Here is a 57,671-nt window from a genome sequence, read left to right as displayed (position 1 = left end):
ATCTTCATAATGTAAAATTTGGAAATTTTCACGCAAAATTTCTGCTAAACGGTCACAGTCAGCAATGCTCTGTAAAATAATTTCAAACGCATGACTATGGGTAAGTTCTTGTAGATCAATATCATTTTTGACAAAGTGACGCAGTAATTCAATATTGTTATTTTTCTTTTTAATCCGTCCAGAAATTTGATGTTGTTGTAGTAATTCAGTCAGATTTTTTTCCCAAAGACTTTGATATTCACAGCGTTTGGGTTTGGTTTGTAATAATGCTTCTTGCACATTATTAAACATATCTAAATCAAGATTTTGATAGCACAGATGTTCTAAGTTATCCGCCATTTCGTTCATGCCGACGATACGTGCCATCGGAACAAAAATATCCGAAGTTTCTTGTGCGATACGCATGCGTTTATCTGGGCGTAATGAGCCCAAAGTGGTCATGTTGTGATAACGGTCTGCAAGTTTAATAATAATGACACGAGGGTCTTGTAGCGTTGCTTGCAGAATTTTACGGAACGAGGCGGCCTTATTGTATTCTTTATCGCTGGAATGGCTGAGTTTGGTCACACCATCGACCAATTCGGCCACTGTGCGGCCAAATTTTTCCGCAATGTCATCTTTATTGAATTCAGTGTCTTCAATCACATCATGTAACAGTGCGGCCATGAGAGTTTCGGCATCTAAGCGCATATGCGAAAGAATGCTACTGACTGCAATCGGGTGTAAAATATAAGGTTCACCACTCTTACGCGTCACGCCATCATGTGCAAGATCTGCATAATCGCAGGCCGCAAGCACGCGCTCGACATCGCTTGCATCTAGGTAAGCGTCGATAATGATTTTGAGCTGTTGTCTGGCTTGGCTGACCTGTGGGCCTGGCATATAACACCTTTACTACTTAAGTTTCTACAATTTAAATCGCTAGACCTTTAATGAAAAACATATTGCATGACTTGTCAAATTTTTCATTCAAAAAAAAGCAAAAAGATACCTCTGAAATAACGTACCTTTATACTTATGTTATAACGGTTATTGAGCAAATATAAAAGTTATCCAATAAAAAAGCCTAGTTAAAAACTAGGCTTTTTCAAGATTTTTTTTCTTATTGGAAAGAAAAGCCATCTAAATTCAGGTTGTTTGCAGAAAGTGCAAGGTCAAGACTTGAGGTTTGATAGTCTTGATCACGTTGTTTCAAAATATCTTTCGACACATGACCAGCAGCAATTTCACGTAAAGCCACTACAGTCGGTTTGTCGTTATCCCACTCTACAGTTGGTTCGATACCTTGACGTGCCAATTGACGCGCGCGCTTGCTTGCCACTAGTACAAGCTCAAAGCGGTTGTCTACATGGTCTAAACAATCTTCAACGGTTACGCGTGCCATAAGAATTCTCGTTTGAATATTAAATTTGAACAGACTGAGCAGTATAAAAGGCTTTGCCTGTAGACTCAAGTTTTAATCACTACTCAATCGGAGTTATTAATTGTTGAATCAATTCTTGATGACGATTGGCTTGTTGTGACAAACGCAAACGATTGGCAATAATCACCGATTCTAGGTCGTGTAATGCCTTATTAAAGTCATCATTAATAATCAGATAGTCAAAGTTAAGATATTGTTGCATATCTTCAACCGCACAGCTTAAGCGGTGTTCAATCACTTCGACAGAGTCGGTGCCCCGATTAGACAAGCGTTGACGCAAATCAAATTGGCTGGGCGGTAAAATGAAAATTTGTTGAGATTCAGGGAAAAGCTTACGAACTTGTTCTGCACCTTGCCAATCAATTTCAAGTAACACATCATGACCTTTAGCCAATTGTTGTTTTACCGTGGCTTGAGCTGTACCGTAATAGTTACCAAATACTTCAGCATATTCAATAAAACCACCTTGCTGTACTAAAGCAAGGAAATCTTCTTTTTGAGAAAAATGATAATGTACACCGTCGAGTTCACCCGGGCGTTGACCACGAGTTGTGTGTGAGACAGAAACGTGTAAATTGTTCACACGCTCAAGTAGGGCTTTAACCAGAGATGTTTTGCCTGTTCCAGATGCAGCAGAAACGACAAACAAGAGACCCGACATGATATTTTTCCTGATATGATAAAATATCTTCTCTATTTTAGAGCAGACTATCGTCAAACTAAAGAGCTGATCGTAGTTTGTTTGCATTTATTTCAAATTATTCAGTTTAAATTCGAGTGAACATTGAGGGTCTTATGGAAATTGTATTGGCCAATCCACGTGGTTTTTGTGCAGGTGTCGACCGAGCAATTGCGATCGTTAATCGTGCACTTGAGTGTTTTAATCCACCCATTTATGTGCGCCATGAAGTGGTACACAATAAATTTGTTGTGGATGATTTACGTCAGCGCGGAGCGATTTTTGTTGATGAGCTGGATGAAGTTCCAGATGACAATATTGTGATTTTTAGCGCACACGGCGTATCTAAAGCTGTGCAAATTGAGGCTGAACGTCGCGGGTTAAAAGTATTTGATGCAACTTGTCCACTGGTAACCAAGGTACATATTGAAGTGACCAAATATGCCCGTGAAGGTACGGAAGCGATTTTAATTGGTCATGAAGGTCACCCAGAAGTTGAAGGTACCATGGGACAATATGATAAAAAAAATGGTGGGGAAATTTATTTGGTTGAAGATGAAGCAGATGTTGCTGCATTAACCGTTAAAGATCCTGAAAAAGTGGCTTTTGTCACGCAAACCACCTTGTCGATTGATGATACAGCCAAAGTGATTGATGCTTTACGGACTAAATTTCCACATATTCAAGGGCCACGTAAAGATGATATTTGCTATGCCACACAAAACCGCCAAGATGCGGTGCGTGATTTAGCCAATCAATGTGATGTGGTTTTAGTGGTCGGTTCGCCAAATTCATCAAATTCAAATCGCTTACGTGAACTTGCCGAACGTATGGGCAAGCAGGCTTATTTGGTCGATAATGCGGATCAACTGGATCAAAAATGGTTTAATGAGAATACTAAAATTGGGGTCACTGCTGGAGCATCTGCCCCAGAAATTTTAATCAAACAAGTTATACAGCGACTACAGGATTGGGGTGCCAAAGCCCCAGAAGAGCTTGCAGGGCGTGAAGAAAATATTACCTTTAGTTTGCCGAAAGAGTTACGTATCTCTGTAATTCAGGCATAACTGTTAAAGAGGTAACATTCTCTTTAAATTCTTAATTTGACAGGTAATTGTATTTTGGCAATTATCTGTTTTTTTATGCCTTTTATCCTTTATGTGTTTAGTTTGTAATTAAGTTAGGTATTATTTTTAATAGGGTAAAATTTTGTTATCTGGGGGGAGTATGCAGCAAACAAAAAAAAATCAAGGGTTCACCTTAATTGAGTTGATGGTGACCGTTGCAATAATGGCGATTATTGCAATGATGGCTGCGCCTTCTTTTGGGGATATGATTTTAAGTCAAAATTTGAATAGAAGTACTCAGGAGTTAGTTGGACAGTTAAATAACGCACGCTCTAAAGCAGTGTTAGAGCGTAGAGAAGTTAAGCTCCAATTAAATTCTATAGTTGCTGATACGCCTACCCAATTGAATTGGGCACCTCAAGATAAAACGATATTAAAATCAGCTTCTCCCACCGAAATCACCTTTTTATTGAGTGGGGGTGTTAAAAACTTTGCAGCGGGTATTAACGGCAAACCATTTATTATTTGTAATAAAAGCGGCGGCAATAAATCTAAAAATATTAGCATCTCTTTGATGGGGACAATACAAGTGACAGAGGGGACGTGTTAATGAAAACAATAAATTATCAGTCTGGGGTTGGTTTAATTGAAGTGTTGGTTGCTATGTTGGTGTTAGCAATCGGTGTGCTTGGTTTTATTGCATTGCAATATCGTGCGGTGGAAGTGACTTTGGAGAGTACTTACCGTGTGCAAGCTATCAATATTGCACGAGATTTAGCGGAAAGAGTGCGTGTAAATCGCGGTGTTATAGACACTTATATGGCAGAAATAGAAGATCCGGATGAACAAACGACTTCAACCAAAAACTGTTTTACAGAAAATTGCACTACAGCTGAACTTGCAGATTTTGATGTAGCGCAAGTTGCTACTCGTACACGGTCAGTAGGAATGACCATGAATGTGATTGAATGTCAGGGGAATAGTGATGGACGTAATTGCGTCTATGTTGCATGGGGAGATACCAGTGCTACAGATGGTACTGGTGAAGGTGATTGTACCAATAGTACAGCATACAACCCTGCTTCAACCTGTTTGATTATGGAGTTATATTAATATGACTAAATTTCACGCAGGCTTTACGCTAGTTGAACTCATGATTGCTCTTGCACTGGGATTAATCATTGTGGCGGCGGCGATAATGTTATTTCTTACGGGGCAGAAAAGCTATGTTTTACAGTCAGGTATGTCCGATTTGCAGGATAATGCTAATTTTGGATTGAACTATATTGCTAAAGATATTCGCTTAACTAATTTAAACGTAGTAAAAGCAGATATTGATGATGAAACTCAATATGGTGGTGTGGTTTTGACATCTTCAGTCAATGCAACACAGACACCTGCCGTACCAGCAACTCCAACTACACCTGCCGTACCAGCAGTTCCATTAAGTAACTTATATAAAACGATTATTGGGACGAGTGCAGGCGTAAATGTATTATCTAAAAGTACTGGAATGACAGCCGGAACTGTACCCGCATGGACGGGAGCATCCAATGTGCAACAAATTGGTCAAGATGGAGGCGGAAGCGTAACAGCTACAGATATATTAAGCGATCAACTTACTATTCAGTATAGACCGCAATATGTACGTGATAATAAAGATACAACAGCGACCACTGATGATGAATGGGTGGGTGGCTATGATTGTGAGGGTCGAGAGTTAAAATTTAAGGTTGAAAAAGAAAGCCCTACAAGCACTAAACCATTTGGGCAGCAAGTAATCGTACAGCGTTACTTTTTACGAGCAGATGCAAATGCTGCGAAAAATGAACCGAATAGTCCGCTCGCTTTAGCCTGTGAAGCAGGATTCTATGCCGTAGCAGATACGCCAACGGTGGTGAGAATAGAGGGTGGTGCACCATCTCAAGCATTAAATACACGATTATTTGGCAGTACAGGCGGTGAAATCATTATGAAACGTGTGGATCATTTTAGAGTTTTGCTCGGTGTACAAAATGATACCAGTTATCGTTATATGTCTGTTAATGATTATATGGCAATTGCAGCGGGTTTGCGTCCACGTATTTTATCAGTACAAATTGGTGCTTTAGTGCGCTCGGGACAGTCGGTCAGCAGTGATGCGATTGTATCAGATGATCAGGAATTTCAAGTTTTAGATCAGCTTGTTAAGGTAAAAAAACCAGCAGCTAATGCACCGAAGTATGTTCGGCAAGTTGTTTCTCAAACTATCGCTCTGCGCAATACTTTTGGGGATAGATAATGAAATCCTATTCATCTCAACGTGGCGCAACGCTGATTGTGGTCATGATCATGTTACTGGCGATTACGGTTATTGGTACTTTGGCAATTAAAAAAGGTCTGATTTCTTTAAATGTTGCTACCAATAGCCAAGCGCAACAGTTATTGATGCAGAATTCTGATGCAGCATTCTTTAATGTCGAACGAGAAGCGAATTTGATTCAAAGTTTAAGTTCAAGTGGCATGTTTGGTTATATTAATGGCGCAGTGAATAAAGATAAGGAATTGGTTTTCTGTTTTATGGGAGAGGAAGCGGACTTTTTTGATATTAATCGTGCCAGCTTAATGGTATGGCAGTCAGGGAATGCTCCAATCAATAATACTTTAGGAACAGATGGTTATTGCAGTGTTTCCGCAACCACGAGTAATTTTTTTACTAGTGGCCGCCGTGCAGTCATGACGCAAATTTCTGTTAAGTTTTCAAGTCAATCAGATAGTGATCCTTTTTATGGCATGCAATATGGTACTGATGAAAAAGGGGTAAAGTTTGAGAAAAATAAACCTGTAAAAGTATTTGCGGTGTCTATTATGCCAACCCTAACGACAACAAGTGGTGCCAAGATAGATGCATGTTTAAATTCACATATGAGCGAAGTTACGATTCCATCGGGTGTTACACCATCTACTGCCAAAGATGCTGATGGTGTAAGGGTGGATGATAGTGTAACTGATTGTTTATCAAATTTACATATACCGTTTACCTCGCAAGTAACCGAATACATGATTGCGCAAGACTTTGTATAAAATGGGGAATAGCAAGATGAAACAGACTCAAAATAGCGAAAAAAAATCCTATCGTCATAAATTGCTTGCGACCAGTATTGCAGCAGTACTTACGGGGACGGTAGCGACCAGTGTGACTCAAGCCAGTGATATTGATATTTATCAAGAAGCGAAGTCCGGTCAGATTACTCTTATGTTGTTGTTTGACTTATCAGGCAGTATGAATAGGAATGCATCGGGTGGAGGTAGTGCATGTGATTTACCGAGTGGTGTAAGTGCTAGTACTGTTAAAACAGAAACGAATGTTTATATTAGTGGTGTTGCTGCCTATGAGCGTAGGTGGTGTCAAAATGGCTCATCCAGTAGTGCAACTAAATATTATGACCGTATCACCAGATTAAAAGACGGCATAATTGATTTATTATATGGTAATTCTAGTAATAATATTATGAAGTTATCAGATGACAAAGTGATTGGGCTGTCAACATTTCAGGGAAGTGATGGTTATGTCCGTGTGCCAGCTCGACCTTTAGGTGATCTTGTTAATGGCAAGACCCAGCGTAGTATTTTAATTGATGAGGTTCGTGGTTTATCAGCAGATGGCGGTACCCCAACATTTAAAGCATATACTGAGACAGCCTCATACTTGATGGGAACAAATACTCAAGAAAGAGCACAACGAAATAATACAGTGCATTATTTTCAATATGTGCGAAGTAATACAACAAGGTACAGAGCTTGTACATCTTGGAGTACTAATGGAACATGTAGTGCTTTTGATAGTGAAACAAATACTAGTCCAATTCCTAGTAATGCTAATTTTAATACTGTGGCATGTAGCTATAATATTAGTGGAGTCACCTATAATGGGACATGCTATCGCTCTAATTGGTATGTTAAAACTGCGACATCAAATAGCGGTTATCCAAAATCTTATGATGAAACTAAAGTCATTGAAGAATTCCGTTATCGTTCGCCAGATTCATTAACTCAGTCAGAAGATATTAAAAAATGCAGTGGGCAGGGTATTTACGCGTTAACGGATGGTGAGCCTACTTCGAATCAATCTCCTACTGCTTTAATGAAAAATGCGCTGAATAACACAGGATTTAGTTGTTCTGCTTTGGGGTTTGGTGATGATTGGAACTGTGCATATACATTTAATGATTATCTATTATTAAATAATTCTAAAATTAATCCGCTCGGTCTTAAAGTTAAAACAGCAGTTGTCGGTTTTGGTTCATCTTTCAATAATGTCACATCTTTTGATAAAAAGAAGACACAAGCAGAAAATATTGCAGCATTGGGAACGATTGATACTAATGTAAAAAAAGCGGCGTATTGGGGTATTATTGGTGAAGGCGGTTGGTACTCCGGTAATAGTTCAGAAGATATTGTAAAAAGTGTCAATTCATTTTTAGGTGATTTGGGTAAGGAAATTCCATCTGTTACTACAGGTTCACCAACTATTCCAAAAGATTCATTAAATCCTGCGGTACTGCAGGATGATGCTTATTATCAGCAATTCCAACCGACACCTGATAAAGAGTATAGCCTTTGGGTGGGGAATCTAAAAAAATATCTTGTTGGTACATCAGGTAAATTGCAAGGTAGAAGTAATAAAGATGTTACAGATAGTCGTGGTCGATTGATTACACCAACCTATGATGCTAATGGCAAGTTGACTTCTGCCGTATATGATTTCTGGTCAGCTAGTATTAGTGATACTGCAACAATTGCTGATGGTGATGAAAATACTATTGGCAGTAAAAAATTTGCTGCAAAAGGTGGTGTGTGGTCACAGCTCAAATTGCGTAGTGATAATAATGTTTTGCAACGTAAACTTTTAACCAACCGTGTTGGTATCGGAACAGGTGCAAGTGCAACATTTAGCAGTAGTAATAATACATTGCGTACTGTAAATCTAAACTATCTTTCAGATACGACTTATAAAGATGACCCAAATCGTGGCTATCTCATAAGTTTGCTTGGTTATAATGTAGATGCTGCAAATCCGGGCAGTATTACCACAAGTTCACTAGCTTCGTCAGCTGAGCTTCGTCAGGTTGGAGCTGTTATGCACTCTTTACCTGTATTGGTCACGAATAAAGGTAAAGTGACTTATAACGCTACTACTAAAAAAATTGGTTCAACAAATCGAGAAGATTATGTCCTGTTTGGTACCACACAAGGTCTACTACAGGTTGTTGATGCTGTAACTGGACAAGAAAAATTTGCTTTTGTACCAAATGAAATGGTGGATAAGCAAAAACAAGCTTTTGGCAACTACACTGCTACTACTGGTGGTGTAAATAGCCTTTACTACGGTGTCGATGGTCCTTGGACTGTACACACCGAATATGTGATTGATGATTCGGGTAATCTAACTGTCGGGACAGGTAAAGGTACAAACCAAAAAGGTAAACAGCTTGCTTTTGGTGGCTTGCGTATGGGGGGGCGTAGCTATTATTCCTTAGATTTACAAAATATCAATACTCCCAAGCTAAACTTTTATATTAATCCAGATGCTGCCAGTTCGGCTACGCCATTAAGTTACATGGGGGAGAGTTGGTCTAAACCTACAGTTACTTATGTGAATTGGGGAGGGGTGCGTAAACTGGTGATGTTTGTTGGCGGCGGTTATGACCGTACGGGTGGAGCAGACGGAAAAGGCTATGAAAGCGATAACTATAACCAAACCAATAAAAAAGGTGCTGGTGTTTATATGTTTAGCGCTGAGGGTGCTGATGCGGGAAGTTTGCTGTGGTGGGCAAGTGCTAATGCAGTGACTAGTGATGTAACGACGAATAGTGGGGTAATTGGTCGAAAAGATGACAATTTACAGTACAGTGTGGTCAGTGAAATTCGTACAGTGGATCGTGATGGTGATGATTTGGCTGATCATCTATATGTGGGGGACTTGGGGGGGCAGATTTTCCGCGTCGATTTAAATAATAAAGCCACCACTTTAGGGGCATTTGCTAAAGCACCTGTTAGATTGCTCAATCTTCATAAGACTGATGGTAAAAGCCCACGCTTCTACGATATGCCAAGTTTCTCAATTTATAATGAAAAAGGCTCAACATTTGCTGTTATCTCAATAGGGAGTGGTAACCGAAGCCAGCCTTTACAAAGCTATACTACTACTACAGCTGGGGTTGAATATGATGCAATTTATAACCTTTATGATAAGGATGTTGCACGTAAAGACCTATTTACTGCAAGCAGCTGGAATACTAAAGATGTGACCAGTTTAGGCCTATTAACTGAAGATAACCGTTATACGAATACGACACTTATTGCACCTTATTCGACCAATGGTTGGTATTACAAATTTGATAATTGTGTTGCGGGTAGTGATGGTACAAAAACAGACTGTGATAAATATAAACTACAAAGTGAGAAAGTTTTCGGTACACCGCTTGCAATGAATTATCGTTTATATGTATCTACTTTTGATAGTAGTAAACCAGGTATATCTGGCGATTGCGGCGCAGGGGTGAAAGGCGAAAGCTTCTTAAGTTCATTCTGTTTGCCTTTTGGTCAATGTAAGTCTAAAGATCCTAAAGATGGAGGAAGCCGAGGTGCACCTATCGGTATCGGTATTCAAAATATCACTACAGGTAATGATAATTGTACGGGTGATAGCTGTACTGGTGGTGAAGGCGGTGAAGGTGGGGGAAGCAAGGATGGTGGTAAGGTTGCGAGTAGTTCCAACTACTGTGCCAATACTGGTGGGCGGATTATCGTAACTACTACAGGCAGTAGCGGTCAAGGAGAAGCAACTCAGATGTGTTTGATTCCTCAACGCTGGTATGAAAAAAATACTCTTATTAAATGATGGGTGATATATGAAATATATTTTATCCACCAAAAAAGGTTTTACCTTGATTGAGTTGATGGTAGTGGTGGTGATTGTGGCTATTTTTGCTGCAATCGCTATACCTAGCTATCAGGAATATATGCGTAGAGCCAATGCTGCGCAGGCTCAGCAGGAAATACAGCGGATTGCCAGTGAGCTTGAACGTTGGAAATCGCGTAATTTTAACTATTTGGGTTTTAACTTAAATCCAAATGCAGTGCAAAATTATACTTTTGAAATCAAAGACGGTACAACAGGAAATCCTGACTTAACAGCAACTGCAGCAAATGGTCGCAGTTGGGTAATTCGTGCAGAACGTCCTGATGAAAAAAGCTTTAGTTTTTTGATGACCAGTAGTGGAATTCGCTGTAAAAATAAAACCAAAGCCAATGTAACTTTTGATGCTTGCGGTACAAATGCAGGGGAAGAACAATGGTAAGTAAATACTTTTCTGGCTTTACTCTTGTTGAACTGATGATTGTGGTGGCGATTATTGCAATTTTAGCAGCAATTGCCTATCCCTCTTATCAAGACTCGGTGCGTAGAGCGAAAAGGATTGATGCTCAAAGTGAAATGATGGGTATTGCAAACAGATTGCAGAAATATAGAATCACACGCTTTAGCTTTGAAAAGGCAAATGGCAGTTTTGTGACTTTAGCTGATATTGGTGTTTCAGGCCAAATTCCTTCATCAGGAACAGCATTATACACTGTGGTTTTGTCTGATCAGAGTATGGGAACTTGGACTTTAACAGCTACTCCAACGAATGCGCAAATTGGAGATGGACACCTTGTATTGAATCATCGTGGTCAGCGTTGTTGGACAAAAGCTTCAGATAAAGGTGGTTCAGCGTGTGTGCCTTCGGCAACCTCAAACTGGGACGGACGTTAAAATATAAATTCAAACTGTGGATAAATAAATTTTGATCTTCCTTTCATGGAAAATATAACGTAAAATATTGCCCTCTATGAAAGGGGTTTGAATTGCTGTCGATGGTCGGCGCAGGGATAATCCGTAAAAATTATAAGGTTTTTATCATGGTTGTAATTCGTCTAGCACGCGGTGGTGCTAAAAAACGTCCGTTCTATCAAATTATTGTAACTGATAGCCGTAATGCACGTGACGGTCGTTTCATCGAACGTATCGGTTTCTTTAACCCTACAGCTCAAGGTCAAGCAGAAAAACTTCGTTTAGATGCTGATCGTTTTGCTCATTGGGTTTCTCAAGGCGCTCAACCGTCTGAACGTGTTGCTTCTTTAGCTGCTCAAGCTAAGAAAGCTGCAGCTGCTGCATAATTCTAAATTAAGTAGTAGGAAAGCCCATGACACCAACACAGAATGTTCCCGAAGATCGTATTCAGATTGGACAGTTACGTTCAGCATATGGATTAAATGGGTGGCTCTGGGTCTATTCCAATACAGAACCTATGAGCAACATCTTTGACTATCTTCCTTGGTACATTGAAACCAAAGCAGGTTGGCAAACAGTAGATGTAAAACGTTGGAAACCGCATGGCAAAGGCTTGGTTGTTTCGTTAAAGGATGTGAGTGATCGCACTGCAGCGGATAGCTTAGTTGGCGTAAATGTTTGGATTTCAAAATCGCAACTTCCGAAAGCAGGAATGGATGAGTTTTACTGGACAGATTTGAAAGGCTTAACCGTGTTAGGTTTGGATGATGCTGAACAAGAAGTAAATCTCGGGAAAATCCATGAAATGTTCGAGACAGGTGCCAATGATGTGATGGTGGTTCACGCAACACCAGACAGCGTTGATGCTGAAGAGCGTATGATTCCATGGCATAAAGATGTGGTACAGCGAGTTGATCTCGAAGCTGGTCGTATCTACGTGAATTGGGGCGTAGATTACTAAATATTTAAAAGCTTGTCCTTTAAGGATGAACGCAGCAGGAAAATAGAGGAGTCTGCGATGTTTTTTGCAGTCATTACGCTTTTTCCTGAAATGTTTGAAGCGATTACAGATTTTGGTATTAGCGGGCGTGCGGCAAAACGTGAAATAGTACAAGTCACTTGTATTAATCCACGTGAATTTGCGACGGGCAACTACAAAAGAGTGGATGAACGTCCATTTGGTGGTGGTCCGGGTATGGTGATGATGGCAGAGCCTTTGGCAAAAGCGATTCATCATGCTAAAGAGCTTGCTTTGCAAGCGGGATGTGTTCAAGTTCCTGTGGTGTATATGTCTCCACAAGGAAAGACCTTAAACGAAGTTGCAGTACAACAGTTTGTTGAATATGACGGATTAATTGTATTGTGCGGACGTTATGAGGGCGTCGATGAACGTTTGATCCAGCAATATGTTGATCAGGAATGGTCCATTGGTGATTATGTTTTATCAGGTGGTGAACTGCCTGCGATGGTTTTATTGGACAGTATTATTCGGAGACTTCCGGGTACAATGTCTGATGAACAGTCTGCGATACAGGACTCTTTTGTGGATGGTCTTTTAGACTGCCCGCAATATACTAAGCCCGACCATTTTCAAGGGTTGGATGTGCCTGAAGTATTAAAATCAGGACATCATGCCAATATTGAAAAATGGCGTTTTTTACAGCGTTATCAGCGTACACTTGAGCGCCGCCCAGAGTTGGTGGAAAAAGTGGAACTGACAAAGCTGCAAAAAAAATGGCTTAAAGATTTAAATACTTAAATTCGATTTAAGTATTCTTTAATAGGCTCTTTATTGGTTGAGATGGTCAACAATAAAGGGAAAGATAATCGGGTCTATGCGCTTTAGCCTCTATACCCCGCGATGATCAGACCTCTTCTGTCCCGCACATATTGGAGATACCCACATGAGTGGTAAGCATCCTTTAGTTCAAATTATTGAAAATGCACAGTTAAAATCAGATATCCCTGCTTTTGCACCTGGTGATACTGTTATTGTTTCTGTAAAAGTAAAAGAAGGTGAGCGTGAGCGTCTTCAGGCATTTGAAGGCGTTGTAATTGCTAAGAAAAATCGTGGCTTGAACTCTGCGTTCACAGTACGTAAAATTTCTAGCGGTGTTGGTGTTGAACGTGTATTCCAAACACATTCTCCAATCGTAGCTAAAGTTGAAGTGAAACGTCGTGGTGACGTTCGTCGTGCTAAACTTTACTACCTACGCGAATTGTCTGGTAAAGCTGCACGTATCCGTGAAAAATTACCAGCTCGTAAAGTTAAAGCTTAATTTTAAGTTTTATACGAGTCAAAAAATGCGCCTGATGGCGCATTTTTTATGTCTTCAATATCGATGAATTTTATAAACCTTGCAGTTTTAAGCGGTTGGCATGTTGACGATATAAGGAAACCGGATCAGGTGAGAAAATATCGCGTAAGCCAAAGATCATATTAACTTCATCTAAGTGATTATGGTGATAGTTGTCACGGATGACTTGTCCCAAATGGGCGTTGCAACGATTGACTAAACCATCGTTGTCGAAATTTCCATAAGAGAGAGGCGCCAGTTGTGAAATGACAGAATCAAGCACATCCAATATATTGGTGATTTGTGCTTTACCTGTCCAAGAATAGTAACGGATGCCCTTTTCAAGGTTTGCACCTGAAGTATTACAATTTGCCGCTAGAGCCGCTGTTGGAAACTTTTGATTGAACTGGGCTGAGCCTTTTTCACTAATTGAAATTAATGAAGCTGTGGTATTGATGGGTAAGCTAGAGTTGCCTTCAGCCCAGGTAATAATGGGCGCAAGTAATTTCCCCCCGAAAAAGTCAGCAAGGGTAGATGTGCCCTGATTTGCTAAAATATCATCAGCGACTTTAGAACCGCGAAAAGTTCCAGCAACACCTGTAACTGAAGCAACAATATCGGGTCGAATTGCGGCAATATAACGTACCGTTGGCCCCCCGTGGCTATGTCCAAGTAAATTGACTTTATTTTTACCTGTCAGGGCACGAATTTCTTCCACTTGAGCAAGCAGTTGTTCACCGCGTACTTCAGTGGACTCTAAAGGGGAAACCTGAGTCGCAAAGACCGTCGCGCCATTCCGCGCTAAATCGGGTAATACTTGGTAGAAATAATCCATACCAAATGCAGAGGTTCCTAGGCGGGTAAAGCCAAACATACCATGCGTCATCACAATGGGATATTTGGTCTTCGCATAGTCAGATTTTACCGTTTCTTTTACTTGTAAAATGCCTTCTGCAGCTTGAGTTTCAGCAGTCAGTCCCATAGAAAGGGTTGCCATCACGGCAAAGGTTACTGCTTTGGTTTTTGTCGTTAAAATTTTCATAACCGATCCTTTGTTAAATTTTTTTAATATTTTGGGTCTAGCGAAAGAAAAAATAAGCCTCCTGTATTGATCAATTGTGTTTTTGCACTTTCTTAAAGTTCTTAAAGCCTTTTTCTCATATCCTTATTTTTTGTTATTTAGCAGTTTATTTTCATCCTGAAAATATCGTTTTAATGTATGCATCCTTATTCAGAAAAAGGCAGTTTTCCACCTTGATCATGGATTGATTCAAAGGTACTGACCCGAAGTTGTTCTTCTGATTTGTTAAAATGCTGTTGACGTAATTGTTGCACCGCTTTTTGTTTCGCATCCTCACTCATGCCACTTTTCATCACGCTGTCACGTTCATTTAGATAACCATTGACTTTGTTTTTCCAATCATTGCGCTCTGTATCCAAAGTTTCTAAACGTTGGGTGACTTCAGGTCCGACCAAATTGGTTCGCATTTGATGAATTTCTTCAGCAGAACCGCCACGTGCTTTAATGTCTGTGGTGAGCTTTCTTAAATCTTCGAGTTTATTGAGTTGTTTTAAGTTTTCTTTCCAATCTTCAGGCAGTTGATTGAATAGATTTTTTAATTTTTCTGCCTTTTGTGCTTCAGTTAAGTTTTTGTCATCCAGAATGCTCATACGATTTAACGTGTATTCATGGTAAGTATCTTCAGTACCAAATAAACCTTCAATTTCGTAGTTAGAGAAAAGCTGTTTGCGCAAATTCTTCATATCGGCAAATATGCTTTGATAGTATTTGGCATCATCTTTATCAATATTGGGCGCTGCTAGATGACCGAGTTTTTCGCGGTAATCCATATAGCGATTCCATAAATCTAAAATTTGCGCTCGGGCAGGCTCTTGATAGCTTTGTTCAATATAGGTTTTAAAGTCCATTTTAATTTGCTTGAGGTCTTTTTCACCATATTGAGTAATAAAGTATTCAAAACAGTTACGTGTTTTTTCATTTACAATTAAACGATTGGTCTGATCTAAGCGCAACTGACAGTTAATTTCAGTGTCTTGCTGGCTTTTACCGACAAAGGCCTTCCCTTGAACTGATTTTATGGAATGGTTTGCTGTTAAAAAATTCCCTTGTGTAGCAATGGCTTGTGCTGAACTTGTTGGGTCTGCACTGGATTGAGAAGGTGCTAACCAAAATAATACTGCACCGATACACAATACAATAAGAGCCAAAATGACCCAGAGCTTATATTTCTGCATGTCCTATGCAACCTTTTATTGCTGTTTTTATTAAGTCTAAAATAGAATTCAATTTGCCATTAAATGTGCAAATACATAGTAGAAAAGTTGTAAATCCTGATAAGCGGTTGTTACCATGTCATTCGTTTGAACTTGTTTGATTTTCGCTATGAAAAAGACTTCACCTAAAATTCAACGCCGGCATCTGAGTGGTGTATTTTTACTTAACAAGCCTTTGGGTATTAGTTCTAATGCTGCATTGCAGCGCGTTCGCTGGTTATATCGAGCTGAAAAAGGCGGACATACTGGAGCTTTAGATCCTTTAGCTTCAGGTTTGTTACCAATTTGTCTGGGTGAAGCGACTAAATTTTCACATTATTTATTGGATTCAACCAAGCGCTACCAAACCACCATTCATTTAGGGCATAGCACCACCACGGGTGATGTTGAAGGTGATGTGTTATTCGAGCAAGCCGTTCCTGAGTTGACTCAAGCAAAAATTGAACAGGTTTTGGCCACGTTTGTGGGTGATATTCAGCAAGTTCCACCGATGTACTCTGCCTTAAAAAAAGAAGGTCGTCCATTGTATGAATTGGCGCGTAAGGGCATTGAAATTGAACGCGAAGCACGTCCAATTACCATTGAGGCACTTGAGTTATTGTCTTTTACTGAAAATAGCCTGACCTTAGATGTGACCTGTTCTAAGGGAACGTATATTCGTGTATTGGGTGAAGATATTGCCAAAGCTTTAAACACGTTTGGGCATTTAACTTATTTGCACCGAATTAAAACAGGGCAATTTGACCTGATTCCAAGTTATACCATTGAATATTTAGAAAGCTTAACTGAATTTGAACGTGATGCTTTGTTGTTGCCAGTTTTTGCGCCAGTCGATCATTTTACCCGAGTGCAAGTTCCCCAAGGGCGTGCTGAATATTTTAGTCGTGGTATGGAAAGTAATATTGAGCATGCCGCAGAAACTGAAGTTTTGGTCTTTGATGGCGAGAAATGTCTAGGTTTAGCGGAAATTACCGACAAAAAGCGTTTAGTCCCGAAACGTGTTTTAAATCTCTAATTACTCTTTAATCATTTTTTAAGCAAGCGATAAAATCATATGGACATCGAGATTATCATCAGCCTGATTTTTTTCGCATTTTGTGCAGGTGCGATCGATGCGGCGGTAGGTGGTGGCGGTTTAATTCAAATTCCTGCACTTATGGGGGCACTGCCAAACTATGCAACGGCAACGGTTTTTGGCACCAATAAACTGGCTTCGATTTGTGGTACAGCTTCAGCGGCATTTTCCTATTTACGTCAAGTTAAACTGCAATGGAAGTTATTGGCTGTAATTGCTGTCACCGCATTTATCAGTTCCTTTGGCGGAGCAGCCTGTGTTTCGATGATTCCACAGGCGGTTTTAAAACCTTTTGTGTTGTTTATGCTGATCGTGATTGCCATTTATACTTTTATGAAGAAGCAATTTGGTCAAGTCCACTTTCAACAAAGTATCACCACTAAAACATTAGTTTTGGCGGGTGTGGGTGGTGTGATCATTGGTTTTTACGACGGCATTTTTGGCCCAGGTACCGGTAGCTTCTTTATTTTTTATTTTATCCGTTATTTAAAAGTCGATTTTTTACATGCCTCGGCATTGTCTAAAATTGGCAATTTTATGACCAATTTTGCCGCTTTAAGTTTCTTTATTCCAACTGGTCATGTGCTGTTTAGTTTAGGCTTAATGATGGCTGTAGCCAATGTTGCAGGTTCATTGGTTGGGGTGAAAATGGCGTTAAAATACGGTAGTGGTTTTATTCGTATTTTGTTTTTGATTTTGGTTTCAGTGCTGATTCTACGCTTAAGCTATCAAATGCTTTTTCCAAGTTAAGAGCAAAATGCACAAAAATTAACAGTGTCTTTGCGTATTGTTGCTTAAAAATAAGAGTCCCTTATGGGGCTCATTTTTATATGTGTTGGTCACGATCATATAGCCCATAGCCAAAGGTGATTAGTATCATGAATATATTTGAAGCATTACGTGAAAGCCATGAAAAACAAAGATATTTATCTGAGAAATTAATAAAAACATCTGGTGATAGTAAAGAGCGTCGAGCATTGTTTGAGTTACTCAAAAATGAACTTTTTGCTCATGCAGTAGGCGAAGATCGTTATTTTTATATTCCTTTAATGATGACCGATTCAGGTTTAAACATCACTCGGCATGCACTAGCGGAACACCATAAAATGGATGAGTTGTTGGAGCAGCTCACTGAAATGGAGTTGAGTAATCCCAGTTGGCTTGCAGTTGCAAAGAAGTTGTTTGATACGGTGCATCATCATTTACAGGAAGAAGAACATGGTTTTTTCCAGCAAGCCGGTAAAATACTCTCTGCTGAGCAGAAAGAAAGTCTTGCTCAGCAATATTTAGCTGAATATAAAAAGTATAAAAAGGCAGATAAAGACAGTTTGACTTGATGTTACAATGACATAAAGCGGGGGAGAACCCGCTTTATGTGGCTTTTTGACCTGATCGAAAGGTCACACCCACCGAGGCAATCATAATACACAGCAAAGCAATACTTTGTAGCAGGCTAATGTGTTCTTTTAATAATAACCAACCTGCCAAAGCCGCTAGTGCAGGCGATAAACTGGACAGTGTGCCATAGCTCAGTTTAGTTAAGCGTTTTAATGCCATGAGGTCCAGCGCATAAGGAATTGCTGTCGCCAAGAGTGCAATCATTAAAGCCTGTGGCCAATATTGAAATTGCACCAATGCTGTTGGGCTGTGTATCACACTGATGGGTAACATCACCATCGTGGATAAGACAATGGCGATGCTGAGCGCATGCATACCAATATTCTGGCGTACTACACGTTGGCCAAAATAAATATAGATGGCCCAGCAAACACCCGCACCTAATGCAAAAGCAGCACCTAAATAGGAGAAGTTATGTTGATTGGCATCTTGCCAAGGCACCATCAGCGCCACACCTAAAATAGCTAAGCCAACCCAGATGTAATCACTTTTTCGCTTAATGGAAAGTAATGCCAAAGTCAGCGGGCCTAAGAATTCCAGACCGACAGCAATGCCTTGTGGTAGTTTGCCCAAAGAAGCGTAAAACAGCACATTCATCAAACAGACTGACCCACTATAAAATAATAAGTCCTTCCATTTTAGATAGGGTAAGCGTTTGATAATTTTCCAAGAACGGAACATCAGTACAATCAATATAGAAGCAAAACTAAGCCGAAGGGTCACGACGGTCAGTGGGTCGAGGACTTCAATCAGTTGTTTGGCAAATGAGGCACTGATCTGATACGCCACCATGGATAAAACCATGTATAACACAGCAGTAAGTTGGGTATTGGACATATGCTCCGCGCGACAACCTGTCAAGGTAGACCAGTTTGAGAAAGTATTTCTATTATAGCAATCATAAAAAAAGCTGGGCTCACATCTTTCGATGGAAAATGATCACTATTAAATGAATGTTACTCTGAATTTGTTATTCAAAATCAAAAATATAATAATAGTGCGTATTTTTTTGTACTTAACTTTGGAAGAATAATGATTACATCATCCATAAAATTAAAAAACATTGCCTTCGCTTGTCTTTTGGGAATGTCATTGGCAGGGTGTGGTTCTGATAGTGAATCGGAAACGAAACCTGTAAATGAAGAAGCAATGCTACAAAAAAATGTATCAGCTTTAATTCTTTCATCCAATGGCAATGCGCTTGCCGCTGCTGAAATTGTGATCGCAGGTCAAACATTTAAGACAGATGGTTTTGGGAAGGCTGCTTTTACGGTACAGATTCCAAAATCAGCAACCCATGTTGTGGTGGTTGTTAAAAAAGACGGTTTTATTAGCCAGTCTTTGCGGATTGAAGCTGGGCAACTGGAACAGCTTTCAGCAAATTTACTGAATGTTAAACAGACTGTTTCGATCGCTAAAATTGAAGAAGCACAGGTCATTCAATCTGTATATCAAAATGCCCAGATTACGATTCCTGAAAATGCTTTTGTATTGCCAAATGGTCAGCCCGCTACAGGTGCGGTCACTGTGGCATTTACCCCATGGGATATTACGGCAGCAGACTTAAATGCGATGCCAGCCAATGGTGTAGCACGAGATGCACAGGGCAATATTGTAAACTTAATCAGTGCTGGAATGATCACTGCCACATTTACCAATGCAGCGGGTCAAGAACTACAATTGGCTGCGGGTAAAACAGCAGATATTCAAATGGATTTACCAGTAGCGAGTATTAATAATCAGAAGTTGCTGGTTGGATCAAATATTCCAATGTGGCACTTTGATGAAGCTAAAGGACTTTGGATAGAAGAGGGTGTGGGGCAAGTGGTCGCTTCACTTTCATCGACAACAGGTCTAGCTGTACATGCAACGGTTTCACATTTTTCAACTTGGAACTGGGATTTTAAATTTGAAAATGCAGGTTCGGTCTTTGTCCAGTGTCAGTCGGCTTCCGTTGCAGTCCCTTGTCATATTACTGCAAAAGTTAAATTGAAAGATGGTTCTGCTCTAACCAAGGTCAATTCTATTTCGGCACAAGGTACAACCATTATTAATATGCCATCTGAAGGTTCAATTGATTGGACTGCAAAAGATATAACAGGGACTTTAATTGGTGAAAAAACCTCTGGAACATCGGGCAATGTCATTATTGACTTGGGTGCTCCGACTACAAAGAATTTTGTCAAATGTGAGTTGGCAAATGGTACTGCTGTTGCCTGTTCAGGCAAGCTGAACGGAGGGATTGATTTTTCGCTTCCTAAAGAAGGCGGCAATGTTCTGACAGGGCTTCAAAATGTAGCTCAGCTGAATTGGGAAGCAACGTCTGCACCTTATGAAACGCTATCTTCTGTGTATCAATATAAAGGTAATCAAGTTTCAGGGCTAACAGGTGAGGTTAAAATCATTCTTTCAACCTCTGAAAAGTTATTTGATAAAACCGTTTATGAGCTTCTGTGTAAATCACCAGACCCAGTGTTTTTCTGTCAGGTTCGATTAGACGGATATTTTTCGTCTAAAGTTAATAATCTGAATGGCAGTTTTTTGAAGAGTTTTACCATTCCATTGGATAAAAAGGTCAAAGTGTATTTGCCAATACCACCAGCAGAATCTGTTGATAGTCTGTGGATCAATGCGAAGGCGTATATCTATCGCAATGGGCTCGAAAATCGTAAACAAGTCGAGGTTGCTATGGACTCAACCCTGATTCAGTTTGATTTTAATGCGACTGACTGGTGCGAACCATGGAAAGGAGATACTGATTATCCTGAATATTCAGAGCAAAATATGAATAAATACTGTTGGTATGATATGCCGCAGTAAGTTTTATAAAACCACACTTCGGTGTGGTTTTTTTTATTGCTTTAACTTGGCTTCTATTTTTTGCTTGGCCTGATGTGTGGTATAGGTGCAACCCACTGAGGCGGCAATAATGACCATCAGCGCTAGCCACTGTGTCCAGAGCAATTGTTCATGTAACACGATAAAACCTGAAAGGGCTGCAATGGCAGGCTCTAAACTGGTCAATGTACCAAAAATAAAAGGGCTTAAACGGCGCAGTGCCATCATTTCCAAAGAAAACGGCAATGCACTTGCCAGTATGGCTAAGGCAATAAAATAGATAAAATTTGAAGGTTCAAAAACAGTGCTTGGAATCCCTGAAAAGAGTGCAACGGGCATTAAGCACAACATGCCAATAAACATGCCTAAGCACACAGTATGATTGCCTGAAATCCCTGAAGGTTTTTGCCCAAAGATAATATACATCGCCCAACATGCACCCGCAGCTAAGGCAAAGGCAATGCCAATCGGGTCTAGGCTTTGTGAACTTTGATCGAATGGAAACAGTAAAACCAAGCCTAAAATGGCCAGTCCAACCCAAATGAAATCGTATCTTTGCCGTGCATAATACAGTGCCACGCCAAGTGGACCAATGAACTCAAAAGAAACAGCAATCCCGAGAGGGAGGCGCTCAATAGACAAATAGAACATGGCATTCATACCAGCCAGAGCAATGCCATAGCTGCTAATGGCACGCCAGTTCACGTGTTTAAAATTGATGTGCCAAATTTTAAAAATCATGGCCAGAATAAGAGAGCCTAATAATAGGCGCATGACTGAAACGGTCAGTACCGGAAACTGACCGAACAGAATTTTGGCCAGCGAGCCGCTGCTTTGCATACTGATCATGGCAATAAACAATAAAATTAAAGCTTGAGCATGTGGCGTATTTTTAAAATTCGGCATTCATTTCTATAACTAAATTCGTTTCGATTACTCGAATAGCGGGAGATGAGCAATCAACGCTAAAATGACTGAAAACTTTTGCACATAAGCGTTTAGAACACGTCTAAAAATTCAGAACACATTTTTGTATTCGGAGAATTGCCTATTTATTTTCCGTAGCAGAACTGCACAGTGTGTCATGACGGAACTGATCTTTTCTTCAATGCTGCTTTTAAATGTTCAAAATAAAAAACCACAGCACGAATGCTGTGGTTTCACGTTCTAAATGAAATTAGAACAATACGCGAACGCGGATAGTTCCTTCAACGTCTTGAAGAGTATCCAACGCTTCTTTAGAAGCAGTTGCGTCAACGTCCATCACTAAGTAACCAACGTCACCTTTGGTCATTAATGATTGACCAGAGATGTTGATGCCGTGTTCAGCAAACAAGTTGTTGATTTTAGAAAGAACGCCAGGAATATTTTTGTGAATGTGCAGTAAACGGTGTTTACCTTCAGTCAACGGCAAAGCAATTTCTGGGAAGTTCACCGCAGATAAAGTCATGCCTTTATCTGAGTAAGCAACAAATTTCTCTGCCACTTCTAGACCGATGTTTGCTTGCGCTTCCATGGTAGAACCACCTACGTGAGGGGTTAAAATCACGTTGTCTAAGCCGCGTAGTGGAGAAACAAATTCTTCACCGTTTGCTTTTGGTTCTTTCGGGAATACGTCAACTGCTGCACCGGCAATGTGACCCGATTTAATCGCATCAGCAAGATCTTCAATGATGACACATGTACCGCGTGCAGCATTGATGAAGATTGAACCTTCTTTCATTTGTGCAAATTGGTTTTTGCCAAAGAAGTTGCGCGTTGATGGTACGTCTGGTACGTGTAAAGAGACAACGTCAGCATTGGCAAGAAGTTCTGCCATAGAGCCGACTTGACGTGCATTACCCATCGGTAATTTAGTCACTGCATCATAATAAATCACGTGCATACCCAAGCTTTCAGCAAGAACTGAAAGTTGCGAACCGATTGAGCCGTAACCCACGATACCTAAAGTTTTGCCACGCGTTTCGAATGAACCAACTGCCGATTTATTCCAACCACCACGGTGAGTAGAAGCAGATTTCGCAGGAACACCACGAAGTAAAAGAATTGCTTCAGCAAGTACCAGTTCAGCTACTGAACGGGTATTTGAGTATGGTGCGTTAAAGACTGGAATACCACGAATCATTGCAGCATTCAGATTAACTTGGTTGGTACCGATACAAAAACAGCCAACAGCGATAAGCTTGTTGGCTGCTTCAAATACTTCTTCAGTCAGCTGAGTACGTGAACGAATACCGATGAAGTGAGCATCTTTAACCGCTTCTTTCAACGCTTCACCCTCAAGCGCAGTTTTACGGGAATCGATGTTGGTGTATCCAGCAGCATTTAATGTGTCGATTGCGTTTTGGTGAACGCCTTCTAACAACAAGAAACGAATTTTATCTTTAGGTAGAGAAAGATGTTGGCTCATTACGGCTCCGCTACAAAGGCCAAATTTAGTCGCGATATGATAACATACGAGAAGGGTCTATATACATTTCCTTTATGACGCAACGGATAGGTATTTTTGCAATAGATACACTATGAAATGCAGATTTTGGTCTAACTAAAGCTGTAATTTCTAAGGTGCGATAATCAAAAAGCTTATTTTCGCAGGGTTTCGAGAGAAAATGTCTTATAATGCTGTGCAGTGAAAGCATCGCCGTGATGCTGTTGATTTTATCTTCACGCCCAGTCTTAGGCAGTGTTCTTTTATTCCTCTTTTTTAAATGAATGCTGTATAGACCATCCACCACTTGTATATTTCTTGCTAGGTCTGCAAACGATGAATGCTCCAGTCGCTTTAACACCTGAGTTATTAACCCAATTGACAGCTATTGTTGGTGAAAACCGCATTAAAACCGATGCGGACAGCCTCCAGAATTGGGGTCGAGACCACACTAAACATTTCGATCCAAATCCATCTGTCATCGTTTTTCCATCCAGCACAGAACAAGTGCAAGCGATTGTAAAACTGGCGAATCAGTTTGATATTGCAATTACCCCATCGGGTGGTCGTACAGGTTTATCTGCGGGTGCTGTGGCAGCTGCTGGTGAAATTGTCGTGAGCTTCGACAAAATGAACCAAATTCTTGAGTTCTTCCCCGCAGATCGTATGGTACGTGTACAAGCAGGTGTGGTGACAGAACAATTGCAAAACTATGCTGAACAACAAGGCATGTATTATCCGGTTGATTTTGCATCTTCAGGTTCATCGCAAATTGGCGGTAACATTGGCACCAATGCCGGCGGTATTAAAGTGATTAAATACGGCATGACACGTAACTGGGTGCTAGGTTTAACCGTTGTGACGGGTAAAGGTGATGTGCTGCGCTTGAACAAAGGCATGATTAAAAATGCCACAGGTTATGCGTTACAACACTTATTTATTGGCGGTGAAGGCACTTTAGGTTTAGTGACTGAAGCTGAAATTAAACTTGAGCGTCAACCACATGATTTACAAGTGATGGTATTGGGTGTACCTGACTTTGATGCGATTATGCCTGTGCTGCACGCATTTCAAAGCAAAATTGATTTAACTGCATTTGAATTCTTCGGTGAATTGGCGATGCAGAAAGTGTTGGATCATGGTCACGTGCAACGTCCATTTGAAACAGCTTGTCCTTTTTATGTCTTGCTTGAATTTGAAGCGCCATATGAACCCATTATGGATGCGGCAATGGAAATCTTTGAGCATTGCATGGAACAAGGCTGGGTGCTAGATGGCGTGATGAGCCAAAGCCTAGACCAAGTGCATAGCTTATGGCGTTTGCGTGAAGACATTTCTGAATCAATCGCGCCATTTACCCCATACAAAAATGACATTTCGGTGTTAATTACTCACGTTCCTGCATTCATTAAAGAAATTGATGAAATTGTAGAAGCAAATTATCCTGATTTTGATATTTGTTGGTTCGGTCATATTGGTGACGGTAACTTGCATTTAAATATCTTAAAACCTGCTGATTTAAGTAAAGATGAATTTTTTGCCAAATGTCAGGTGGTGAATAAATATGTATTTGAAACCGTGAAAAAATATGATGGTTCAATTTCTGCGGAACATGGCGTGGGCATGACCAAAAAACCATATTTGGAATATTCACGTACTGCGCAAGAAATTGAATACATGAAAGCTTTGAAACAAGTATTTGACCCGAAAGGCATTATGAATCCGGGTAAGTTATTTGATTTATAAGTTTGTTGCGCGGATAACTACATAAAGTTAATCGTGTGAAAAATGAAGGCATGGCATCATGGGTGCGATGCCTTTTTTGTTTTGGGGAATATACTAATGATTCGTTTATTTTCAATTTCTGCTTTGTGTTTAGCTGTACTTTCTGGTTGTGCAACGACTGAAAAATTAGCCAGTAAAGTCAGTTTTACTGGTGCAGATATGCCAATGCAACAGGTGTTAAAAGCACAACCTGATTTGGTTAAAAATCAAAATAGTCTTTCGATTCGTCAGGTATTTAATCGCGTAGAATCGCCAACGGCTGCACAGATTGCAGTGATTGAGTCAAATTTAATGGATGATTCTGTCAGTGCGATTCGTACCGATTATGTTTTTAAGCGTGTGGAAAATAATTGGGAGTTGCAGGAAACCAAGACGAGTTATCAATGTGCCCGTGGTAAAAATAAAAGAAGTTTTCAAACAGCCATTTGCTCATAATAAATATTTGATTTTGCTTGAAAGTTAAGTGATAAAGCCTCATAAAAAGTGTATCGGTTGATGCACTTTTTTTGTTTTGGGGAAATAATAACAATGAATATTTTAATTGTCGGTAACGGTTTTGATTTGTCGCATTATTTGCCGACGAAGTATGACCATTTTATGGATGTAATGAGTGCGATCGAAGGTAAAAATACAGGTGGTTTACCCAAAAACTTAGAAGAAATGAAAATTGATGAATGGCTAAATTTGATAGATAAAACCTTTCAGAAGCGTGAAGGGATGGAACAACCACCTCATCAGATGAATTTTGATGAATTGTTTTCTAAAACTCGTGATCCCAACTTTATAGAAAAAACAAAAGAGTTTTATTTGACAGATAGTATCCTCTTTTCTGCACAAGATGTTATTAAAGCTCAATATAGATTGTCTCTTAATTGTTGGTATCAATATTTTAAAAATCATGTTGAAGAAATAAAAACATGGATTGATTTCGAGCAAAAAATTGAAAACGTTTTAACTTTAGTTGGAAAGAAAATTCAAGAGATTGAAAATATTGAAACAGAGGAAGAAATAATAAATTATTTTAATGGTACCGATAATTCCAAACCAAAAATTAATAACAAAAATTTGAACACATTGAATTTCTTTCATCTAACAGTCAAAGAACATATGAGTAGAGTTCTATCAAGAGATTTACGAACTGGAAAGCCATTTAAAACTACAACGGGAATTTTTATTAATATTCATAAGAAATTTTGTAATGGTGCCAACAGGTCTAATGGTTTTAGCCCCAGCTACTTTATTGATTATCTAGCTGAACAGTTAGAAGATTTTATACAATTATTTAATCTTTATTTGGAAACAATTATAAAGAATTTAAAAGAAAAAAATCAATTTATAATCAAGTCGGAAAGTTGGTTGGATCCAGATAAAATTTATTCATTCAATTATACAAACACATATCAACGAATTCATAAAAATGTTGAAGTGGACTATTTGCATGGTTCATCAGTAGAGAAACAAAATATTGTTTTGGGTGTTTCAGACTTATCAGATGAATCACTGGAAAAAATAAAAGCATATGGTTTTACGAAATATCATCAAAAACTTTTTAAAGACACCGATTATTTATTTTTAGATGTTTTTAAAATTAGAATTTCTGAGCATCGCAGAAAAATGGAAAGTTTTGAACGAGAATATGATGAACGCTATAAAAAGGGAGTGAGAAGTTCTATTGAAATGGAAGGTCTATTAAATTTAAAAATTACTATTTGGGGTCATTCATTAGATTATTCAGACAAGGACTATATCTTAGATTTATTCAGCTTAAATGATGATATAGATCGAAATGTACGAGTGACAGTTTATTATTTTGATAAGTTAGCAAAGTTCATTTTACTTAATAATTTACTAGCGATTCTAGGGAAAGACAAAGTCGAACATTGGATGAAAAATAAATGGCTTCAATTTAAGCCAAATCCTGAAATTAAATTTACAGAAGCAATTTTATAAGTCTGCTAAACTATAAGAATAGAGCCAAAAAAACATACTTGGCTCTGTTATAAAACCTCACAATTATTTATTTTTATCTACTCAGACACCTTGTGAAAACGGTGTTTTAAATCGCTTATTTTAAAGCGTATTTTTCCAACTCAATTTCTAAAAACTCAGTGCTTGTCATTGGGCTGACGCTTATCTCCCTAAAAATAGTGTTTAGCTCCACAAGCCTATAACGATATGTAGAAAACAATGCAAAAGGTTAAAACCACAACGTTAAGCCGTGCCACGCTTATGTTCCCATTGGCATTGGTGTTATTTGAATTTTCCGTCTATATCGGTAACGACTTAGTCCAACCCGCTATGCTTGCCATTACCAAAGAGTTTGGTGTGAGTAGCAGTTGGGCACCCTCGTCTATGTCATTTTATTTACTCGGTGGTGCATGTGTTGCATGGCTACTCGGCCCATTGTCTGACCGCATAGGACGAAAAAAAGTTCTACTGGCAGGCGTATTGTTTTTTGTTGTCTGTTGCTTACTCATTTTACTGACACAGAATATTGAAAGCTTTTTAGCACTACGCTTTTTACAAGGCATAGGCTTAACGGTGATTTCCGCCGTCGGTTATGCCGCAATTCAAGAAACCTTTGAAGAACGTGATGCCATTAAGGTCATGGCACTTATGGCGAATATTTCACTGCTTGCGCCATTACTGGGGCCTGTGGTGGGTGCCTTTCTGATTGACCATGTGTCATGGCATTGGGGCTTTATTGGTATCGCATTCTTGGCATTTTTAAGTTGGTTTGGTTTAAAAGCTAAAATGCCAGAAAGCCAAGTGAGTATCCGAAAACAGCCGCTCAGCCATATTTTGTATGACTTTAAACAGGTCTATAAAAACAAACGCTTTTTAGGCATGACTTTGGCGCTGCCCATGGTCAGTATGCCGTTAATGCTGTGGATTGCGCTGTCACCCGTCATGTTGGTGGAAGAATTGGGTTTTAGTAGCATGCAATATGGCTTGGCACAATTTCCAGTGCTGGGTGGCTTAATTCTGGGCAATATTGTGCTGATTAAAATTATCGACAAATTGGCTTTGGGTCAGTCCGTGCTGATTGGTTTACCCATTATGTTGCTGGGAAGTTTGGTTTTAGTTGCAGGGGTAATTTGGCAGGATTATCTGATCTGGTGCTTGATTGCAGGAATGACGCTACTGAGCTTTGGTGAAGGCATTAGTTTTTCGGTACTTTATCGTTTTGCTCTCATGTCTTCCGAAGTTTCGAAAGGAACTGTGGCAGCAGCAGTGTCGATGCTGTTGATGTTTAGCTTCTTCTTTATTATTGAATTGGTTCGTGTGCTATATGAACAATTTCATTTAATTGGTTATAGCGTGTCATGTTTGGTCTTGATTGCGCTGTGGTTTACTTTCCCTCGGGCAATATTGAAACAAGTGCTACAGGAACGTAAACAAAGCGGCGTGTTTTAACGCATTGACTTAATGAGTTCCTCTCCTTCAAAAATTGTAGGAGAGGGCGCATGAATTTAAAGATAGGGAAATATTTTTTTATTCACTGATGGGTTGTTCAAAGCGCTTTAATTTGCGATCAAAAACAAAAGGTCCAAACGGTAAAATAGAGGCAGCTAGACCCATGAGAAAAATCGTAATTGACCATTTCTGTTTTTCACAAACGGCAAATAAAACAATTAAAAACAGAATGAAAAGTACGCCGTGCCCCATACCGACATATTTCACTAAAACTGGATTATCAAACATATATTTCATCGGCATGGCGATGAATAAAAGCAGCAGAAAGGAAAGACCTTCCAAAAGACCGACAACACGTAAAGTTTGGATATTCATGGTCATGCTTAAATCAATGAGAATGAACCCTGAGTGTACTCAATATTGCCGCATTGGTGAATGAAAAATAATTATATTTATTATTTATATCAAATATTTATAACCAACGGTTTAACTCGGATTATTTTATTTCCTGTATAAACAATGCCGTTCTTAACTTTAACAATTCAGGCAAGGTTTCCAATAATAAACTAATCTGTTTCAGTACCAATAATACGTCCTCGGATAAATTATCTTGTGCGCTTATCTGTTGAATTTCTTCTAGCTTCGCTTGAACTTGATCTTCGGCTAAAGGCTGTTGTTGCAACAGTACCGAGAACAAAGTGTCTTTGCACCAGCGCATTAAATCCAGTACTTGTGTGTCTTGTACCTGTTCACGGTGGCTGCCTAAAGCCGAGACATAACTCAACTGACTGTGGCTATAAACCAAATAGCGAAATGCGGAATGAATCAGTGCTTGGTTCGGGTTCGGTTCGGTCGTTAAACTGGAAATCATGCTCGACAGTTCAATTTGTGCATTATGGGCCGAACGACGTGCTTTACGATAATCAATACTGTTGTTTTTACCCGACTGGTATTGTTGAACCACGGCATCGAAATAGTCCAGTGTGGCCTGATTACTTTTTTTGATGGTGTTGGAAATATCACGAAAATTCCAATCGGGCCAAATAAAACTGACCGCAAACCATGCAATGAAACAACCTAAAAGGGTGTCGATCATGCGCGGTAAAATAATGGCATAACCTGCACCTTTTAAGTTGAAAATCAGTAACACCATGAGCGTTGCCATCAGGGTCGCCATGGCATATTTTTTCGAGCGTAAATAGAAAAAAGATACGCCAAAAATAATGGTCAGCACCAATTGTCCTTCAATACTGGGTACAAAATATAAAACGGGGATACCTAAAATCACGCCTAATATTGTGCCTAAAGTACGCAGTTTTAGCCGGCTTTTGGTGGCAAAGTAACTCATCTGACAGACAAATAGACTGGTGAGTAAAATCCAGTAACCATGTTTGGCAAAGGGCAATAATGAAATGGCATAACCAACGGCAAAAACAAAGGCGATACGGACAGCATGGCGAAACAGAGCAGACTGCGGAGTTAAGTGCTGTTTAAGTTTGAGCCATAAATCTGGCAGATCGTGAATATCGTCATCCAACAGGTTTAAGTTGTCCTGATGCTGAAAATAGTTTTGACGATAATTATTCTGTTCACGACTGAGGTTAATAAATTGTTCTTGAATTTTCTTTAAATTGCGCAAAATCAGCAGCAGGTTTTTCACTTCTAAATTATGTGGGTTTTCTGCAATCCATAGTTGGATGGAGTGTTCTAAGTTGGCAATTGCAAGATCTGTTTGTGGGTCAGATTGGTAGGTCTGATGGTTGAGAATATTTTGTGCCAGTTTCTGACAGGATAAAGCATGCAGTTTTACATTTTTTTGAATGCGAAAAATGAGGTCGGTGCGGCTGAAATTTTGATGAATTTTTTCGTAATGCAAATAATTGGATGTGGCTTGTTCATGAATGTCTTGTGCTAAAAAATACAAATTGAGCCAGTAAATGGTATTTTTATTGGCGCGAGCGGCTTTTAAACGGGTTAATAAAGAACCTTTGGTCATATTTAAACTTTGTACCACCAGGCTGTTTTTAAGTGAAAGTTGGTAAAGCAAGGGTTCAATATTATCGCTATTGTCTGGGTCAAATAGATGAGCTTTGCTCAGCAGTAAGTCTGCGATGGCATTAAAATTGGCGGCTAAATTGTCTTGTAGTGCTTGAGTAGGTTTGAGTAAATAAAAGATGATTGAAGTTAAGCCATACCACAGTGCACCTAGCACAAAATAGCTGGGCTGTTGATACCATTCGCTGTATTCACCCAGTCCAAACATAGTGTAAATAGACAATAAAATTGTACCAAAAGAAATGGTCGCATAACGCTGTCCCAATGCACCCATTAAAATAAAAGCAGCACTGGACAGGGATAAATACAAAATAAACAGCAGTTTATAAGGGTAGAGAAATTCGAGAATACCACTGACAGCAAAAAACAAAATGCAGACATAGAGTAAATTGCGTAGACGAATACTCAAGCGATCATCAAAATCGGTCAGAGCCGTTGCAATTACCCCTAAAGTGATCGGCACAATTAAGGGTTCATGATCTAAAAAAAGCAGACCGAGTGTCGTTCCGCTAAGAACAATAAAAATTTGCACGCAATAGATCAAAATGGAATTAGATTTAAAGCGTTGCAGTAGATCTTTTAGGCTATTCACGATTTTTCTAAAGTTTCATTATTATGCATATAGCGTGAGCTTTTTTAACTGTGCTGTCAATTTATGTGCTTGAAGGAACTTTGTTATAAGCGAGCCAATTGAACAAAAAGCAGGTCTGGAGCCTTAATGCCAGTCAGTTAAGGGTTTTAGAAATAAAGTCCTTAGCTTTTTAGTTATTCACAACGGAGTCTTATGTTTTTAAATCAAATACTCGGAGCTCATTTATTACTTTGGATAAGCCCAAAGTAATCAAAGGCATTTGTCATCCGCAAAACTCGTCAAATACCTTTTATTGATTAATTAATCGCAGAAACCTTACTATTTAAAAATAGTTTTGCCTCGAACAGTTGCGGATGACATTTCCGTGTATCGAATAAAATCATGAATTTAAAAATAAAATACCAGTCAATTTCTTAACTGACTGCTATTAGTCTGGAGCCTGCTTTCTTAAATCGTGTTAAAGAAGATTATTGAATCAGACCACAAGCAATGCGCTCTCCACCACCGCCTAAGGGTTTAGGCTGATCGGCATAATTATCGCCACCCGCATGTACCATCACCGCTAAACCATGAATGTCTGCCAATTTTAAGCGCGGCGCAATTAAGCTGGTTTTCGCTTGCCCTTTAGCATCAACATTTAATATGGGTAAATCACCGAGATGCCCCGTTTTTGGCGTACCGTGATGAGGGGCTTGATTGGGATTAAAATGCCCACCTGCGGCAATGGCTGCACCCATTTTTCCATCTTTTTCGGCAGGGTCACATGAACCTTTTTCATGAATATGGAAACCATGAGGACCGGGTGGCAAATCAGACAAGTGGGTGTTAATCACTAAACCTGCTGGACTGTCTTTAAATTGAATACTGCCAATAGCCTGACCGACACCCTGAGCAGACACAGCATGAACGATTACCCGATGTTGATTATTGGATGAGGACATTGGGGTGTTGGCGCAGCCAGCCATTGTAAGACCAGTTATGGCACAGAGTATTGTAAAGTTAAACAGTGAAGATGGCATTGAGTTGCATCCTTTTCTTTTATAATGACCTTGGTCATTCAATCAAGGCAGAGGATACAATTCAATGCTGATTAAGTATTTGAATGTATGAGTTTCTTAACCTTTAAGCCTAATCTTTTAGCTTAATTTTTATCGTTACTCGGTGGTGGGTCTTCTTCGTCATCAAGATCATACGCCAGTGTCGATTTTGGCATCATGAGGGCATTAAAGTCATTGGTTTCATGTAGCCATTCACGCCAAATCGCCAGCAAAACTGCAAGAATAACAGGGCCAATAAATAAGCCGACCAGACCAAAACTGGCAATACCACCCAATACACCGAACATAATCAGTAAAAATGGAATTTGTGTGGCACCTGAAATGACCAAGGGGCGGATCACATTATCCGAGGTACTGACAATACAGACTCCCCATGTCATAACGCCAATGGCTTCGATGGTTTGACCTTGTGAGAACAACCATAAAGAGACAGCCCCATAAGCCAGCGGGGTTCCAAATGGAATCAGTGCCAAGATGAATGTCACAATGGTAAGGACCATTGGGTTGGGTACACCTGCGACGAAATAACTTAAACCGGCTAATCCTGCTTGTGCAACGGCTGTTAGCCCTACACCATAAACAACGGCACGGGTGGTTTCAGAAATGGTGTCTAAATAATGATGTACGCGTGGGCCAATAATCATTTCCAAGGCTTTACTGACTTGATTGAGAATGGTTTGACCATCACGGTAAAAAAAGAAGAGCGACAATACGGCAAAACACAGTTTAACGATGTTTTTACCAATTTCATTTAAAACGAAACGACCGTAATTGAGATGACCTTGAATCCATGTTGAAACCGTTTGCACAATACTATTGGGGTCAGTATTAATGTCATGCAGCGTTCGGCTAATTTCCTTACCAATAAAGGGCAAATCCCGAATAAATTGCGGCACATTAAGATGACCTGAAAAAACTTGTTTTTGCAATTCATAGTATAAGTTTCGACCTTCATGTTGCAGCATAAAAATACCGAAGGTCAGTGGAATACCAATCAGTAAAATGATCAGGCTGATCATAATGGTCGCACTGAGTGTGGCGCGTGAGCCACACCAGCGATGAATAGAGTGATACAACGGCCAAGTCATATAGGCAATAATGGCCGCCCAAAGTACAGGCACAATAAAATATTTGAGAACGTTAAAACTCAAAAACAGGAGGATAAAAAACAATCCAAATAATAATACTTTTTGTAATGTTGGCGCGTACTGTTGCACTGCATTCACTGATTTGTTTCTAAGGTCCATGCCATCTTAACTGAAAAAAAAGCGATCGAAAATGAAAGCTGAGTAAGTTCTAGTGAATAATGAATAAACTCATTGGTTTTCTGCGGCTGACCTTAGATGCTTTTAATCCACTAAAACCACTTGGTTGGATCATCAATAATTGCATTTAAGACCGGTTGCCACTGATTTTGCATGCCTAAATAATTTTTTTGCGTTTTATCAAACACCGTTAAGCCGTGCATTGCCAATTGCCCATAAGCCGTGCGTTCCGAAATCCAAGCCACCGGTTGTTGTTCAATTTTGCTGAAAAAATCTTGAATATCTTTAGCACTGGCGCTATTGGCTTTGACCCGATTGGCCAAAAGTAAAATTTGTACTTTGCCTTTACGAATCCGTTTAATTTCTTGTAAATGTTTTAAGAAACGGCGCGTACTGTCGATATCAAAAAATGACGGTTGTAAGGGAGTAATGATGGTGTGGGCTTCACTGATCAGCTGTTCGGCATGATCGCCTGAAAGCGCACCGGGCGCATCAATAATGAGATACTCTATATTGGTCGGTGCATCACCAATGGATTTTCCTTGACGCCAGTCGAGGTCTTGAATGGGCGGGGCTTCTTTAGGGCGCTGTTTCAGCCATTGTAAAGTTGATTTTTGGTTATCTGCATCGGCAAGTGCAACCCGATAACCCTTTTGTGCTAAAGCGGCAGCGAGATTAATCGCGGTAATGGTTTTCCCACATCCACCCTTTTGATTGGCAATTAAGATTGTTTTCATGACCCTGATGATTTTATTCTGCTCGACCCTAGCATATCATTGTTTGATGCCGTGAATATGACACATGACAAAAGTCTTAAAAATTCATGTGATAGTACTTTTTTAGATTAGGAAAAAATAATGTCCATTTGGATGGCAATGCTGATTGGTACATGTATTGGGGTGGTTTTAACCACCTTAATTTTAAGCAATACTCGTAACGGACGGGTAAAAGCAGAGTATGAGCAATACATTGCGGAATTGGAATTGGAACATCAACAGGCTTTGGTCAGTGCACAAAAGCGTAGTGTGAATACCAGTCGTGCAGTATTAAAAGGAAAAATGGCGGAGCAACTGGCGCCGATCATGCCTGAGTTTCAATACTTACCCAGCGATGCCAAATTCTTAGGTGATCCTGTTGATTATGTGGTGTTTGATGGTTATAGCGACTTTCGTGATGGTGAAGGTCGGGCAGAGGACATCGAAGTGGTGCTGATTGATATTAAAAGTGGCGGCGCACGATTGACCAAAGGACAGCAAGCGATTGCTCAAGCCATTGCCCAAGGTCGAGTACGGTTTGAAACGATTCGCATCGACTTTGATGATTAAACCGAGATTGATGGTCGAATGAATAAGCTCATCATCACTTTCATTTTATTTGCTTTGATGATCTGGATATGGTCTTCCTATTTTCGTGCCATTCCGCATTTACAACAAGTCGGAGTATTGAAAAATTTTCAGCTTAAACATCTGGATGATTTTTCAGGTGAATATGTGCTGCTAGAGAAACGCTATTACAGCCCAGCAAGACGATCTTTACATCCTGCATCACCTGTAGTGGGAAGTTTTAATGATTTGGCGTATCTCAGTAATATTGACTTGTTATTGGGAACTGGAAAATTAAGCCATAAGTTGAACTTAAAACAGGTCGAATTTGAGCAACAACAACGCTGTTATCAATTCAAGCTCAAATCAACAGCCCGTTTAAGTGCAGAGGATATTTACGCCGACAGTCTAAATGTCAGTGTTATTGCCAATAGTGAGCGTGTGGCAGATCAATTACGTCAGCTTCGCACTGGGCAAAGAGTTTACTTCACTGGGGATTGGGTTGAGGTCAATTCAATTGCTGCACAGCACATTTTTAGCGTCGGTCAAAATTTCCCAGCACAGCGTCAAAACTGCGCTATTTTGCGCGTGCATTCGCTCAGTATTTTAAAATAGTTTTACTCAGCTACATTTTTGCGCACGGGCAAAGAACATGCGCTGTGCAAGCTTAGGAATACCTTGCGCAGCAAAATAATGTTGCTCGGTAAATTCGAAATGCGCATCGCGTAATGCCTGTTCAATATTACGGTTGAGATGACAACCATCGGCAAGACGTTTCTGAATGGGCGTGAGTAAGTTTTGTAAATGCTGAAGTTTTGCATTGTCCTGATACTGAACATGTTCGACTAGATGTAACGTCCCAGTTGGTTTTAGCACGCGATACATTTCAATTAAAGCTTGTGCTAAGTTTTCAATGCTACATAAAGTCCATGTACTGACAATATGATCAAGGCTGGCATCGGCAAAAGGTAATTTTTCTGCATAGGCTTGAATGTGTTGGACATGAATTGCACTTTCATGGATGCGTTTGGCCGCCAGTTGATAAAGATCGGCATTCGGTTCTAGTGCATACAGTGTTTCGACATTTTGATAAAAAGGCAGATTCACCCCTGTCCCAAAGCCAATTTCTAATACGTCACCCGCAATAGGCAACAGCAGTTGCCGACGCTGATCCATGAGGCTGGGCGTTTGCATCACTTGATTGAGTAAATGCGGAAAAATGTGTTGCTGATAAAATTTATAAATCATGATTCAGTTGATTGTTCTTTATGTGTCTATGCTCAGCTTAATGGCTATTCTGATCGAATAATAAGACAAAAAAGTGACTGAATATATCTCTATTGTTACCAAGTCGATATGGTTATTTCAGTTTCATCACTTAAGATAAAAACTAGAAGATAGAAATTCGTTTTGAGGGTATAGAGATGACTCGGCAATTATTATTCAGTGCTTTACTTGCGACCAGCATGCTACACGTGAGTGCCAGTGCATCATCTGTCGATCATAATATTTCTAAAGGTTTGATGCCAATATCGAAAGAACAATCGCTTAAAATGCTGCAACCCTTTAAAGGGGACTTTCGTATTTTAGGGTCGAAAATTTATAGCCACGATGAACAAGCAAAATTTTCGCCGATTGATTATGCGGTCAGTTGGGGCTTATTTGCTGAACCTGAAATTGCACGCCATATCTCTGTCAATCAATATGACCGTTATTTGAATTGGAAAATTGATCGTCTGCCTGTGCCTAAAGAGCAAGCAATGCAGATGGTGTCGAATATGCATATCATTCCTGCAAACCCAACGATTGCCAAGCAAATTAAAAATGTAAAACGTGGTGATTTAGTCCGTTTAAAGGGCGATTTGGTTGAAATTAAAGATAAAGATTTGGTTTGGACATCATCTTTAACCCCCACAGATACTGGAGATGGGGCATGTGAACTTTTTCGGGTCAGCTCAATTGAATGGATTGAAAAAGTAAAAGGCTAATGGTTGAAACGAGTGCAAAAAGCCCTCTTTATTAAAGAGTAATGCCAGTCAGTTAAGAAACTGACTGGCTTTTTTATTTTTTAAATTTATGATGTTATTCAATACGCGGAAACGTCATCCGCAACTGTTCGAGGCAAAACCATTTTAAAAAGGTAAGGTTTCTGCGATTAATCAATCAATAAAAGGTATTTGGCGAGTTTTGCGGATGACAAATGCCTTTGATTACTTTGGGCTTATCCAAAGTAATAGATGAGCTCCAAGTATTTGATTTAAAAAATATAAGACTCCGTCGTGAATAACTAGAAAGCTAAGGACTTTATTTCTAAAACCCTTAACTGACTGACATTACTCTATTAAAGAGATATTTTTAGATCAGAAATTTATTTGGCAGCTAACGCTTCGCTTTCAAATTGGATACCATCCCAACCGTTTAACATAAACTGGCGAATATTTTGATGGTCCGTTGCTTCTGGTGTGGCTAAAACTGCGGCGTAATGTTCCGCAAATAAACTTAAGGTTTGTGCTTGATCTAAACCATTGAGCTGGGCAAAAGAAAATACTTTTGCACTGCCTTGATTTTCAGTTGCAGCATTGGCCTGTTGCCCATTTTTAAATGCAGTTGGAGTGTGATTATAACGTGCTTCAATATAAGCAATCACATCGGTAAATTTCGCTTCACCTGTTTGAAGTTGTGTTAATAAATCTTGAGCCATCATTTTTTAATCCAGAGAAAGAGTGAATTTAATGGCGAGACTATAGCAATTTTTAGGCATTTTATTCAGCATTATTTCTTTGTAAAACGGCTGGATTCGTGCAAAAGTAAGGGCCTAATCTGGACAGGGCTGTGCTATAGACAGCCGATATTGGGTGAAAAAATGAGTTGGCTATGGGTGGCTTTGGGCGGCGCTATTGGCGCAAGTTTGCGTTATGGTGCAGGGGTGTTTTTGCTGAAACCGACAAATTTGTTTCCATGGGGTACATGGTGGATCAATATTGTGGGCTGTTTACTGGCAGGAATCTTTTTTGCTTATAGTCAAAAATTTCCCATTTTGCAAAATGAAGCGCGTCTGTTTTTGATGGTGGGTATTTTAGGTGGCTTTACCACATTTTCCAGTTTTGGTTTAGAAACATTTCAGCTGTTAAAACATGGTCAACCGCTACTTGCTTTGCTCTATGTCATGTCAAGTGTGATGGTTGGTGTGATGGTTTTGGCGTTGGGTTTTTATCTCTTTCAAGCGCTATTAGCCAGTAAATAAAACAGCCAGTCAATAAAAGCGCAAGGTTTTTTGCTCTCAATACAGCAGATAAAAAAAGAAGCCTAAGTGGAGGAGGATGCTTAGGCTTCTGAATAATTAAAAAATAACAAGCTGAGCTTAATTGAATATTAACTTACTGTGAGCGTTTGAAACGAGAAAAACGCTTGTTGAAACTCGCGACACGACCTTCATTATTGGTTTGACGTTGTTCACCGGTATAAAAGGGATGTGATGCACTTGAAATATCTAAAGTGACATAGGGATAGTCCTGACCTTGATAACTTTTTGTCTGTTGTGTTTGTAAGGTACTGCCAATAATGAAATAGACATCAGCATTGGTGTCATGGAATAAGACTTCACGATACTCTGGGTGAATATGAGAACGCATGGTTGGCTCCAAAATTATTGCTAATATAGATATGTTATAACATAACAATTATTATTACAAATAAAATAGTTTGCCTAATAGAACCCAAATTAAATCTTCATTTGGGTTTTAACCGTATTTTATGCGCGGGGTGGAGCTAACTCGTCAAATAAGTCGTTAAGATTGTCATGCATTTTTAAATGAATCATATTCCAATAATGACCCGATACCGTGCGATTAACCATCAGTGTTTCTGGTGAAGGCTTAAAGACATCCCAATATTTTAATGAGGGTTTGATCAATTCCATACCATCATGATGCGCTGAGTTTTCTGCAAAATCATATAGCGTGGTGAGTGGGCGCAGAAGTACTTCTAACCATTGCTTATATAATTCAGTTGGAAACTTCCCTTGTGCAGAAATGGCATGTAAGGTATCCAATTGTTGTTCTATTTCGACAATATTACCTTCACGAGCAGCTTGTATTAATTGTTTAAAGTGCTGTACCGTTGCAGTGGATAATGTTTTAACACCGCCATAGTCATAAATAATCACAGTGCCATCTTCACGAAAGGCAAAGTTGCCGGGATGCGGGTCGCAATGAAAGCGTTTGAGATAGAAAATCTCTTGTCCAATGGCGCGGAATAAACGCCGACCAAGTTCATTTCGGGTGGCTTGCGACCATGTGCTGGCCGTTTCAATACTTTCACCTTGTTCTAAGCTCAAGGTTAAAACATGGCGCGAAGAATAGTCTTTATAGACTTGCGGAATAATAATTTTGCTGTCTAAGCTTTGGTGGAAGGTACGTGCGACTTCTAAATTTTGTGCTTCAATTTCATAATTTAATTCATTGTCTAAGCTTTCTTGAATTTCTTTAAACAGTTGATCTTGTAGTTTACGATCAACTTTCAGTACGCCCATAAGACGCAGTGCCAAGCGCACTTGTTTAAGATCACTTTCGCAGGCTTCATCGACACCCGGATATTGCACTTTAACCACCACCTGCTGACCATTTGGTAGCAGGGCTTTATGCACTTGACCAATCGATGCTGCGGCAAAAGGTTGTTCATCAAAACTTTTAAAAATTTGATGCAGTGGCTTGCCGAGTTCTTTTTCAACTTGTGCTTTAATTTCCGCAAAAGGCATGGCAGGGGCTTGGCGCTGTAATTTGGCAATGGCACGCGCAACTTCAGGTGGGAAGACATCTTTATATTGCGAGGCAATTTGCCCCACTTTCATCACTGCGCCTTTCATTTCCCCAAGGGTGTCAGCAATTTGTAGACCAATGTCTTGAAAAAGTTGACTGCGTGAAGCATTTTTTTGTTCTTCATCGGCATTAAAATTTTTGATCGAGTTTGAAACCGTTTTGGTTGCGATGCTCGCCGTCATACTGGCAAGTTTCATAAAGCGACGACCGGGTGTGCTAGCCGTTTTTGCCATGCGATATTCCTCAGAGTCATCATTGGTGTGTTTGAATGATCATAGGCGACAAAGTTAAAAATACCTACTTTAAATTGTTAAGCGTTTGTAGGTATCGAAATATTTTGAGCTTTATTGGGATGGATTTTTCTATGGGAAAATATGCTGTTTTGCTATACAGATGAAAGCAATCTATCTCAATACAGATATAAAGAAATGCTCGAATTGAAGTGCATCAATATTTTAAAATTTGATATGCGGTAAAGTCATTCGCTGCTGTTCGAGGTAAACCTTAAATGCTCGGACTCCGTCATGATTAAACAAACAGAAACTTATCCTTTTAACTACAGCATAAGTTTCTGAATGGATTACAAGGTTTTATATAGCTTGAGTTGGGGATTTCTGACTTAAGCGCTGATTATTCATATACAAACGTGTCAGTAACAACACACAAGCAATACTTAAACCGACAATCAATCCCACCCAAACCCCTGCTGCACCCATCTCGGTAAAGCGTGCCAGATAAATTCCAACAGGGAAGGCAATGACCCAATAGGCGAGCATGGTGATCCACATCGGACCTTTGGTGTCCTGCATACCGCGTAAACAGCCTGCGGCACTGACTTGCCATGCATCCATTAACTGATATGCAATTGCAAATAAAATTAGATACATGGCGACTTTAGCCACAGCATAATCTGAAGTATAAATGGCCACAATTTCAGCGCGGAACAACCACATAAATATCATGGTGATAAATGCAAACACGGTTCCAGTCGCTAGACCCAAATACTGTACCTTGCGCATTGCCAGCCAATTATGTTCACCATAATAGGTTCCGACCCGAATGGTCAGTGCAATCGCCAGTGACATTGGAATCATAAACAGTTGTGAAGTGACTGAAATCGCAATCTGATGTGCCGCGATAATGGTTTCACCCAACGGACTTAACACAATCGCTGCGGTGCTGAAAATACTGACTTCAAAGAAAATGGCCAAGCCAATCGGTAAGCCGAGAGTTAAAATGCGTTTGACCCAATAAGGATCGAGTTTTTCCCACAGCGCAAACGGTTGGGTTTTTTGATAGCGTCGTGCTTTTAGAATATAGGTGGCGAGGGTGATGAACATCAGCCATTGTAAAATAGCGGTGGCAAAACCAGAGCCTGCACTGCCTAAATGTGGAATAGGACCAATGCCATACATAAAAATAAAGTTTAAAGGAATTAACACCACCAGAGCAATTAGGCTAATAGCGGTGACGGGGCGTGGATAACCCAAGGCTTCCGAATAGCCTCTTAATGCCGCATACATGGTTACAGCAGGCATACCAAAACCAATGGCATGTAAAAACAAACTGGCTTTATGCAGTAAGTTGTCAGGAACACCTAAAATGGGCAGCAGTAGAGGCATGAGCTGTAAAATCAATCCAGCAATGACCCCTAAAATAAAAGCGACCCATAAAGACTGACGGGCAATGGTGGCAATTTTTTCAGGTGTACGTGCGCCATTGGCAGCGGCAACTAAGGGGGTGGTTGCAATCATGATGCCACTGAACAGCAACATGATTGGAATCCATAAACCGACACCGACGGCAATAGCAGCAAGATCTTGTGCAGATAAATGTCCCGCCATAATCGTATCAATCAGGCCAAAACCTGCTTGGGCAAATTGCGTGATCAAGATTGGGATCATCAGGTGGAAGAGTTGTTTTAACTCAAAGCGGGTAGTTGTAACAGATGTAGCATTTAACAAAAAAATTACTCATTTTATTAGGGTCTGTGGACATTTCAGCTATGCATTGCGTTATTCACTAAAACAACTCAAACAAGGCATGAAATGCAGACAATGGTAATCCCCTTGCCAAGTTTCATAACGAGGTTTGGGGAAGTTTTAGTGATAACCCTACGGGACAGGGACATTTTTTCCGCTACTGCGTTATCTTGCGCAGCTTTAGTTACTGCTCATCATTTAGAATGACTAAATTTTGTAAAACATGCCTTGTAACGTCTAAATATCTTGCGCCGTATACGGCTCATGTCGCAAGCATCTGTGAAATGTCCACAGACCCTATGTGCTTAGAATGAAGCATTAGCGTTGTAAAGTGAGAAGCACACCAATAAAAATTACGACGCTACCTAAAAGACGTTGCCAGTTAATGGATGTTTGTTCCGTACCCAGTAAACCAAAATGATCCAAGAACATCGAGGTGATGACTTGACCAAAAATAATTAATCCTGCAAAGGTCAAAAAACCAAGTTTGGGCGCGGTATAAATACTGATGCTAATGGCATAGACACCGAGAAAACCACCAAGCCATAGAAACCAAGGCAGTTGAAGCAAAATGGTAAAAGTTGGTTTCTCTACATTTTGAAAAAACACCAACACGGCAAGCACTATTGTACCAACCAAAAAGGATAAAAGCGCGGCTTGCAGAGGGGAATGTAAATATTCTCTTAACTGGCTATTAATTGCCGTTTGAAAAGTCATCGCAATACCAATCCCCATGGCTAGGGGCAACAACAATAATAACTGAGTCGATATTTTCATCATATGCATGATCTAATTATTCTTGGCTTTGAACAGTTTATCGTAGATAGGAGAAGAATTCAGAAGTGTCTTGATACAGTCATGTTAAAATGTATGTCTTCTTCTTTTGTTGTTTTGAGCTTATTCCTTGGCTGATTTAAATCCCGCAAGTATTCCATTGTCTTTATATATTCACATGCCGTGGTGCGTGCGTAAATGTCCATATTGTGACTTTAACTCACATGCTGTGCCCGATGGAAAGTTATCTTTAGATTTAGAACAAGAATATCTACAAGCGTTGGTTGAAGACTTTAAAACACAGATTGATTTTGCTCAAGGTCGCCACATTCATAGCGTATTTATTGGCGGTGGAACACCGTCTTTAATTTCGGCCAAAGCTTATCAATGGTTATTTAGCCAGCTCAAAAGCTTCATTCCTTTTGAAGACGGGTGTGAAATTACTTTAGAGGCCAATCCGGGTACGGTGGAACACGATCCCTTTGCCGGTTATTTGGATGCCGGGATTAATCGTCTATCGATAGGGGTACAAAGTTTTAATACTGAGCATTTGAAGAAGTTAGGCCGTATTCATAGCAATGATGATGCCGTCAATGCCATTCATTTGGCTAAGGAAGCAGGTTTTACACGCATCAATGTCGACTTAATGCATGGTTTACCTGAGCAGACTCTAGAGCAAGCATTGTATGATTTAAAACTGGCCGTGGGAAATGGTGCAACGCATGTGTCGTGGTATCAACTGACCATTGAACCGAATACGGTGTTTTTTAGAACTCAACCTGTTTTACCGGTTGATGATGTGTTGGAAGAGATTCAAGCACAGGGCGAAGCGTATTTAACAGCGCATGGCTTTGTCAATTATGAAGTGTCGGCATGGCGTAAGGAAAAGCCTTCTGCACATAATTTAAATTACTGGCAGTTTGGCGATTACTTAGCAATTGGGGCAGGGGCGCACGGCAAAGTCACGCAGCCTGATGGCGTGTATCGTTTTCAAAAAACCCGTTTACCGAAAGACTATTTAGCCAAAGTCCCAGCGGAAAATCTACAGTTTAAGCGCATTGAAGCGGATGATATGCCGTTTGAATTTATGATGAATGCACTACGTTTAAACCAAGGCGTTGATGCGAAACTGTATGCAGAACGGACCGGTTTGAGTTTAGCTGGCTTGGATGAACTTTTAAGTTCTTTACGTGCACGAAAGCTGATGGTTGACGATCAAACTCGAATCTCATGTACCGAGCAAGGGCATGTGTTTTTAAATTCAGTATTGGAAGAGTTTCTTTGATTTTAAAATTTAACTTTATGTACGTGTATGAGTAGAAAATGGAAAGAAATTTATCGATTGATATTTTGAAAGTCATTTTAGCCATTGCTGTGGTTTTTTTACATACCCGTATTTTTTATGATCTATCGACACTTTTAAGCCATGTTTTCGTGCAGGGAATCTTTAGGTTAGCAGTCCCTATTTTTTTAGTCATTACAGGCTATTATTTTTTTTATATCAATAGTCTCCAAAGATATAAAACATGGCTGAAACGTATTTTTATTTTGTATGCCGTTTGGATGATCTTTTATTTACCCATATGGTGGACCCAAAGCTTCTCCTATAATTTTTCTGTTTTGTACAATGGTTATTATGTGCTTTGGTATATTCAGGGCGTGTTACTGGGTGGCTCTGTTTTATATTTCTGTAGAGCGATAAATGCGAAAAAGCTCTTTATAGGGAGTGCTGTTTTATTTTTGTTTGGCGTTATGCTTCAGCAAGTTGGTAATTTACATTTATTTCAGGGTCAAATAGATACTGAATTAAATACATACACGGTACATCGTAATTTTTTATTGGTAAGTTTCCCTTTTCTGACCTTAGGTTTTCTGCTGAATAAATGTCAGGATAGCGTTAAAAATAAAATAACGATCAAACTTTGGCATGTCATTGTTGTGGTTTTTTTAGTGATCGTAGAATCACTCGCGAATTATTTTTTTATTAGTCGGAAGGAAAGTCTGGATCAGATGTTTTCTTTGTTTATTGCTGCACCGATTATCTTTCTATACTTTTTAAATAAAAAAATACTGGGGACAAATAAAGCGTTGGCAAGTTTATCGACGGCCATTTTTTTAATTCATCCTTTTTTTATTTACCATTTAAAAGGCTATTTTTTAAATGAACAGACCTTATTTAGCTTGGTTGTATTGGCGTGTTCAATTTTTGCCGGATTAATATTGCTGCAAATGAATAAGAAACTAAAATACTTGTTATGAAAAAATTATAAAAAAGAGCGCCGTAGCGCTCTTTTCTTTGCTCTAAAAACCTTAAAACTTAGTAGTCGAAGCTAAAGTGTTCAGGTGCAAGTGAAGTCATAGTTTTTGAAGGATTGACCATTGCTTCAGCATGACCTTGGGTACGTGGCAATAAGCGTTCGAAATAGAAGTCAGCGACTTTAATTTTCGCTTTATAGAATTCAGCAGATTCTTTGCCGTCACCAGAAGCCAGTTTTTCTGAAGCAACAGCAGCTTGTTGTGCCCAGAAATACGCCATCATCACATAGCCAGAGAACATCAAGAAATCGACAGAAGCTGAAGATACCACGTCACGGTCTTTACGTGCCGCAAGCATAATGCGCACGGTTAAGGCATTCCACTGTGCACAGACTTTGGTTAAGTCCCATGCAAAACGACGCATGTATTTGTTGGTGGCATTTTGCGCACAGAATTTCAAAATTTCAGTGGTGTAGTCGCGGATGACTTTACCTTTAGAAGTCAGTAACACTTTACGACCAATCAAGTCCAGTGCTTGTACGCCCGTTGTCCCTTCATAAAGCGTCGCAATACGTGCATCACGTGCAATCTGCTCCATACCCCATTCTTTGATATAACCGTGACCACCGTAAATTTGCATACCGTGGTTTGCAGCTTCCAAGCCCAATTCAGTTAAGAAACCTTTGAGGATCGGGGTGTAGAAACCTAAATGATCATCTGCTGCTTCAAATGCCGCAGTATCGCCACGCTCTAAAGCATCGGCCATTTTATCAGCCAATTGCGCTGCATAATAAATCATTGAACGACCGCCTTCAGCAATCGCTTTTTGTGTCAACAACATGCGGCGAACATCAGCATGGTGAATAATGGCATCGGCCACTTTTTCAGGGTCTTTCTTGCCAGACAGGGCACGCATAGACATACGATCTTTGGCATACGGTAAAGCGCCTTGGAACGACAGTTCAGCATGCGCGATGCCTTGAATGGCAGTACCAATACGTGCTGTGTTCATGAAGGTGAACATGGCATGTAAGCCTTTATTTGGCTCGCCAATCAAGTAACCCACCGCATTGTCAAAGTTCAATACGGCTGTTGCAGAAGCACGAATCCCCATTTTATGTTCAATTGAACCACAGGTTACAGGGTTACGTTGACCTACAGTACCATCGGTATTGACTAGGAACTTGGGTACAATAAATAAAGAAATCCCTTTCGTACCTGCCGGTGCATCTGGAAGACGTGCAAGGACAATATGGATGATGTTTTCAGTTAGGTCTTGCTCACCCGCAGAGATGAAGATTTTGGTGCCTGAAATGTGATAAGTACCCTCTGCATTTGGTTCTGCTTTGGTCTTCACTTGCCCTAAGTCAGTACCACACTGTGGCTCAGTTAAACACATGGTGCCTGACCATGTACCTGCCACCAAGTTCGGCATGTACAGATTTTTTTGTTCATCCGTACCAAACTGTAAAATGGTGTTCATGCAGCCAACACTTAAACCCGGGTACATTTGGAATGACCAGTTTGCTGTACCCATCATTTCTGATTTGATCAGATTTAACGATTGAGGCAAGTTTTGACCGCCAAATTCTTCTGGAAAAGACAGACCTTGCCAACCACCTTGTACGAATTGGTCATACGCTTCTTTAAAGCCTTTCGGTGTTTTGACTTCGCCATTTTCGAAATGACAGCCTTCTTCATCACCCGATTGGTTTAAAGGTGACAGTATGTTTTCACAAAAATCTGCTGCACCTTCAAGAATCATGTCTACAGTGTCAGCATCGGCAGCTTCGCCATTGGATAAAGTTTTATAGTGGGCAGAGAAGTCAAAAACTTCATTCATTAAAAAGCGAATGTCGTGTAAAGGAGCTTTATAAGCAGGCATAGTGTTAATCCTAATTTAGAAATAGTTTTGGATTATCCGAATCGATAGTTTGATTATTCACATTGCTCATCAAAATACATTGATAGTGTAGCCTTTGAAAAATGTCAGAAAGGCGAATAACAATGAAAATTAAACGGCTTAGAAAATATTTTTTTGTTAAAGTATAAACTTTGATTTTGATCAAAAAGTTAAATTGATCAGTATTTAAGTATAAATAACATAAGGTATTTAAAAAGAAATCATGCAAATAAGATATTTAACTTTATGCTTAATGGCCTTAAGCCTAAGTGCTTGTTCACAACATGTCATTAAATCCAATGCCAATACTGGACAGAGCTTAGAGCAAAAAGCCGTTACAGGTTTAAACGCCATGTTTGAAACGTCAGGCTATGATTATCAAGGAAAATTGAATTTTCAGGCAAATTCAGCTTCTAGTACGACAACAAATAGTACGACAAAAACCTCTAAACTGACTCAACCAGAAGTTGCGCCACAATTAGATCCTATATTGCAGCGTCAAATTGAACAATATCTTAAAGTTCAAAAGGTTCGTTTAGGCCATCAGGAAAAGCAGCATTTATATACTGCCTTGGCAAAAGAACAGCTTCCATATGCCGATCGGTCTGCTGCGAAAGAGGGATATGGGAGTAACTTTGATCAGTTTGCTTTGAGTTTATTAAGTAATATTCAGTTTAGTTACACTGGTTCAGTGCATTATCGGCAAAAACTCGCCTCTTTAAATCTAGAGGCAAAATATGAGAAACCAACGCTTTTGGTGCATGCCAAAGTCCCGATGGTGGTTGATTTTAATGAGTATAAATTCTATATCAATTATTTTTCACTCATGCCTTATTTAGTCAATAAAGACAGTCAGGCAAGTTTTGCCTATATTGATTTTTCGAAGTATAAAAATGAAATTAATCGTGTTGATTTTAAAAAATTGGCAGATTATTTAAAGCAAGTGAATGCGCTGTCTTATGTATTGGCTGAACCGCAAAGCATTCAAGCTTTGCCGTTGAATGCCAAAGATAAAAATTTGGCTGTGGTGGAGAAAATTCGTTTAAGTACCACCTTGGAACAACTCCAGCTGCAAATGGCTTTATATGAACAAGTCAACCGTCCTTATTTTCTCAATTCAGTGGTTGGAATCAAGGCGGCAGATGCAGTTGCCGAGCAAGCAGCGACAATTGTAGCAGCACAGGATTCGACCCAGACTCAGCATAAAGCTGTCGCTTTAGCAGCCGATGCAAGCGACGTACTCAGTCCTGCTAAAGATGAAGCCGCTGAATCAAGTTTACAGTTAAGTCAATTAATCGATACGCATTTTAATGCTTTAGGGCAAGGTGATACAGCAGAGTCAGCCCAAGCTGTGCAATCACATTGTTCGACAGATGGTGGATCTGAAAATAAGCACTGTGCTGAAACAGCTGCGGCAGTTGAGACCGTTGTAACAGAGCAACGCGAAGATATGGTCACAGCGGATGCAGTGCAAACCGCAGATCAAGACTCGGATGAATATTTAAATCAGCAACAGTGTCAAGAACTAATCAGCCAGCCACAACGTGCCACGATGGGCGCTTTAACTTTCTGCCAGCATGAATATGATTTAAATGCTTTTGCCAGTAAAGAGAAAGAAGTCGATCAGACAAAACTGATTGATGCACTAAGTAGCTTGAGTCCTATTTTTGAACCATATGCGTCAGATCAATTGATGGATGTCAAAACATTTTCAGGCTTATGGGCGAAGCATCAAGCTGAAATTCAGCAAGCACTGAAAGCCAATACACAGCAGATACCACTGGTTATGGATGTCGGACTGGATGCCCAAGGTCGTGCCACACTGGTAGATTATAATATACAAATCGCCAGTAAAAAATATGGCACAATCAATATTCAGGCCGATTTTAATATTCAGAATTATGGTCAGGCCAGTACCATTGACCGCGCTCAATTACGTCAAGCCAAATCTTTAGCAGAAGTCTCTAAAGGGTCGGTAATTGAAAATATGGTTCGTGGTTTTTCTACTGCAACAGGGGGAGAAGAAACCGAAACGGATATAGCGACAACCGTGAAAAATAAGTTGAGTTTGAATGAACAACTGAAGCAATTGGCAGAAAAAACCTATCAGCAAACCCATTCCTATACACAGACTTATCAGGCGCTGTGGGGAATGCAAATGGCAGCCCAAAATCGTGATTTGCTTAAAAACTACAATACACAAAGCCTGCAAGAAATTGCACAGGTGTATGCCTATTGGTTTGCCGATGAGCATGTTTATAACCCTACAGGTCAAGCGCTGAAACAGATTCAAGCATTGCAGAAAAAACATGATTTAGAACTAGATCAGCAGTTTAATCATGAGCTAGGCGAAGCGGTGTATCAAATCGTCAGCGCTGTTGTTGCAAAGGATGCTGAGCGTCAGGCATGGCAGCAACTGGTTAAACAATATAAACAACCCAAAGCCATTTTTGCTCAGCATTATATGCAGAACTTTAAACAAGACTACGACGTAGATCAGCCACAACAATTGAAAGCTGTTGCGGATATTTTGGCACAAGCCTACGTGGATTCAACCCAAAACCGTCTGTCTTTAAAGTCGATTGAAAAACTGACTTTAGAACAAGACGGATATATTGATTTAGAGTTGTATCAAAAAAGCTATACGGTGTTAAAGGAAAATTTAAATCCTAAAAAATAAGTATTAAAAAGAACCTCAGATGAGGTTCTTTTTTTTGGACATATTTAAAGAATAGATTTAAAGAAAATCTTTTAGCGCGGGTTTGACCCCATTCCAAATGGAAAAAGATTCAATCGCTTGACCCACCAACATGCCATAACCCTCAGAGGTCGGGAGACCACGTGCTTTGGCTTGATCTAAAAAGCTCGACGGTTTGCCATAGGCCATTTCATAAGCATATTTAAACTGCAATGTTTCCGGTAAGACTAAAGCATCGCCACTTAAGCTTGCGGATGTGGCATTAATCACCAGATCAAACTCACCGCTTAAATCTTCTAATGAAACGGCAGCAAGTGTGGCTTGCGGAACTGCATCTTTTAAATCTGCGACCAATTGTTCAGCGCGCGCTAAGGTCCGGTTGGCAATGACAATTTTTTTCACACCCGCTTGCACCAAAGGGTAGACCACGCCACGCGTTGCACCACCCGCACCAATGATTAAAATAGCGGTATTGTCTAAATTCCAATTTAAGGCTTGAATGGCATCGACCAAACCTTGCCCATCGGTATTGTCGCCGTGCAGCTTTCCATCTTGCATCCACAGGGTATTTACCGCTTTGGCAATTTTGGCACGTTCAGTCAGAACGTGGCATTGTGCAAATGCTTGCTCTTTAAAAGGTACAGTGACATTCATGCCGATGCCACCTTGGGCAAAAAACTCTTTCATGTTGGCTTCAAAACCATCCAGTGGCGCAAGGCGTTTGCTGTAATGGAGGTCAATGCCTGTTTTTTGTGCAAAAGCATGATGAAGTTCTGGTGAGCGCGATTGTTCGATAGGGTGACCAATCACCGCGAATTGTTTGCTCATTTCACAAGACCCATGTGCGGAAATGGCATTCAATATACGTGATTTTTAAACAAGGCTAAAGTCAGAAGCAGAGAGAAAATAAAAAGGATAAGAATATATAAAAAGTAATGAAGTCTAATGTGGAAACGCAAATAGGATCAAACTTAGCTTAAGGATTACAGATGTCGTGCACCACTTCTTCAAGCAACATTGCCGCAGTAAAAAATAAGGCAAAACCAGCAAACACGCTAAAACTAATGGATAAGCTATCGGAAAAGGTATTGTCTGATGATAAGGTAATGCTCATGGAACACAGGATCATGATGAAAATTGACCAAAATAAAAAGACTTTGCGATTGAGCGTTTTATTGAACATTATTTTTCCCTTAAGCATGGTTTGTTGTCATTTATATTGGCTTGAAAATAGGTGTAAAGCGATTCAATGCAATGGCCCAGTCTAAACGATTTTATAAACGCCGCTGTATCTTGTGCTGTAAGGAAATATGTCGGTAGCATTATTATTGCTGGAATAGTCCATTATATTTAGAGGCAAATGACTTTAATTCAAAACATTTTATTTTTTAATCCAGATTAAATCAGAGCCAGATCAAAGTGAAAAACCCCTTTGATCCAATATGGAAAAAAGGGGTTAATTTTTTAAATGTTCAACGATTAAAGTTCAGTTAACCAATCATGTGGTTTTAAGTAGTAATCGGTTAAGCGTTTTTCAGTTGAATCCTCATCCCATTCCGGACGATATGACCAAGCGGCAAGCGGTGGCATACTGACCAAAATCGATTCAATCCGCCCACCCGTTTGTAAACCAAACAAAGTACCGCGGTCATAAACCAAATTATATTCCACATAACGACCACGACGGTAGAGCTGAAATTCACGTTGTGCTTGGCTATAAGGCTGATTTTGATGACGTTGGAAAATCGGCAAAATGGCGTCTAAATAACCATTACCCACGGCTTGAATATATTGAAAACAGGTTTCAAAATCCCATTGATTTAAATCATCAAAGAACAATCCACCGACACCGCGTTGTTCATCACGATGCTTTAAATAGAAGTAGTCATCACACCATTTTTTATGTTCTACATATACGCCGTCACCAAAAGGGGCACACAGGTCATGGGCTTTTTGATGCCAAGCCAAGATATCTTCATCATCTGGATAAAATGGGGTTAAGTCAAAGCCACCACCAAACCACCAAATAGGATCTTGCCCTTCAGGCTCGGCAACAAATAAACGTACATTGGCATGTGAGGTCGGAACATTGGGGTTTTTTGGGTGAATGACTAAAGAAACCCCTAAAGCTTGTGCTTTCGCTCCAGCAATTTGTGGATGACGTTCAGTTGCAGAAGCAGGAAGTTTTGAAATATTGATGTGTGAAAACATCACGCCACCTTTTTCAATCACCGTACCATTTTGTAAAACGCGTGAACGACCGCCACCACCTTCAGGGCGTTCCCAATCATCAATCTCAAATTGAGCAGTGCCACCACTCTGTAATTCTCGTTGTTCTAGACCTGCACAAATACGGGCTTGTAAATCGAGGAGAAATTCGCGAACGCGTTGAATATCAGCTGACGTTGGGTTCTGCATAGATGACCTCTATAGCATGATTTTAAGGACTGAATACATCAAAGCATAAAGTCATAAAAAAAGTAAGGGATTTTTTAACATCTTGTAAAAAATCCCTGAATTGTATGATTTATAATATTTTTTAAAATGAATTAGAAGTCATCTTTATCATACATATGTGACATACGTTCATGTTTGGTTTTTAAATAGTCCGCATTAAACGGATTTAAACCGACAGTCAGGGGAACACGGGCAACCACATCAATACCAAGTTCTTTTAACGCTTTAATTTTTGATGGATTGTTAGTCACCAATTTGACTTGTTTAATCTGTAAATGCTCCAGCATGATATTGCACATGTCGTAACGTCGAGCATCCGCGGGTAAATTCAACATTAAGTTGGCATCAACCGTATCATGGCCTTGATCTTGCAAAGCATAGGCACGAATTTTATTGGTTAGCCCAATACCACGGCCTTCTTGGCGTAAGTATAAAATCACACCTTGCCCCACCTCATTGATTAATTTTTGTGTGGCTTGTAACTGAGGTCCACAATCACATTTGAGTGAGGCAAAGGCATCGCCAGTTAAACATTCAGAGTGAATTCGCACCAAGACCGGAGCCGTGGGTGCCGTGTCGAGACCTTTAGAAAGTGCTACATGCTCTTCACCAGTTTCTGGATCTTGAAATACAGTGATTTTGAATTCACCAAAAGCGGTTGGTAATCTTGAAGTTGCAACAAATTCTATAGGCACTGCTTAACCCGTCAGATAGCTTATTAATTGACTAAAGTATAGCGTAATGCTTGGACATTGGTAGAATTGCTATGTTGAAATTATGCAGAAGATTTTCTTTTTTGTATAAAGCGAACGATAATGGTTGATAAATAGTAAGATTATTCAGGATAATCTGAGTTTATGAGTAAACACCCAGTTGAGAGAACTCCTCAAAACTGCATCGCTAGAAATGTGGCTGATTTAAAGGTGATACAATTCGACAATATGATCGAGTAACCCATTTACCTAGCTTAGGATTTGCCAGGCTTTAGAAGGCTTTGCCATTTATGTTGTATACAGAAATACCAACTCACCGCCCTATAACACCGTTGCTGGATGCGATTGATCACCCACAACAATTACGTTTGCTCGAGCGTAGCCAATTAGAAAAAGTGGCAGATGAGTTACGTCAATACATTTTGTATGCAGCAGGACAAAGTGGGGGCCATTTTGGTGCCAACCTTGGGGTGATCGAACTAACGGTCGCTTTGCATTATTGTTTCAATACCCCACATGACCGTTTAATTTGGGATGTGGGTCATCAGGCTTATCCGCATAAAGCATTAACAGGTCGCCGTGAACAACTCACCACGATTCGGACTAAAGATGGTTTAGCTGCATTTCCGACCCGTGAAGAATCGGTGTTTGATACCTTTGGTGTTGGACATTCTTCAACTGCCATTTCTGCCGGTTTAGGCATGGCACTGGCACGTCGTTACCAAAAAGATCCATGTGAAGTGGTTGCCATTATTGGTGATGGTGCCATGACGGCTGGAATGGCTTTTGAAGCCATGAATGACGCTGTAGCGCATAATGCTGACTTGATGGTCGTGCTGAATGACAATGATATGTCCATTTCATGTAGCACAGGTGGCTTTGCTAAACACCTTGCCGCGATTTGGGAAAGTGGTCAATCGGTCAATATTTCAGAAACGGGCGAGGCTTTTGTTCAGCCACATCCTGCATGGACTTATAACTCACGTTTGCACAGTTCAGCTACGGATGCCGCAGACAACCTATTTAAAGCCATTGGTTTTGACTACTTTGGGCCTTTCGATGGTCATGATGTGAATCAGTTGGTTCAAGTCTTTAATGCACTGAAAAAACGTCAAGGACCACGCTTAATTCACATCTATACCAAAAAGGGTAAAGGCTTTATTCCTGCTGAATCCGATCAAATTAAATATCATGCTATTAGTAAAATAAATGCAGTCGCTTCAGCAAATGTTGCCCCTAAATATTCCGATGTCTTTGGGCAATGGCTGTGTGATGAAGCGGCACAAGATGACCGCTTACTGGCAATTACCCCAGCCATGTGTGAAGGTTCAGGCATGGTGAAATTTGCCAAACAATTTCCGACCCGTTTCTTTGATGTCGCTATTGCGGAACAGCACGCAGTGACTTTGGCGGCGGGCATGGCCTGTGAAGGGTTGAAACCTGTTGTGGCGATTTATTCGACCTTTTTACAACGTGGTTATGATCAGTTGGTTCACGATGTTGCTTTACAAAATTTAGATGTAACTTTTGCGATCGATCGCGCTGGTTTGGTGGGTGAGGATGGCCCAACGCATGCCGGTGCTTATGATTATGCATTTATGCGTACCGTACCAAATATGGTGATCATGGCACCGAAAGACGAAAATGAATGTCGTCAAATGTTGCATACCGCTTACTTATATTCAGGCCCTGCTGCTGTACGCTATCCGCGTGGCAATGGTGTTGGAGTGGAAATTCAACAACAATTAAGTGCTTTAGAGATTGGTAAAGCGGAAATTGTGGCAAGCTTTAATGAACAATACGATGAACAAATCAGTATTCTGGCTTTTGGCAGTCGTGTAACGGTTGCAATAGAAGCAGCACAAGCGTTGGCACAAACCCATGATGTCGGTGTCCGTGTCGTGAATATGCGCTTTGTGAAACCACTTGATGAACAGATGATTGCAGCACTTGCGCCAAGCAGCAATTTATTTGTGACGGTTGAAGAGCATGCCGTGATGGCGGGTGCGGGCAGTGCAGTCAATGAATACTTGGCTCAAGCACAAATTGTTAAACCGACTTTAAATTTAGGTTTGCCTGATACCTTTATGCACCAAGCCTCACATGCACAAATGTTGCAACAAGCAGGGCTGGATAGCAAAGGCATTGAAAAATCGATTGAATTGGTGTGGTTGAAACTGATGCAAACCGTTTCATCTTGATTTATTAAATTTTAGAAACATTTTTCCCCTAAAAGCCTGCATATTTGCTAAAATGTGCGGGCTTTTATGCATTATTCTTTATCAGTATCTTCAATTTGTAGTGGGTGTTCAATGGAACCTATGGTGGTTATGGCTGCGCGTGCGGCTCAATTAGTTGGTCAAGAGCTTTTAAAAGCGCATCAAAATCGTCATAAACTCGATCTACAAGTCGAAGAAAAAGGGATTGATGGCCCAGTAACGCGTGTAGACCGTTATTTAGAACAGTTGGCTATCGACACGCTCCGTAAAAGTTATAAAAACCACAGCTTCCTAGGCGAAGAGTTTGGTCTGCAAGAAGGTAAAGGTCACGACGCTGATTGGTGTTGGGTGATTGACCCTCTTGACGGTACGCTAAACTTTATTCACGGTTTCCCACATTTCTGTATTTCTATTGCTGTTAAGCATAAAGGCATCACTCAGCATGGCGTTATTTATGACCCTGTGAAAGATGAGCTTTTCTCTGCAAGTCGTGGCCGTGGTGCTATGATGAATCAACGTCGTATTCGCGTAAATGTAAAAGACAGCTTAGATAATACGTTCTTGGCTGTGGGTCATGCTTACCGTAATAAACGTAATGGTGAAGTGGTTTCTTATGCGAAAAACCATTTTGACTCATTATTAAACGTGACTGAAGCTGGCGCACAATTCCGTCGTTCAGGTTCTGCTGCGTTAGACTTGGCCTATGTGGCTGCGGGTCGTCTTGATGGTTACTTCGAACTTGGTTTGAAACCTTGGGATATCGCTGCGGGCGAGTTAATCGTTAAAGAAGCGGGTGGTACTGTCGTCGACGCACGTGGTGGTTCTGACTCTATGGAAAATGGTCAAGTGATTGCTTGCTCGATGAAAATGCTCAAACCTTTAATGCAAGCTGTTGTTCCAGCTTGGGGTGACGCAGCAAAGTAAGCTTGATTTGACCGAGTGATAGAATGAAAGCTCTCCATGTGAGGGCTTTTTATATTTCAGGCAAAAGCTTATATGCTCTGCAAAGGTTGTTTTTAAGCGGCTATCTAAGTCATTTAATTTCTGGATCAGCTCTTTATATAAATTTTTGTTTAAAAATTAAACAAAAAATAAGTTGTAAAATAGACTGTTACTGAAAAAAACAGTACATATTCATAATTTAATCGAAAAAAATGATTACTTTTTAAAATGATTCTGTTATCATGCCGTCACGCACTTAAATTTCCGTTCTTTACCTGAACATTATCTTCTAATCATTGTATGCGCGTGCTGTCCATAGAGAGGACATATCCTTCGCGCCCCAATCGCTTAAGCGATTCCTTCAGGTTTGCGGCCGTAATCATATACGTGCGTTATATCCACATCGTCGTTATTCGGATCGCTGCTGAATCCTTATTTTTTCAGCTCTATTTGCTGTGCCGCTTTTTGCCGATGTCCATATTGTAATTTATTAAATGGAGCACCCACTTTAGGGTGAACACTCTCTATGAGCAAAACTTTTGCTGATTTTTCCCTCGATGAGTCTTTAACACTAGCGATCGAAGGTTTAGGCTTTACTACACCAACTCCTGTACAAGAACAAGCGATTCCAGCTGCACTCGAAGGTAAAGACCTTCTTGTATCAAGCCAAACAGGTTCTGGTAAAACTGCTGCATTCTTATTACCTACTTTAAACGGTTTAGCGAATCAAGATACGCTAGTGCCATTTAAAGATCGCATGAAAGCGATTACACAACCGAATATTTTGGTGATTTCACCAACTCGCGAACTTGCACAACAAGTATGTCAAGATGCAATTGCATTGGTACGTCATATGAAAGGTGTGCGTGTTGCTGCGATTATGGGTGGTATGCCTTTTGGTAAACAAATCCAACAGTTAAAAGGTGCACAAGTTGTTGTTGCGACTCCAGGTCGTTTACTTGATCTTGTTAACCGTCGTCAAATTAAACTTGATAATGTTGATGCATTAATTGTCGATGAAGCTGACCGTATGCTTGATCTAGGTTTCTCTGAAGACTTAGAAGCAATTGGTGAGTTAGCGGCAAACCGTAAACAAACCTTGATGTTCTCTGCAACTTTTGCACCGCGTATTATTACGCTTGCTGAACGCATGATGAATGATCCGATGCGTATTGCGATCGAAACTGGTCACTCTACCAATACGGACATCACGCAAACATTGCATTGGACTGATGGCTTCGAACACAAGAAAAAATTACTTACGCATTGGTTGTCTGATGAGTCTGTAGATCAAGCTGTTGTGTTTGCAAGCACTCAAGAAGATACCGATATGTTGGCTGAAGAACTTGCTGAAGCAGGTCTATCAGTTGTAGCGCTTCACGGTGCTATGCCACAAACTGTTCGTAACCGTCGTTTACGTAGCATTCGTGAAGGTCGCGCTAAGATTTTAGTTGCAACTGATGTTGCTGCTCGTGGTCTTGACGTACCAACAATTTCACACGTAATTAACTTCGGTCTTCCAATGAAGAACGAAGACTATGTACACCGTATTGGCCGTACAGGTCGTGCTGGTCGTACAGGTAATGCAATTACACTTGCAACTTACCGTGAACGCGGCAAAATTCGCGCGCTTGAAGACTTCCTAGATGCACGTTTAAGCGTATCTGAAATTGAAGGTCTTGAGCCATCTCCACCTCCTGCACGCGGTAGTCGTGATGGCGGCGGTCGTGGTCGTGATGGCGGTGGTCGTGGTCGTGGCGGTTTTGGCGGTGGTCGTGATGGCGGCGGTCGTGGTCGTGATGGCGGTGGTCGTCGTTTCGAAGGCGAAAGCAACTTCAAACGTCGTGAAGGCGGTGATGATCGTCCACGTCGTAGCTACGATGACAAACCTCGTACTGAGCGTCCAGCGTTTGGTGGCGAAGATCGTCCACGTCGTGATTTCGGTGATCGTCCAGCTCCACGTCGTGAAGGCGGTTTTGGTGATCGTCCACAACGTTCGTTTGATGACCGTCCTAAACGTGATTTCGGTGATCGTCCAGCGCCACGTCGTGAAGGTGGTTTCGGTGATCGTCCACAACGTTCGTTTGATGACCGTCCTAAACG

The 57,671-nt window shown here is 40.2% G+C and carries 54 protein-coding genes (1 of these 54 cut by a window edge); 30 read left to right on the top strand and 24 right to left on the bottom strand.

The features are described 5' to 3' along the window. From F994_RS11170 to gmk, 3 genes are all read right to left on the bottom strand, one after another. Positions 1 to 882, bottom strand: the 5' portion of a protein-coding gene (locus tag F994_RS11170) for a RelA/SpoT family protein (protein WP_004650580.1). It extends 1,224 nt beyond the left edge of the window; 882 of the gene's 2,106 nt are visible here — the first part of the coding sequence; it begins with the start codon at positions 880 to 882; the stop codon falls past the left edge of the window. A gap of 220 nt (positions 883 to 1,102) precedes the next feature. Further along, entirely contained in the window at positions 1,103 to 1,384 is a 282-nt protein-coding gene (rpoZ, locus tag F994_RS11165) for a DNA-directed RNA polymerase subunit omega (RefSeq protein WP_004650579.1), read from the bottom strand. A gap of 79 nt (positions 1,385 to 1,463) precedes the next feature. Continuing rightward, on the bottom strand, positions 1,464 to 2,084 hold the full coding sequence (gmk, locus tag F994_RS11160; protein WP_004650577.1) for a guanylate kinase: 621 nt from the start codon (positions 2,082 to 2,084) through the stop codon (positions 1,464 to 1,466). Between the two features lie 134 nt (positions 2,085 to 2,218). Between gmk and ispH the strand changes: the two genes are divergently transcribed. The 12 genes from ispH (at position 2,219) to rplS (ending at position 13,261) form a co-directional block, all read left to right on the top strand. Beyond that, positions 2,219 to 3,169 (top strand): 4-hydroxy-3-methylbut-2-enyl diphosphate reductase, encoded by a 951-nt coding sequence (gene ispH / locus F994_RS11155; protein ID WP_004650576.1) that lies wholly within the window; start codon positions 2,219 to 2,221, stop codon positions 3,167 to 3,169. A 160-nt stretch (positions 3,170 to 3,329) separates the two neighbouring features. Further along, on the top strand, positions 3,330 to 3,779 hold the full coding sequence (locus F994_RS11150; RefSeq protein WP_034697094.1) for a GspH/FimT family pseudopilin: 450 nt from the start codon (positions 3,330 to 3,332) through the stop codon (positions 3,777 to 3,779). Next, on the top strand, positions 3,779 to 4,282 hold the full coding sequence (pilV, locus tag F994_RS11145) for a type IV pilus modification protein PilV (RefSeq protein WP_004650574.1): 504 nt from the start codon (positions 3,779 to 3,781) through the stop codon (positions 4,280 to 4,282). The genes F994_RS11150 and pilV overlap by 1 nt, the downstream gene beginning before the upstream one ends. Position 4,283: 1 nt before the next feature. Continuing rightward, complete coding sequence (locus tag F994_RS11140; protein ID WP_004650573.1) at positions 4,284 to 5,450, top strand: PilW family protein; 1,167 nt, start codon at positions 4,284 to 4,286, stop codon at positions 5,448 to 5,450. Further along, a complete protein-coding gene (locus F994_RS11135; protein ID WP_004650571.1) occupies positions 5,450 to 6,232 on the top strand; it encodes a pilus assembly PilX family protein in 783 nt (260 codons plus the stop codon). Before F994_RS11140 ends, F994_RS11135 begins: the two co-directional genes overlap by 1 nt. Before the next feature lie 16 nt (positions 6,233 to 6,248). Then, positions 6,249 to 10,052 carry a pilus assembly protein gene (locus F994_RS11130; protein ID WP_004650570.1) on the top strand — a complete coding sequence of 1,268 codons (3,804 nt, stop codon included), beginning with the start codon at positions 6,249 to 6,251 and terminating at the stop codon, positions 10,050 to 10,052. 10 nt (positions 10,053 to 10,062) lie between these two features. After that, entirely contained in the window at positions 10,063 to 10,512 is a 450-nt protein-coding gene (locus tag F994_RS11125) for a type IV pilin protein (protein ID WP_004650569.1), read from the top strand. Beyond that, positions 10,506 to 10,964 (top strand): type IV pilin protein, encoded by a 459-nt coding sequence (locus F994_RS11120; protein WP_004650568.1) that lies wholly within the window; start codon positions 10,506 to 10,508, stop codon positions 10,962 to 10,964. The genes F994_RS11125 and F994_RS11120 overlap by 7 nt, the downstream gene beginning before the upstream one ends. Positions 10,965 to 11,110: 146 nt before the next feature. Next, entirely contained in the window at positions 11,111 to 11,368 is a 258-nt protein-coding gene (gene rpsP / locus F994_RS11115; RefSeq protein ID WP_004650567.1) for a 30S ribosomal protein S16, read from the top strand. Positions 11,369 to 11,394: 26 nt separating this feature from the next. Further along, on the top strand, positions 11,395 to 11,943 hold the full coding sequence (rimM, locus tag F994_RS11110; RefSeq protein ID WP_004650566.1) for a ribosome maturation factor RimM: 549 nt from the start codon (positions 11,395 to 11,397) through the stop codon (positions 11,941 to 11,943). 57 nt (positions 11,944 to 12,000) lie between these two features. Next, positions 12,001 to 12,741 carry a tRNA (guanosine(37)-N1)-methyltransferase TrmD gene (gene trmD, locus F994_RS11105; protein WP_004650565.1) on the top strand — a complete coding sequence of 247 codons (741 nt, stop codon included), beginning with the start codon at positions 12,001 to 12,003 and terminating at the stop codon, positions 12,739 to 12,741. 145 nt (positions 12,742 to 12,886) lie between these two features. Beyond that, positions 12,887 to 13,261 carry a 50S ribosomal protein L19 gene (rplS, locus tag F994_RS11100; protein WP_004650564.1) on the top strand — a complete coding sequence of 125 codons (375 nt, stop codon included), beginning with the start codon at positions 12,887 to 12,889 and terminating at the stop codon, positions 13,259 to 13,261. A gap of 70 nt (positions 13,262 to 13,331) precedes the next feature. Here the strand turns inward: rplS and F994_RS11095 are convergent, their stop codons facing one another. Continuing rightward, positions 13,332 to 14,321, bottom strand: coding sequence for a lipase family alpha/beta hydrolase (locus tag F994_RS11095; RefSeq protein WP_004650563.1), 990 nt, complete (start codon positions 14,319 to 14,321; stop codon positions 13,332 to 13,334). Between the two features lie 185 nt (positions 14,322 to 14,506). Then, a complete protein-coding gene (locus F994_RS11090) occupies positions 14,507 to 15,535 on the bottom strand; it encodes a lipase secretion chaperone (protein ID WP_004650562.1) in 1,029 nt (342 codons plus the stop codon). Between the two features lie 148 nt (positions 15,536 to 15,683). On the opposite strand from F994_RS11090, the gene truB reads away from it, so the two are divergent. From truB to F994_RS11075, 3 genes are all read left to right on the top strand, one after another. Further along, a complete protein-coding gene (gene truB / locus F994_RS11085; RefSeq protein WP_004650561.1) occupies positions 15,684 to 16,589 on the top strand; it encodes a tRNA pseudouridine(55) synthase TruB in 906 nt (301 codons plus the stop codon). A gap of 39 nt (positions 16,590 to 16,628) precedes the next feature. After that, complete coding sequence (locus F994_RS11080) at positions 16,629 to 17,399, top strand: sulfite exporter TauE/SafE family protein (protein WP_004650560.1); 771 nt, start codon at positions 16,629 to 16,631, stop codon at positions 17,397 to 17,399. A gap of 128 nt (positions 17,400 to 17,527) precedes the next feature. Next, positions 17,528 to 17,986 carry a hemerythrin domain-containing protein gene (locus F994_RS11075; protein WP_004650559.1) on the top strand — a complete coding sequence of 153 codons (459 nt, stop codon included), beginning with the start codon at positions 17,528 to 17,530 and terminating at the stop codon, positions 17,984 to 17,986. 34 nt (positions 17,987 to 18,020) lie between these two features. Here the strand turns inward: F994_RS11075 and F994_RS11070 are convergent, their stop codons facing one another. After that, positions 18,021 to 18,884 carry an EamA family transporter gene (locus tag F994_RS11070; RefSeq protein ID WP_004650558.1) on the bottom strand — a complete coding sequence of 288 codons (864 nt, stop codon included), beginning with the start codon at positions 18,882 to 18,884 and terminating at the stop codon, positions 18,021 to 18,023. 195 nt (positions 18,885 to 19,079) lie between these two features. Here F994_RS11070 and F994_RS11065 point away from each other — a divergent pair, with 195 nt between their 5' ends. Beyond that, positions 19,080 to 20,867, top strand: coding sequence for an astroprincin family protein (locus F994_RS11065; protein ID WP_004650556.1), 1,788 nt, complete (start codon positions 19,080 to 19,082; stop codon positions 20,865 to 20,867). Positions 20,868 to 20,900: 33 nt separating this feature from the next. Here F994_RS11065 and F994_RS11060 read toward each other — a convergent pair whose 3' ends face one another. Both F994_RS11060 and serA read right to left on the bottom strand, forming a co-directional pair. Next, the gene (locus F994_RS11060; protein WP_004650555.1) at positions 20,901 to 21,791 is read right to left on the bottom strand and encodes an EamA family transporter; all 891 of its coding nucleotides are present in this window, start codon (positions 21,789 to 21,791) and stop codon (positions 20,901 to 20,903) included. Between the two features lie 271 nt (positions 21,792 to 22,062). Next, positions 22,063 to 23,295 carry a phosphoglycerate dehydrogenase gene (gene serA, locus F994_RS11055; protein ID WP_004650554.1) on the bottom strand — a complete coding sequence of 411 codons (1,233 nt, stop codon included), beginning with the start codon at positions 23,293 to 23,295 and terminating at the stop codon, positions 22,063 to 22,065. A 354-nt stretch (positions 23,296 to 23,649) separates the two neighbouring features. Between serA and F994_RS11050 the strand changes: the two genes are divergently transcribed. The 4 genes from F994_RS11050 (at position 23,650) to craA (ending at position 28,515) form a co-directional block, all read left to right on the top strand. Then, entirely contained in the window at positions 23,650 to 25,059 is a 1,410-nt protein-coding gene (locus F994_RS11050) for an FAD-binding oxidoreductase (RefSeq protein ID WP_004650553.1), read from the top strand. 96 nt (positions 25,060 to 25,155) lie between these two features. After that, positions 25,156 to 25,533: a hypothetical protein gene (locus tag F994_RS11045; protein ID WP_004650552.1), complete on the top strand. Its 378-nt coding sequence runs from the start codon at positions 25,156 to 25,158 to the stop codon at positions 25,531 to 25,533. Between the two features lie 93 nt (positions 25,534 to 25,626). After that, the gene (locus tag F994_RS11040) at positions 25,627 to 27,048 is read left to right on the top strand and encodes an AbiH family protein (RefSeq protein WP_004650551.1); all 1,422 of its coding nucleotides are present in this window, start codon (positions 25,627 to 25,629) and stop codon (positions 27,046 to 27,048) included. A 237-nt stretch (positions 27,049 to 27,285) separates the two neighbouring features. Next, the gene (gene craA, locus F994_RS11035) at positions 27,286 to 28,515 is read left to right on the top strand and encodes a chloramphenicol efflux MFS transporter CraA (RefSeq protein WP_004650550.1); all 1,230 of its coding nucleotides are present in this window, start codon (positions 27,286 to 27,288) and stop codon (positions 28,513 to 28,515) included. A 78-nt stretch (positions 28,516 to 28,593) separates the two neighbouring features. Here the strand turns inward: craA and F994_RS11030 are convergent, their stop codons facing one another. The 5 genes from F994_RS11030 to F994_RS11010 all read right to left on the bottom strand — a co-directional run bounded on the left by F994_RS11030 (position 28,594) and on the right by F994_RS11010 (position 34,222). Next, positions 28,594 to 28,890 (bottom strand): DUF3817 domain-containing protein, encoded by a 297-nt coding sequence (locus F994_RS11030; RefSeq protein ID WP_034697156.1) that lies wholly within the window; start codon positions 28,888 to 28,890, stop codon positions 28,594 to 28,596. 121 nt (positions 28,891 to 29,011) lie between these two features. Continuing rightward, positions 29,012 to 31,162 (bottom strand): YccS family putative transporter, encoded by a 2,151-nt coding sequence (gene yccS, locus F994_RS11025; protein WP_004650548.1) that lies wholly within the window; start codon positions 31,160 to 31,162, stop codon positions 29,012 to 29,014. 467 nt (positions 31,163 to 31,629) lie between these two features. After that, the gene (sodC, locus tag F994_RS11020) at positions 31,630 to 32,181 is read right to left on the bottom strand and encodes a superoxide dismutase family protein (RefSeq protein ID WP_004650547.1); all 552 of its coding nucleotides are present in this window, start codon (positions 32,179 to 32,181) and stop codon (positions 31,630 to 31,632) included. A 122-nt stretch (positions 32,182 to 32,303) separates the two neighbouring features. Then, positions 32,304 to 33,437, bottom strand: coding sequence for an AI-2E family transporter (locus tag F994_RS11015; protein ID WP_167555809.1), 1,134 nt, complete (start codon positions 33,435 to 33,437; stop codon positions 32,304 to 32,306). A gap of 140 nt (positions 33,438 to 33,577) precedes the next feature. After that, entirely contained in the window at positions 33,578 to 34,222 is a 645-nt protein-coding gene (locus F994_RS11010; RefSeq protein ID WP_004650544.1) for a ParA family protein, read from the bottom strand. Between the two features lie 120 nt (positions 34,223 to 34,342). Here F994_RS11010 and F994_RS11005 point away from each other — a divergent pair, with 120 nt between their 5' ends. Both F994_RS11005 and F994_RS11000 read left to right on the top strand, forming a co-directional pair. Then, entirely contained in the window at positions 34,343 to 34,810 is a 468-nt protein-coding gene (locus F994_RS11005; RefSeq protein ID WP_004650543.1) for a Holliday junction resolvase-like protein, read from the top strand. An 18-nt stretch (positions 34,811 to 34,828) separates the two neighbouring features. Then, positions 34,829 to 35,422 (top strand): hypothetical protein, encoded by a 594-nt coding sequence (locus F994_RS11000; protein ID WP_004650542.1) that lies wholly within the window; start codon positions 34,829 to 34,831, stop codon positions 35,420 to 35,422. Positions 35,423 to 35,428: 6 nt separating this feature from the next. Here F994_RS11000 and F994_RS10995 read toward each other — a convergent pair whose 3' ends face one another. Next, the gene (locus tag F994_RS10995; protein WP_004650541.1) at positions 35,429 to 36,055 is read right to left on the bottom strand and encodes a class I SAM-dependent methyltransferase; all 627 of its coding nucleotides are present in this window, start codon (positions 36,053 to 36,055) and stop codon (positions 35,429 to 35,431) included. A gap of 176 nt (positions 36,056 to 36,231) precedes the next feature. Between F994_RS10995 and F994_RS10990 the strand changes: the two genes are divergently transcribed. Then, complete coding sequence (locus tag F994_RS10990; RefSeq protein ID WP_004650539.1) at positions 36,232 to 36,795, top strand: hypothetical protein; 564 nt, start codon at positions 36,232 to 36,234, stop codon at positions 36,793 to 36,795. A 380-nt stretch (positions 36,796 to 37,175) separates the two neighbouring features. On the opposite strand, the gene F994_RS10985 is transcribed toward F994_RS10990, so the two are convergent. Further along, positions 37,176 to 37,508 carry a HopJ type III effector protein gene (locus F994_RS10985; RefSeq protein ID WP_034697154.1) on the bottom strand — a complete coding sequence of 111 codons (333 nt, stop codon included), beginning with the start codon at positions 37,506 to 37,508 and terminating at the stop codon, positions 37,176 to 37,178. 162 nt (positions 37,509 to 37,670) lie between these two features. Between F994_RS10985 and crcB the strand changes: the two genes are divergently transcribed. Continuing rightward, a complete protein-coding gene (crcB, locus tag F994_RS10980) occupies positions 37,671 to 38,051 on the top strand; it encodes a fluoride efflux transporter CrcB (RefSeq protein WP_004650537.1) in 381 nt (126 codons plus the stop codon). A 133-nt stretch (positions 38,052 to 38,184) separates the two neighbouring features. On the opposite strand, the gene F994_RS10975 is transcribed toward crcB, so the two are convergent. From F994_RS10975 to F994_RS10960, 4 genes are all read right to left on the bottom strand, one after another. Then, on the bottom strand, positions 38,185 to 38,439 hold the full coding sequence (locus tag F994_RS10975) for a type B 50S ribosomal protein L31 (protein WP_004650536.1): 255 nt from the start codon (positions 38,437 to 38,439) through the stop codon (positions 38,185 to 38,187). A 119-nt stretch (positions 38,440 to 38,558) separates the two neighbouring features. Continuing rightward, on the bottom strand, positions 38,559 to 39,857 hold the full coding sequence (locus F994_RS10970; protein WP_004650535.1) for an ABC1 kinase family protein: 1,299 nt from the start codon (positions 39,855 to 39,857) through the stop codon (positions 38,559 to 38,561). 357 nt (positions 39,858 to 40,214) lie between these two features. Continuing rightward, positions 40,215 to 41,528, bottom strand: coding sequence for an MATE family efflux transporter (locus F994_RS10965; RefSeq protein ID WP_167555808.1), 1,314 nt, complete (start codon positions 41,526 to 41,528; stop codon positions 40,215 to 40,217). 396 nt (positions 41,529 to 41,924) lie between these two features. Then, positions 41,925 to 42,386, bottom strand: a complete 462-nt coding sequence (locus tag F994_RS10960) for a DMT family transporter (protein ID WP_034697152.1) — start codon at positions 42,384 to 42,386, stop codon at positions 41,925 to 41,927. Between the two features lie 124 nt (positions 42,387 to 42,510). On the opposite strand from F994_RS10960, the gene hemW reads away from it, so the two are divergent. Both hemW and F994_RS10950 read left to right on the top strand, forming a co-directional pair. Beyond that, the gene (gene hemW / locus F994_RS10955) at positions 42,511 to 43,665 is read left to right on the top strand and encodes a radical SAM family heme chaperone HemW (RefSeq protein ID WP_004650531.1); all 1,155 of its coding nucleotides are present in this window, start codon (positions 42,511 to 42,513) and stop codon (positions 43,663 to 43,665) included. Between the two features lie 38 nt (positions 43,666 to 43,703). Continuing rightward, complete coding sequence (locus F994_RS10950) at positions 43,704 to 44,639, top strand: acyltransferase family protein (RefSeq protein WP_004650530.1); 936 nt, start codon at positions 43,704 to 43,706, stop codon at positions 44,637 to 44,639. A 58-nt stretch (positions 44,640 to 44,697) separates the two neighbouring features. On the opposite strand, the gene F994_RS10945 is transcribed toward F994_RS10950, so the two are convergent. Then, on the bottom strand, positions 44,698 to 46,521 hold the full coding sequence (locus F994_RS10945) for an acyl-CoA dehydrogenase C-terminal domain-containing protein (RefSeq protein WP_004650528.1): 1,824 nt from the start codon (positions 46,519 to 46,521) through the stop codon (positions 44,698 to 44,700). A gap of 241 nt (positions 46,522 to 46,762) precedes the next feature. Here F994_RS10945 and F994_RS10940 point away from each other — a divergent pair, with 241 nt between their 5' ends. Further along, complete coding sequence (locus F994_RS10940; RefSeq protein WP_034697084.1) at positions 46,763 to 49,219, top strand: hypothetical protein; 2,457 nt, start codon at positions 46,763 to 46,765, stop codon at positions 49,217 to 49,219. Between the two features lie 57 nt (positions 49,220 to 49,276). On the opposite strand, the gene aroE is transcribed toward F994_RS10940, so the two are convergent. From aroE to ribA, 4 genes are all read right to left on the bottom strand, one after another. After that, complete coding sequence (gene aroE, locus F994_RS10935; RefSeq protein ID WP_004650526.1) at positions 49,277 to 50,065, bottom strand: shikimate dehydrogenase; 789 nt, start codon at positions 50,063 to 50,065, stop codon at positions 49,277 to 49,279. 148 nt (positions 50,066 to 50,213) lie between these two features. Then, a complete protein-coding gene (locus tag F994_RS10930) occupies positions 50,214 to 50,420 on the bottom strand; it encodes a hypothetical protein (protein ID WP_004650525.1) in 207 nt (68 codons plus the stop codon). Positions 50,421 to 50,716: 296 nt separating this feature from the next. After that, the gene (gene hemF / locus F994_RS10925; protein ID WP_004650524.1) at positions 50,717 to 51,655 is read right to left on the bottom strand and encodes an oxygen-dependent coproporphyrinogen oxidase; all 939 of its coding nucleotides are present in this window, start codon (positions 51,653 to 51,655) and stop codon (positions 50,717 to 50,719) included. Positions 51,656 to 51,786: 131 nt separating this feature from the next. Next, complete coding sequence (ribA, locus tag F994_RS10920) at positions 51,787 to 52,389, bottom strand: GTP cyclohydrolase II (protein ID WP_004650522.1); 603 nt, start codon at positions 52,387 to 52,389, stop codon at positions 51,787 to 51,789. A gap of 308 nt (positions 52,390 to 52,697) precedes the next feature. Between ribA and dxs the strand changes: the two genes are divergently transcribed. The 3 genes from dxs to F994_RS10905 form a co-directional block, all read left to right on the top strand. Continuing rightward, on the top strand, positions 52,698 to 54,608 hold the full coding sequence (gene dxs, locus F994_RS10915) for a 1-deoxy-D-xylulose-5-phosphate synthase (RefSeq protein WP_004650521.1): 1,911 nt from the start codon (positions 52,698 to 52,700) through the stop codon (positions 54,606 to 54,608). Positions 54,609 to 54,719: 111 nt separating this feature from the next. Next, the gene (locus tag F994_RS10910; RefSeq protein WP_004650520.1) at positions 54,720 to 55,550 is read left to right on the top strand and encodes an inositol monophosphatase family protein; all 831 of its coding nucleotides are present in this window, start codon (positions 54,720 to 54,722) and stop codon (positions 55,548 to 55,550) included. Positions 55,551 to 56,094: 544 nt separating this feature from the next. Continuing rightward, positions 56,095 to 57,671: DEAD/DEAH box helicase (locus tag F994_RS10905; RefSeq protein WP_004650519.1), on the top strand; the 1,577-nt coding region annotated here is incomplete at its 3' end.

The organism is Acinetobacter bohemicus ANC 3994, assembly GCF_000367925.1.
Taxonomy (GTDB): domain Bacteria; phylum Pseudomonadota; class Gammaproteobacteria; order Pseudomonadales; family Moraxellaceae; genus Acinetobacter; species Acinetobacter bohemicus.
Note: the sequence above shows the minus strand (reverse complement) of the source record. Positions and strands in the feature narration are given on the sequence as shown.

Bases quoted from the DNA above. Each gene is read 5' to 3' on its own strand.
- F994_RS11065 (WP_004650556.1), top strand. From the start codon at position 19,080: ATGATTACATCATCCATAAAATTAAAAAACATTGCCTTCGCTTGTCTT.
- F994_RS11045 (WP_004650552.1), top strand. From the start codon at position 25,156: ATGATTCGTTTATTTTCAATTTCTGCTTTGTGTTTAGCTGTACTTTCT.
- F994_RS11000 (WP_004650542.1), top strand. From the start codon at position 34,829: ATGAATAAGCTCATCATCACTTTCATTTTATTTGCTTTGATGATCTGG.
- F994_RS11090 (WP_004650562.1), bottom strand. From the start codon at position 15,535: ATGCAGAAATATAAGCTCTGGGTCATTTTGGCTCTTATTGTATTGTGT.
- F994_RS10950 (WP_004650530.1), top strand. From the start codon at position 43,704: ATGGAAAGAAATTTATCGATTGATATTTTGAAAGTCATTTTAGCCATT.
- F994_RS11010 (WP_004650544.1), bottom strand. From the start codon at position 34,222: ATGAAAACAATCTTAATTGCCAATCAAAAGGGTGGATGTGGGAAAACC.
- F994_RS11075 (WP_004650559.1), top strand. From the start codon at position 17,528: ATGAATATATTTGAAGCATTACGTGAAAGCCATGAAAAACAAAGATAT.
- gmk (WP_004650577.1), bottom strand. From the start codon at position 2,084: ATGTCGGGTCTCTTGTTTGTCGTTTCTGCTGCATCTGGAACAGGCAAA.
- F994_RS11150 (WP_034697094.1), top strand. From the start codon at position 3,330: ATGCAGCAAACAAAAAAAAATCAAGGGTTCACCTTAATTGAGTTGATG.
- F994_RS10910 (WP_004650520.1), top strand. From the start codon at position 54,720: ATGGAACCTATGGTGGTTATGGCTGCGCGTGCGGCTCAATTAGTTGGT.
- F994_RS11095 (WP_004650563.1), bottom strand. From the start codon at position 14,321: ATGAAAATTTTAACGACAAAAACCAAAGCAGTAACCTTTGCCGTGATG.
- F994_RS10995 (WP_004650541.1), bottom strand. From the start codon at position 36,055: ATGATTTATAAATTTTATCAGCAACACATTTTTCCGCATTTACTCAAT.
- dxs (WP_004650521.1), top strand. From the start codon at position 52,698: ATGTTGTATACAGAAATACCAACTCACCGCCCTATAACACCGTTGCTG.
- F994_RS11135 (WP_004650571.1), top strand. From the start codon at position 5,450: ATGAAATCCTATTCATCTCAACGTGGCGCAACGCTGATTGTGGTCATG.
- F994_RS11080 (WP_004650560.1), top strand. From the start codon at position 16,629: ATGGACATCGAGATTATCATCAGCCTGATTTTTTTCGCATTTTGTGCA.
- rpsP (WP_004650567.1), top strand. From the start codon at position 11,111: ATGGTTGTAATTCGTCTAGCACGCGGTGGTGCTAAAAAACGTCCGTTC.
- serA (WP_004650554.1), bottom strand. From the start codon at position 23,295: ATGAGCCAACATCTTTCTCTACCTAAAGATAAAATTCGTTTCTTGTTG.
- F994_RS11140 (WP_004650573.1), top strand. From the start codon at position 4,284: ATGACTAAATTTCACGCAGGCTTTACGCTAGTTGAACTCATGATTGCT.
- F994_RS11060 (WP_004650555.1), bottom strand. From the start codon at position 21,791: ATGCCGAATTTTAAAAATACGCCACATGCTCAAGCTTTAATTTTATTG.
- crcB (WP_004650537.1), top strand. From the start codon at position 37,671: ATGAGTTGGCTATGGGTGGCTTTGGGCGGCGCTATTGGCGCAAGTTTG.
- F994_RS10965 (WP_167555808.1), bottom strand. From the start codon at position 41,528: ATGATCCCAATCTTGATCACGCAATTTGCCCAAGCAGGTTTTGGCCTG.
- F994_RS11130 (WP_004650570.1), top strand. From the start codon at position 6,249: ATGAAACAGACTCAAAATAGCGAAAAAAAATCCTATCGTCATAAATTG.
- F994_RS10975 (WP_004650536.1), bottom strand. From the start codon at position 38,439: ATGCGTTCTCATATTCACCCAGAGTATCGTGAAGTCTTATTCCATGAC.
- F994_RS11005 (WP_004650543.1), top strand. From the start codon at position 34,343: ATGTCCATTTGGATGGCAATGCTGATTGGTACATGTATTGGGGTGGTT.
- trmD (WP_004650565.1), top strand. From the start codon at position 12,001: ATGTTTTTTGCAGTCATTACGCTTTTTCCTGAAATGTTTGAAGCGATT.
- rpoZ (WP_004650579.1), bottom strand. From the start codon at position 1,384: ATGGCACGCGTAACCGTTGAAGATTGTTTAGACCATGTAGACAACCGC.
- F994_RS10985 (WP_034697154.1), bottom strand. From the start codon at position 37,508: ATGGCTCAAGATTTATTAACACAACTTCAAACAGGTGAAGCGAAATTT.
- F994_RS10930 (WP_004650525.1), bottom strand. From the start codon at position 50,420: ATGTTCAATAAAACGCTCAATCGCAAAGTCTTTTTATTTTGGTCAATT.
- aroE (WP_004650526.1), bottom strand. From the start codon at position 50,065: ATGAGCAAACAATTCGCGGTGATTGGTCACCCTATCGAACAATCGCGC.
- F994_RS10970 (WP_004650535.1), bottom strand. From the start codon at position 39,857: ATGGCAAAAACGGCTAGCACACCCGGTCGTCGCTTTATGAAACTTGCC.
- F994_RS11070 (WP_004650558.1), bottom strand. From the start codon at position 18,884: ATGTCCAATACCCAACTTACTGCTGTGTTATACATGGTTTTATCCATG.
- rplS (WP_004650564.1), top strand. From the start codon at position 12,887: ATGAGTGGTAAGCATCCTTTAGTTCAAATTATTGAAAATGCACAGTTA.
- pilV (WP_004650574.1), top strand. From the start codon at position 3,779: ATGAAAACAATAAATTATCAGTCTGGGGTTGGTTTAATTGAAGTGTTG.
- F994_RS11040 (WP_004650551.1), top strand. From the start codon at position 25,627: ATGAATATTTTAATTGTCGGTAACGGTTTTGATTTGTCGCATTATTTG.
- rimM (WP_004650566.1), top strand. From the start codon at position 11,395: ATGACACCAACACAGAATGTTCCCGAAGATCGTATTCAGATTGGACAG.
- F994_RS11120 (WP_004650568.1), top strand. From the start codon at position 10,506: ATGGTAAGTAAATACTTTTCTGGCTTTACTCTTGTTGAACTGATGATT.
- F994_RS11030 (WP_034697156.1), bottom strand. From the start codon at position 28,890: ATGAATATCCAAACTTTACGTGTTGTCGGTCTTTTGGAAGGTCTTTCC.
- F994_RS10990 (WP_004650539.1), top strand. From the start codon at position 36,232: ATGACTCGGCAATTATTATTCAGTGCTTTACTTGCGACCAGCATGCTA.
- truB (WP_004650561.1), top strand. From the start codon at position 15,684: ATGAAAAAGACTTCACCTAAAATTCAACGCCGGCATCTGAGTGGTGTA.
- F994_RS11050 (WP_004650553.1), top strand. From the start codon at position 23,650: ATGAATGCTCCAGTCGCTTTAACACCTGAGTTATTAACCCAATTGACA.
- F994_RS10940 (WP_034697084.1), top strand. From the start codon at position 46,763: ATGCAAATAAGATATTTAACTTTATGCTTAATGGCCTTAAGCCTAAGT.
- F994_RS10960 (WP_034697152.1), bottom strand. From the start codon at position 42,386: ATGATGAAAATATCGACTCAGTTATTATTGTTGTTGCCCCTAGCCATG.
- F994_RS11125 (WP_004650569.1), top strand. From the start codon at position 10,063: ATGAAATATATTTTATCCACCAAAAAAGGTTTTACCTTGATTGAGTTG.
- craA (WP_004650550.1), top strand. From the start codon at position 27,286: ATGCAAAAGGTTAAAACCACAACGTTAAGCCGTGCCACGCTTATGTTC.
- sodC (WP_004650547.1), bottom strand. From the start codon at position 32,181: ATGCCATCTTCACTGTTTAACTTTACAATACTCTGTGCCATAACTGGT.
- F994_RS10945 (WP_004650528.1), bottom strand. From the start codon at position 46,521: ATGCCTGCTTATAAAGCTCCTTTACACGACATTCGCTTTTTAATGAAT.
- ispH (WP_004650576.1), top strand. From the start codon at position 2,219: ATGGAAATTGTATTGGCCAATCCACGTGGTTTTTGTGCAGGTGTCGAC.
- hemF (WP_004650524.1), bottom strand. From the start codon at position 51,655: ATGCAGAACCCAACGTCAGCTGATATTCAACGCGTTCGCGAATTTCTC.